The organism is Noviherbaspirillum humi, from assembly GCF_900188095.1.
In the GTDB taxonomy this organism is placed as follows: domain Bacteria; phylum Pseudomonadota; class Gammaproteobacteria; order Burkholderiales; family Burkholderiaceae_D; genus Noviherbaspirillum; species Noviherbaspirillum humi.
The window spans coordinates 1-47,442 of sequence record NZ_FZOT01000027.1 but is presented as its reverse complement, the minus strand read 5'-3'; the positions used below and the strand labels follow the sequence as shown (position 1 = coordinate 47,442).

General features: G+C 64.0%; 44 protein-coding genes. 22 read left to right on the top strand and 22 right to left on the bottom strand.

Annotated features, from left to right (window positions below; translation table 11 throughout):
- Nucleotides 1-645: 645 nt before the first annotated feature.
- A complete protein-coding gene (locus CHB88_RS22945; RefSeq protein ID WP_089401687.1) occupies nt 646-858 on the bottom strand; it encodes a dodecin in 213 nt (70 codons plus the stop codon).
- Nucleotides 859-1,191: 333 nt separating this feature from the next.
- Between CHB88_RS22945 and CHB88_RS22940 the strand changes: the two genes are divergently transcribed.
- The gene (locus CHB88_RS22940) at nt 1,192-1,644 is read left to right on the top strand and encodes a CHRD domain-containing protein (RefSeq protein ID WP_089401686.1); all 453 of its coding nucleotides are present in this window, start codon (nt 1,192-1,194) and stop codon (nt 1,642-1,644) included.
- A gap of 1,505 nt (nt 1,645-3,149) precedes the next feature.
- On the opposite strand, the gene CHB88_RS25325 is transcribed toward CHB88_RS22940, so the two are convergent.
- Nucleotides 3,150-3,752: a hypothetical protein gene (locus CHB88_RS25325; protein WP_245845200.1), complete on the bottom strand. Its 603-nt coding sequence runs from the start codon at nt 3,750-3,752 to the stop codon at nt 3,150-3,152.
- A 62-nt stretch (nt 3,753-3,814) separates the two neighbouring features.
- Nucleotides 3,815-5,488: a YsnF/AvaK domain-containing protein gene (locus CHB88_RS22925; RefSeq protein ID WP_245845199.1), complete on the bottom strand. Its 1,674-nt coding sequence runs from the start codon at nt 5,486-5,488 to the stop codon at nt 3,815-3,817.
- A 246-nt stretch (nt 5,489-5,734) separates the two neighbouring features.
- Between CHB88_RS22925 and CHB88_RS22915 the strand changes: the two genes are divergently transcribed.
- Nucleotides 5,735-6,010: a hypothetical protein gene (locus CHB88_RS22915; RefSeq protein ID WP_143131447.1), complete on the top strand. Its 276-nt coding sequence runs from the start codon at nt 5,735-5,737 to the stop codon at nt 6,008-6,010.
- 227 nt (nt 6,011-6,237) lie between these two features.
- Here the strand turns inward: CHB88_RS22915 and CHB88_RS22910 are convergent, their stop codons facing one another.
- Entirely contained in the window at nt 6,238-6,519 is a 282-nt protein-coding gene (locus CHB88_RS22910) for a hypothetical protein (RefSeq protein ID WP_089401682.1), read from the bottom strand.
- 278 nt (nt 6,520-6,797) lie between these two features.
- Here CHB88_RS22910 and CHB88_RS22905 point away from each other — a divergent pair, with 278 nt between their 5' ends.
- Together CHB88_RS22905 and CHB88_RS22900 are read left to right on the top strand one after the other, a co-directional pair.
- Nucleotides 6,798-7,094 carry a hypothetical protein gene (locus CHB88_RS22905; protein WP_089401681.1) on the top strand — a complete coding sequence of 99 codons (297 nt, stop codon included), beginning with the start codon at nt 6,798-6,800 and terminating at the stop codon, nt 7,092-7,094.
- 27 nt (nt 7,095-7,121) lie between these two features.
- A complete protein-coding gene (locus tag CHB88_RS22900; protein WP_089401680.1) occupies nt 7,122-7,403 on the top strand; it encodes a hypothetical protein in 282 nt (93 codons plus the stop codon).
- A gap of 10 nt (nt 7,404-7,413) precedes the next feature.
- On the opposite strand, the gene CHB88_RS22895 is transcribed toward CHB88_RS22900, so the two are convergent.
- From CHB88_RS22895 to araD, 5 genes are all read right to left on the bottom strand, one after another.
- Nucleotides 7,414-8,037, bottom strand: a complete 624-nt coding sequence (locus CHB88_RS22895; RefSeq protein WP_089401679.1) for a DUF1294 domain-containing protein — start codon at nt 8,035-8,037, stop codon at nt 7,414-7,416.
- A 103-nt stretch (nt 8,038-8,140) separates the two neighbouring features.
- Nucleotides 8,141-9,229: a tetratricopeptide repeat protein gene (locus CHB88_RS22890; protein ID WP_089401678.1), complete on the bottom strand. Its 1,089-nt coding sequence runs from the start codon at nt 9,227-9,229 to the stop codon at nt 8,141-8,143.
- A 147-nt stretch (nt 9,230-9,376) separates the two neighbouring features.
- Nucleotides 9,377-10,369 carry a Bug family tripartite tricarboxylate transporter substrate binding protein gene (locus CHB88_RS22885; RefSeq protein WP_089401677.1) on the bottom strand — a complete coding sequence of 331 codons (993 nt, stop codon included), beginning with the start codon at nt 10,367-10,369 and terminating at the stop codon, nt 9,377-9,379.
- Between the two features lie 70 nt (nt 10,370-10,439).
- Entirely contained in the window at nt 10,440-11,159 is a 720-nt protein-coding gene (locus CHB88_RS22880; RefSeq protein WP_176442622.1) for a ribonuclease activity regulator RraA, read from the bottom strand.
- A 33-nt stretch (nt 11,160-11,192) separates the two neighbouring features.
- Complete coding sequence (gene araD, locus CHB88_RS22875; protein ID WP_089401676.1) at nt 11,193-12,935, bottom strand: L-arabinonate dehydratase; 1,743 nt, start codon at nt 12,933-12,935, stop codon at nt 11,193-11,195.
- A 139-nt stretch (nt 12,936-13,074) separates the two neighbouring features.
- On the opposite strand from araD, the gene CHB88_RS22870 reads away from it, so the two are divergent.
- A complete protein-coding gene (locus CHB88_RS22870) occupies nt 13,075-13,776 on the top strand; it encodes a GntR family transcriptional regulator (protein ID WP_089401675.1) in 702 nt (233 codons plus the stop codon).
- A 51-nt stretch (nt 13,777-13,827) separates the two neighbouring features.
- On the opposite strand, the gene CHB88_RS22865 is transcribed toward CHB88_RS22870, so the two are convergent.
- The 3 genes from CHB88_RS22865 to CHB88_RS22855 all read right to left on the bottom strand — a co-directional run bounded on the left by CHB88_RS22865 (nt 13,828) and on the right by CHB88_RS22855 (nt 17,527).
- A complete protein-coding gene (locus tag CHB88_RS22865; RefSeq protein ID WP_089401674.1) occupies nt 13,828-15,936 on the bottom strand; it encodes a putative bifunctional diguanylate cyclase/phosphodiesterase in 2,109 nt (702 codons plus the stop codon).
- A gap of 212 nt (nt 15,937-16,148) precedes the next feature.
- The gene (locus tag CHB88_RS22860; RefSeq protein ID WP_143131446.1) at nt 16,149-16,493 is read right to left on the bottom strand and encodes a hypothetical protein; all 345 of its coding nucleotides are present in this window, start codon (nt 16,491-16,493) and stop codon (nt 16,149-16,151) included.
- 131 nt (nt 16,494-16,624) lie between these two features.
- Nucleotides 16,625-17,527, bottom strand: coding sequence for a LysR family transcriptional regulator (locus tag CHB88_RS22855; RefSeq protein ID WP_089401672.1), 903 nt, complete (start codon nt 17,525-17,527; stop codon nt 16,625-16,627).
- A 125-nt stretch (nt 17,528-17,652) separates the two neighbouring features.
- Here CHB88_RS22855 and CHB88_RS22850 point away from each other — a divergent pair, with 125 nt between their 5' ends.
- The 7 genes from CHB88_RS22850 to CHB88_RS22820 all read left to right on the top strand — a co-directional run bounded on the left by CHB88_RS22850 (nt 17,653) and on the right by CHB88_RS22820 (nt 24,714).
- Nucleotides 17,653-18,078 carry a GlcG/HbpS family heme-binding protein gene (locus CHB88_RS22850; protein ID WP_089401671.1) on the top strand — a complete coding sequence of 142 codons (426 nt, stop codon included), beginning with the start codon at nt 17,653-17,655 and terminating at the stop codon, nt 18,076-18,078.
- Between the two features lie 22 nt (nt 18,079-18,100).
- Entirely contained in the window at nt 18,101-19,126 is a 1,026-nt protein-coding gene (locus CHB88_RS22845) for an amidohydrolase family protein (RefSeq protein WP_089401670.1), read from the top strand.
- Nucleotides 19,123-20,028: a VOC family protein gene (locus tag CHB88_RS22840; protein ID WP_089401669.1), complete on the top strand. Its 906-nt coding sequence runs from the start codon at nt 19,123-19,125 to the stop codon at nt 20,026-20,028. Before CHB88_RS22845 ends, CHB88_RS22840 begins: the two co-directional genes overlap by 4 nt.
- A 42-nt stretch (nt 20,029-20,070) precedes the next feature.
- Nucleotides 20,071-20,940 carry a fumarylacetoacetate hydrolase family protein gene (locus tag CHB88_RS22835; RefSeq protein WP_089401668.1) on the top strand — a complete coding sequence of 290 codons (870 nt, stop codon included), beginning with the start codon at nt 20,071-20,073 and terminating at the stop codon, nt 20,938-20,940.
- A 2-nt stretch (nt 20,941-20,942) separates the two neighbouring features.
- Nucleotides 20,943-22,526: a bifunctional 3-(3-hydroxy-phenyl)propionate/3-hydroxycinnamic acid hydroxylase MhpA gene (gene mhpA / locus CHB88_RS22830; protein WP_089401667.1), complete on the top strand. Its 1,584-nt coding sequence runs from the start codon at nt 20,943-20,945 to the stop codon at nt 22,524-22,526.
- Nucleotides 22,527-22,602: 76 nt separating this feature from the next.
- Entirely contained in the window at nt 22,603-23,592 is a 990-nt protein-coding gene (locus tag CHB88_RS22825) for a Bug family tripartite tricarboxylate transporter substrate binding protein (protein ID WP_089401666.1), read from the top strand.
- A gap of 69 nt (nt 23,593-23,661) precedes the next feature.
- Nucleotides 23,662-24,714, top strand: coding sequence for an aromatic ring-hydroxylating oxygenase subunit alpha (locus tag CHB88_RS22820; protein ID WP_089401665.1), 1,053 nt, complete (start codon nt 23,662-23,664; stop codon nt 24,712-24,714).
- Between the two features lie 110 nt (nt 24,715-24,824).
- Here CHB88_RS22820 and CHB88_RS22815 read toward each other — a convergent pair whose 3' ends face one another.
- Entirely contained in the window at nt 24,825-25,619 is a 795-nt protein-coding gene (locus tag CHB88_RS22815; protein WP_089401664.1) for a hypothetical protein, read from the bottom strand.
- Nucleotides 25,620-25,906: 287 nt separating this feature from the next.
- Between CHB88_RS22815 and CHB88_RS22810 the strand changes: the two genes are divergently transcribed.
- Nucleotides 25,907-26,608, top strand: coding sequence for a hypothetical protein (locus CHB88_RS22810; RefSeq protein WP_245845197.1), 702 nt, complete (start codon nt 25,907-25,909; stop codon nt 26,606-26,608).
- 151 nt (nt 26,609-26,759) lie between these two features.
- On the opposite strand, the gene CHB88_RS22805 is transcribed toward CHB88_RS22810, so the two are convergent.
- From CHB88_RS22805 to CHB88_RS22790, 4 genes are all read right to left on the bottom strand, one after another.
- Nucleotides 26,760-28,529 carry a hypothetical protein gene (locus CHB88_RS22805; protein WP_143131445.1) on the bottom strand — a complete coding sequence of 590 codons (1,770 nt, stop codon included), beginning with the start codon at nt 28,527-28,529 and terminating at the stop codon, nt 26,760-26,762.
- Between the two features lie 395 nt (nt 28,530-28,924).
- Entirely contained in the window at nt 28,925-31,039 is a 2,115-nt protein-coding gene (locus CHB88_RS22800) for a putative bifunctional diguanylate cyclase/phosphodiesterase (RefSeq protein ID WP_176442621.1), read from the bottom strand.
- 200 nt (nt 31,040-31,239) lie between these two features.
- Nucleotides 31,240-32,937 (bottom strand): methyl-accepting chemotaxis protein, encoded by a 1,698-nt coding sequence (locus CHB88_RS22795; protein ID WP_089401661.1) that lies wholly within the window; start codon nt 32,935-32,937, stop codon nt 31,240-31,242.
- Nucleotides 32,938-33,184: 247 nt separating this feature from the next.
- Nucleotides 33,185-35,560: a DNA polymerase II gene (locus CHB88_RS22790; RefSeq protein WP_089401660.1), complete on the bottom strand. Its 2,376-nt coding sequence runs from the start codon at nt 35,558-35,560 to the stop codon at nt 33,185-33,187.
- 100 nt (nt 35,561-35,660) lie between these two features.
- Between CHB88_RS22790 and CHB88_RS24925 the strand changes: the two genes are divergently transcribed.
- From CHB88_RS24925 to CHB88_RS22775, 3 genes are all read left to right on the top strand, one after another.
- The gene (locus CHB88_RS24925; RefSeq protein WP_143131444.1) at nt 35,661-35,900 is read left to right on the top strand and encodes a hypothetical protein; all 240 of its coding nucleotides are present in this window, start codon (nt 35,661-35,663) and stop codon (nt 35,898-35,900) included.
- A complete protein-coding gene (locus CHB88_RS22780) occupies nt 35,897-36,787 on the top strand; it encodes a metal-dependent hydrolase (RefSeq protein ID WP_089401658.1) in 891 nt (296 codons plus the stop codon). The genes CHB88_RS24925 and CHB88_RS22780 overlap by 4 nt, the downstream gene beginning before the upstream one ends.
- 274 nt (nt 36,788-37,061) lie before the next feature.
- Nucleotides 37,062-37,700, top strand: coding sequence for an NADPH-dependent FMN reductase (locus CHB88_RS22775; RefSeq protein WP_089401657.1), 639 nt, complete (start codon nt 37,062-37,064; stop codon nt 37,698-37,700).
- 19 nt (nt 37,701-37,719) lie between these two features.
- Here CHB88_RS22775 and CHB88_RS22770 read toward each other — a convergent pair whose 3' ends face one another.
- The 4 genes from CHB88_RS22770 to CHB88_RS22760 all read right to left on the bottom strand — a co-directional run bounded on the left by CHB88_RS22770 (nt 37,720) and on the right by CHB88_RS22760 (nt 40,940).
- Entirely contained in the window at nt 37,720-38,316 is a 597-nt protein-coding gene (locus CHB88_RS22770) for a c-type cytochrome (protein WP_176442620.1), read from the bottom strand.
- A 2-nt stretch (nt 38,317-38,318) separates the two neighbouring features.
- Nucleotides 38,319-39,557, bottom strand: coding sequence for a PQQ-dependent sugar dehydrogenase (locus CHB88_RS22765; protein WP_089401655.1), 1,239 nt, complete (start codon nt 39,555-39,557; stop codon nt 38,319-38,321).
- Nucleotides 39,558-39,711: 154 nt separating this feature from the next.
- The gene (locus CHB88_RS25320; protein WP_176442619.1) at nt 39,712-39,879 is read right to left on the bottom strand and encodes a DUF6726 family protein; all 168 of its coding nucleotides are present in this window, start codon (nt 39,877-39,879) and stop codon (nt 39,712-39,714) included.
- Nucleotides 39,880-40,004: 125 nt separating this feature from the next.
- Nucleotides 40,005-40,940, bottom strand: coding sequence for a LysR family transcriptional regulator (locus CHB88_RS22760; RefSeq protein WP_089401654.1), 936 nt, complete (start codon nt 40,938-40,940; stop codon nt 40,005-40,007).
- Nucleotides 40,941-41,061: 121 nt separating this feature from the next.
- Here CHB88_RS22760 and CHB88_RS22755 point away from each other — a divergent pair, with 121 nt between their 5' ends.
- The 6 genes from CHB88_RS22755 to CHB88_RS22735 all read left to right on the top strand — a co-directional run bounded on the left by CHB88_RS22755 (nt 41,062) and on the right by CHB88_RS22735 (nt 46,371).
- Complete coding sequence (locus CHB88_RS22755; protein ID WP_089401653.1) at nt 41,062-42,138, top strand: aromatic ring-hydroxylating oxygenase subunit alpha; 1,077 nt, start codon at nt 41,062-41,064, stop codon at nt 42,136-42,138.
- A 10-nt stretch (nt 42,139-42,148) separates the two neighbouring features.
- Nucleotides 42,149-42,298: a hypothetical protein gene (locus CHB88_RS25315; RefSeq protein ID WP_176442618.1), complete on the top strand. Its 150-nt coding sequence runs from the start codon at nt 42,149-42,151 to the stop codon at nt 42,296-42,298.
- A 19-nt stretch (nt 42,299-42,317) separates the two neighbouring features.
- Nucleotides 42,318-43,085: an SDR family NAD(P)-dependent oxidoreductase gene (locus CHB88_RS22750; protein ID WP_089401652.1), complete on the top strand. Its 768-nt coding sequence runs from the start codon at nt 42,318-42,320 to the stop codon at nt 43,083-43,085.
- An 82-nt stretch (nt 43,086-43,167) separates the two neighbouring features.
- Nucleotides 43,168-44,811 (top strand): (2,3-dihydroxybenzoyl)adenylate synthase, encoded by a 1,644-nt coding sequence (locus tag CHB88_RS22745; protein WP_089401651.1) that lies wholly within the window; start codon nt 43,168-43,170, stop codon nt 44,809-44,811.
- Between the two features lies 1 nt (nt 44,812).
- The gene (locus CHB88_RS22740) at nt 44,813-45,577 is read left to right on the top strand and encodes an enoyl-CoA hydratase (protein WP_089401650.1); all 765 of its coding nucleotides are present in this window, start codon (nt 44,813-44,815) and stop codon (nt 45,575-45,577) included.
- A gap of 2 nt (nt 45,578-45,579) precedes the next feature.
- A complete protein-coding gene (locus CHB88_RS22735) occupies nt 45,580-46,371 on the top strand; it encodes an enoyl-CoA hydratase-related protein (protein WP_089401649.1) in 792 nt (263 codons plus the stop codon).
- A 32-nt stretch (nt 46,372-46,403) separates the two neighbouring features.
- Here the strand turns inward: CHB88_RS22735 and CHB88_RS22730 are convergent, their stop codons facing one another.
- Nucleotides 46,404-47,066 (bottom strand): TetR/AcrR family transcriptional regulator, encoded by a 663-nt coding sequence (locus CHB88_RS22730; RefSeq protein WP_176442617.1) that lies wholly within the window; start codon nt 47,064-47,066, stop codon nt 46,404-46,406.
- Nucleotides 47,067-47,442: the final 376 nt, after the last annotated feature.

The window sequence follows — 47,442 nt, the reverse complement described above, 5'->3', positions numbered from 1 at the left end:
CAGGACCGTGAAACGACTTTGCGCCGATGATAGTGCTGCAACCAGTGTGAAAGTAGGTCATCGTCAGGCTCTTACCCGAAAACGCCCCGCCTCATAAAGAGTGCGGGGCGTTTTGCTTTGTACTCACGCTTCGAAGCGGACGGTCTCGCTTCGATGAATCCTCATGGGCGTCCTGGCGCGGCCGCAGAAGCGAATCATGATGGCTGTCGCTGCGCCATGCAGCTCCTGAAAGCAGAACGTTGAGGATCGGTCGGGTGATGGCGATAGTCTTCAATCTGCAGAGGATTGAACGCCTAGTCCCGGCCGATGGACCGAGAGTCGCATCGGCAATTCAATATGCCTGCAACCGTAGGCCACAATGAAGAACGCCCTATCCGAGATCCCAGCCCGCTTTCGCTGTCGGCCTGATCTGCTCGATAGGGCGCTGATGCCTGTCGCCACGCATATCGGCTGCGTGTGCGGAAGCAGGCAAATAATACCGGTTGGATATGACGCCGCTGTGACAAGACGCAAGACCTTTGCATACCCTTCCATCTGCTTCCTTCCGGGAGCGGGAATGCCGGCAAAAGGATATCAATCGACCTTTGAAGCTCGTCGCCTCGGCCGGTTCGCCGCGCCGAAAAGCGGGCTGACCTTGCGATGGCGTCAGCTTTCCTCGAGCCGGAAGCCAACCTTGAGCGTCACCTGATAATGGGCGACCTTGCCATCGACGATGTGTCCGCGGCTCTCGACCACTTCAAACCAGTCCATGTGCTTCACGGTCGCTGAGGCACGTGCAATCGCATTGCGTATGGCATCGTCACTTCCAGTGGTCGAGGAACCGACGAGTTCGAGAATCTTGTAGATATGAGCGGACATATCTGCCTCCTGGGCAAGGGAGCCGGGTCAATGCCATCGCAGTCCCGGCATGCCTCTAGGACTGGATAATTGGTCAACTGTTCACAATGAATACGAACGATCTTTCAGGAAAGATTGAATTCGGCGAACCTGCTTTCGCAACTAGAAGATCGTTATCCATCCGGACAAGCCGAATTTCCCGGCTGGATCGTGAACCGGCTTGAGACAGATCAAAGCTCATTTCCGTGCTGCAGTTGCGACCTCCGGCTTCGCTTCCTATGCTGAAACTACCCGGTGGAGACGCGCAGGACGTCCGGTCTTGCATCATCAATCACGCATGGATGGAGAAGAAAAATGAGAGCTCGTGCAATCCATTTGTCCAAAATATTATTTTGTTCCGCAGCGGTCAGCCTGGCGATGGGCGGATGCGGCGCAATGCAGAAACTAGGCTTGGGCGGTTCAAAGCCGGTGAGCGCGGAACTGACGGGTGCGCAGGAGGTTCCGCCTGTCTCCACCCGCGCGACGGGCCAAAGCACCATTACCGTGGCAAGCGACCGGACCGTATCCGGCTCGGTGATCGTCGCAGACATCCCTGCTACTGCGGCTCATATCCATCAGGGCGCGTCCGGAGCGAACGGTCCCATCATCATTCCCCTTGTCAAGACCGCAGACCGAACCTTCAGCGTTCCGGCGAACACACGGCTTACCGACGCCCAATATTCCGCTTTCAAGGAGGGAAATCTCTACGTGAATGTGCACAGCGCGGCTCACCCTGGGGGAGAGATCCGGGTGCAGCTCAAGCCTTGAAACGCACGGCAGGCAGCCAAGAGCGAACCGCTCAGCCTGATTCACCCTGATGCCGTCTTGTCCAGACGGAGGACGGGGCGTTCAAAATGAACGGTCCGCCGCCTTGATTCGGTGATGCATCGCACCCCCCTCATCAATGCCGGCTTAAGGTGCACCAACCAGAATTGAACAGACCAGGGGCCAGGCCTTCTGGCGGGTTTGGATGCAAAACGGTTACGTCCCGCCATCAAGGCGCAGCATGGGATTGCTGGTAAAGGAATTCAATGTCTACCGCTGGGCGGGGAGCATGTCGCAGGACGCCGCCCATCTGTGCCGTCGCGAGCGGATCGTTGCCCGGATTCACTCACAAAAGCGTGCGCAACCGAGGCGGGTGGTGGAGGAAAGATTAAGCCTGGCTTAAAAGATTGAGCGAATTGGCCGGGATGGTCGCCTATGCTGGCATGTAGCGCGTTGCCGAACTACGCTGAAATCGCTGTAACTGGTGGGAAGCCACTAGCCGTTCATTGACCTTCGGCCCGCGCCTGATTGGCGCGGGTTTTCTTTTATCGGAGCAATGAGCGCTGCCATGCAAGCATGTCTCATTTATTCACATTTTGTAATTGACGTTGGATCTGCTGGCTACGAATAATTTGCTGCGCTCGGGTTCCACAATTCACAAAAATCGTCCCACCCGAGAGCGGGTACTGGATGCTACAAGTTTGATTTCCCAAGTTTGATTGAGGTGTCTGCTCGAAAACTTTCTTGTCAACTACTGCGGGACGAATTCTTCGCGTCGGTGGTGAAGATTGCGTCGTGGTAGGAGCCGGAGACGGTTGTGTCGAGGGTAGCTTAGGACCGTCGGCCTGCGCAATCGGATCAGAACCATGAGACGAAGACCCGAAATTTGGAATCGCATTAATAGACATTTAATTCTCCTTTAGCAGCACGGAAAAACATGGAAAGCCACTACACCACGAAGGTGTGCATTTAATCCTGAGGAATTGACTTAACGAGAACGGCGATATTAAGCCGATGCGTTTGCTGCATAGGTACAGCAGAATCCATGCCATATGGATGAAGCTTATTTTTTTGATGTCGCGTTATCGAAATCATGGAACAAAAACTGGCAGAAGCTTGCCCAGCACGAAGCCTAAATGGGGCGAATCAAACTGCCGGCTAAAGGAGATGACCATCATTTCGACATCAGCACTACGCGCTGAAAGTCACTCAAGCGCACGTCTGGCTCGCTAGTCTTAAACAAGAGACAAATTGTTCGGGGTTCGTGCGCTTCTGATGCCCCATTCCAGAGGTTAGAGGTTCATCTGAAACTGTGCTGGCGGATATCGTCGGTTTGTTGATTGAATTCTCTTGCTGGCGACAGCCTAACCGGAACGCGCTAGAAAACCCGAAGCGGGACGTTCACATTCCATGCATTGTTGCGCAAGACGTCGCGCTCCCTGATGCAATTTTGGAGGAGGGCGAGGGAGACAGTGCATTCAGCACCGCTCCCGCGCGGTAGAGCCGGTTTAACGATTACGCTGCGACATCCTCCCCAACGCAATCGCCAGCGCCGCGCCGCCAAGCGCCTTCACCAGCGTCGGGTTCTGCGCAGCAAAGCGACTGAGCTGGTCAATGACGCCCGGATTCTCGCGCTCGGCATGTTGCGCAAGCTCCTGGAAATCCTGCGGGCTCATGCGGCTCGCCTCTTCGGCGCTGATCTGCGTACGCGGCTGGCTCATGCCGCCGCCCCCGCCACCGCCGCCAAGCAGGCCGCCGAGAAGGCCGCCCAAGCCGCCTCCCATTCCCATGCCCCCGCCGCCAAAGCCGCCGCCCCCCATGCCGCGTCCCAGCATGGAGCCGATCACCGCCGGCCCGAGCGTCCCGAGGATTTGATTGACCATGCCGGCCCGCTGGTTGGGATCGGCCTGGCCAAACAGCTGGCTGGCCATGTTGGGGAAGGGCGGCGTCTGGTCCGAGCGGAAAGCTTCGCCGAGGCCATCCGCCAGTTCTTCATGCGGCGAGTTTTGCGCAACCTGGTCGAAATGCTGCTCCACGTCTTCCGGCGCCTGATTCATGTTGCCGCCGCCGTATTGTTCGAGGATCCTGCCGATGTCAAAGCCGAGTGCCATGATGTGCTCCTTGTCGCAGGCGATGGGACTGCCGCGCAACCCCATCGCCGCCGTTCAGCGAGTTAGTGGCGGCGGTTGCCGGTCACCCGTTCGGCGCCGTAGCGCACCGCGTCCTTCACCTTTTCCCAGGTGCTGCCGGGATGGCTGCGCTCCCAGTCGCTGCGCAGATGCGGCTCGGCATCTTCCCACTGGTAGTTGCGATAGCGGTCAGTGCCGGCCATCTGCGAGCCGTAGCGGTAAGCGTCGCCATAATCCTCGTAGCGGCCGCCGGCGGTGCCGTAGGTGCTTTGCCAGTGGCGGCGGTACTCGGCATCGTCGTCGCTCATTGCGCCGCGAGCGGTACCGGCGCCAAGCTGCTCCACTTCAACGTCGGTGCGGCGCACCGTGTCGTTGATGCGCTCGGTGCGCTCGCTGACCTGCTTGCCGACTTCCACTTCTTCCACCACGCGGGCGGACTTGGATACCACCGCTTCCTCCGCCGTCTCGCGCAGTTCGACCGATCCTTCCTTGAAGGCGGCGAGATCGGCTTCCGATGCCGGGCGATCGACCGGATGGCGTTCCACCTTGACCTGCTCCTCGCGCAGCGTCACCTGCTCATTGACCGGGACCTCGCGCACCCGCTGCAAGACGCGCACGCCGCCGCGCTGCACCATGCGCTTGCCGACCTTCAGCTCTTCCTGAATCACCGGAATGCGCTGCGTGCCGGCGGCAGTGTCGGTGCGGGACGTGGCCGCATAGCTGCTGCGCTCGCGGGTGATCTCGTCCTGGGTATAGCGCGGCGCCTTTTCGTCGAAGCCGGTCCAGCCCTGCTGCTTCCAGTGGCTGGCGCGCTCATCGATGTCTACCGGGTTGAAGCGGTTCAGAATGTCGGTCACCCGCTCCGCCTCGTCCTCGCTCCGGGTATCGGCGGTGAGCACGTAGCTGCCGCGGCGCACCGACTCCGCATACAGGTCGGTCTGGTCGCGGTATTCATCATCGCCGCTGAACAGCGAGGCGAAGAAGCCGCGGCGTCCATGGTCGACGTTATCGGATGCATGGGTGCCAGCGGAGGCGGTCCCGGCGTCCGCTTCCGGATTCAGGTGCACGCTGTCGCGCGGCAGCCCCTCTGCGACGAGCGCCTGCACCGCCTTGTCGGCGTCGGCGTAGTTGTCGTAGACCGCGATCACGCTATGGCCGGCATCGCGGTTCATGACGTTGCTGCCGGGCCGGTAGACATGCATGCCCTTGTTGTCGCGCCAGTGCTGCTCCAGGTAGGCGGCGTCATCTTCCGAGCGCGGTTTCACGCCCATCAGGATGCCGCCTTGCTTCAGGCCGCTTTCATAATGCTTTACCCGTTCTTCCGGAATGCCGTGCCCGATCAGCGCGCCGAGCAGTCCGCCGGTTGCGGCGCCAGCGCCGCCGCCCGCCAGCGCTGCGGCCAGCGGCCCTGCAATCACCAGGCCGAGGCCCGGGATCGCCAGGCTGGTGCCGGTTGCCGCGACGCCGGCGATGATGGCGCCGAGCGTGCCGCCGAGCGCGCCGCCGATGCCTGCGCCTTCGGCGGCCTTGGTCCCAAGTTCGGTGGTGGCGCCATCATCCGCGAAGTGCTTCTTTCTCGCTTCGTCCGACATGATGACGTTCACGTCATCCTTGCCATAGCCGCGCTGTGACAATCCCTGATAGGCGCGTTCCGCGCTATCTCTGTCGTAGAACAGCCCGGTAAGCATGCCCGAATCATTGGTAGCGTGTGTTGCCATGTTTCCTCCTGCACAGATGCGTGGATGGATCGCCTGACGCCCGCAAGGCGCCGTGTTGGCGAATTGGTAAGCAGGATAGAAGCCAATTTGGCAATGAAGTTCCTCGTCGGGCATGGGCGTTACAAACCTTAAATTCATTGGTGCAATGGCACACACGGCATTTCACCTCCCTGGTTCTTTGTAGGGACAGATGGAAGCAAACCGCTGGAGAAAGGCCCTGGGCTGTTATGATTCTCACAGGCACGCATGGCCGCTGATGACACCGCGAGCCGGTCAGGAAAACGCGAAGGGAAAAATGGCGAGATCAAGGGATGCAAGACGCTTGAACAGACACAGCAAGGGCAGCACCATCATTCAGGTGATGATTTTCCTGCTCGGGCTTGGTTTCGTGCTGTGGGTGGCCGTGAACATGGCCATCGATTACCGTTGCAAGGCCAGTCCATCCAAACCGGTGTGCCAGGAAAGGTCGCCAGTCTGGCGATACTTCACCAGCAAGGAATGATCAGCCCCATCTCGCAATGACTTCCTAACACTGCCCTGGCTTAACAGCGGTTGGCGGAAATCGCAACGCATCCTGGTAGCGGCCATCTGCGGCGCTCCGGTTTCTGGATTGAGGTCAGTTTCAATTCCGCCTGCAGTCACGATCCCGCCGCTCGGCGGCAGTCCCATCGGCGAGTACAAGAGCGTGGCCAATGTCTTCGGCATGCAGTACAAGCAGGCGTTTTGAACGCGCCGCACCAACCCCATGCTTAATACACCGAGTTCGAAGTTCGGCTTGAATCCCGCTTCGGCGGCAGGCAAACCCGCGTGCCGGATGCAAGCGTATCGAATCGCGTCGCTTCCCTGTCGGTCAGCGGCCTGTCGCCGGCGTTGTCGTCAAACCAGGCGTCCACTCCGTAGGTGTCGTCCCGCACCAGGGTAGCTGCCCAGTCGTCGCAATGAAACCAGGCCTTTGCATCCGATGCATCCGCAGCCATCACCATAGGGACGGCCGCCAGCAGCGCTGCGGCAAGAATCAGCTTTCTCAACATGATTTCCACTTAATTGGTTCATTTGCTCGCCTAGCTTCTTCTTCTGTTGCGCCACGCCGAACATTCCCGCCGGAAGCGTTGGTCGGTACCTGACAAAGCGAAAGCGCCTGCGTTGTCACTGATGCTTGCAAGACCTTCAACGGCAAGAAAATTCATCATTAATTTCAAGGACTTGGCGTTTCAAGCGCGGCCTTCGTCAGCGCTGGCACACTCCTCGCAATATCGGTATCGAGTGCAACAGATTTCACTCATTAACCAACCCTTCCAGGAGAACACACATGAGCGCCATCGCCATTAAAGACTTGTCCTTCAAAACCGAACTCGGCACCGACGACATGGCCGCGGTATCCGGCGGCACCGGCATGCCGTCCTGCCTGCCCGCCTTCTGCTTTCCGTCCTACGCCGGCCCGAGCTTCGACTTCGACATGAAGAGCGTGGACTTCAAGGCCAGCCAGCAGATGCAGCAAAGCCAGAACACGCTGGTCAACAATGGCAACAACGTCGCCTTCGCCTCCGGCATCACGGCCAACGTCACGCCGACCCAGAACGGCAGCAACAACATCAACTTCCATTAATCCGCATCGGGAACCGAGGAGAACGCCATGTCGACGCTGATCATCGAGGACATTCCGGCGCGCCGGGAAATGGGCACGGACCAACTGGCCGCCGTGCGCGGCGGCTATGCGGCGCCGGCCGCGCTGGATGCGCTGGGCGGGCTGGGCAAGGTGGCGGATGTGAACATCAACATCAGCCAGAACATCCAGCAGCTGCAGAACGTGCAGGTGAACGCGCTAAACAACGTCGGCGTGATCGGCGCCGGCTTCGTGATGCCGAAGCTGGAAGTGAGCCCGTCGCAATGGGCCAACGCCGGCATCGCGCTCTGATTGAAGCGGATCAGGCCGGCCGCAGCAGGCCGGCCAGCAGGTGAACCAGGGCCGAGCCGTCCTGGGTCAGGAGCCAGCCCAGCGCGAGGCTGTTCAGCGCCACGGTGAGCCGGAACATGGTCCTGAACGAGGCCTTGACCGACTTGTGGCGCAGGATGCGCCGGGCGAGCAGGGCGCCCGGCCAGCCGCCGGCCAGCGCCAACAGGTGCAGGGTGCTTTCCGGGGTGCGCCAGGTTCCGCTTCGGGCGGCTTGCTTGTCGACCCAGTAGGCGACGAAGGTGGCGGCGCTCATGGCCGCCAGCCAGACCGGGACCAGCAGGGGCAGGCGGCCGCCGATGACGCTGGCGGCCAGCGCCAGTCCGAAGCCGACGGCGACCAGATTGCCGAAGGCTTCGGCATCGCCGCGCGGGGCAGGAGCCCGTCCCGGTCTAACGAACTTCACCTTGGCGGCGCGCGGTCCGCGCCGGCCGTCGGGTTCGACTTCATAGGTGATGAGATCGCCCACGGCCGGACGGCGGGTGCGGTCGGCGAAAGCGCTGGCATGCACGAAGGCCTTCCTGTCGCTGCCGTTCTGCACGACGAAGCCGAAGCCCTGCTCCGCTTTCCAGCTGACGAGTTTTCCCTGATGCCGCATGCCTCTATGCCATTCAGCGCAGCTGGACGTAGAGCCCGTCCAGCGGCTGCGCCTGATCCCAGCGTATCGGCGCGCGGAACATGCGCTCGACGGTGAAGGCGCTTTACTGCGCCAGTTGGCGGATATAAGCTTCCGAATGCGCGTAGCGCAGGCTGGGCTGCAATTGCAGATCGTTGCCAGCCTTGGATTCTTCCACGGTGAAGGCGAAGCAGCCGCCCGGCGTCAGCAGCCGCCGCACCGCGGGAAAGATGCGCGACAGGTCGCCGACATAGATGAAGACATCCGCCGCCACGATCAGGTCGGCGGCTTCCTTCTCCTTGTCGAGGAAGGCGGCAATGTCGTCGTGCGCGAGATGGCGATAGATGCCGAGCCGGCCGGCCTGTTCCAGCATCGCTTGCGAAATATCGACGCCGTCCACCGCATCCGACATCTGGCGCAGCAGCGGCGCGCACAGTCCGGTGCCGCAGCCGAGGTCGATGGCGCGGCGGTAGCGCCGTCCGGACGCCGCCAGCGGTTCCAGCAGGCGCTGGTAGCCCTGATAGCGCAATTGGGTAACGACATGGTCCTGGAACTCGGGCGCATAGTCGTCGAACAGCGCTTCGACGTAGCGGCGCGGCGGCAGCGGCGGTTCGGCGCCGCCCTTCACCGAGGCCAGGTAGTAGCCGTTCAATTCCGGGTCGCCGCCGCAGGCGAGCGCCTTCTCGAAGCAGGCGGCCGCTTCGTCCAGGCGCATCAGCTCGCGCAGCAGGCCGCCGCGGGCGCTCCAGGCGTCGGCGAAGTCCGGCGCCATGGCGAGCGCCTGGTCGAAAGCCTGCAGCGCCTCCGCGCTGCGGCCCAGGCGCATCAGGCACTGCCCCTGGCGGAAACGGACCGGCGCCTTTGCGGGCACGCTGGCGAAGGCATTGGCGGCGGCCTGCCATTGGCCGCGCATTTCATGGATCAGCCCGAGGCAGGCCCAGGCATCGGTGAAGCCGGGATCGGCAGCCGTGGCCGCCTGCAGCAGCGGGAAGGCATCGTCGACGCGCTGCAGATGGAACAGGGTGACGCCGAGATTGCCGAGCACCGAGGGCCGTCCCGGCGCGAGGGCGAGCGATGCCTCGAAGTCGCTGCGCGCCTGCTCCAGCCGGCCGGCTTCGAAATGCTGCACGCCTTGCAGAAAATGCGTGCGGGCGGCCTCCAATGCGTTATCCATGCGTCTTCCCGAGTGGTGTGTTGGCTGTGCGGGATTGTATCCGCACTGGCACACCGCCGCGGCGCCGTTTTCATCCAGCCGTGTGCAAAAAGTAAAAGTCCGCCGGGCGCGAGCACCGGCGGACGGTTCATGCGGCAGACGGGATCGTCAGCCCGGCGTCGCGCCGGACTTCTTCACCAGATCGGCCCAGCGCGGAATTTCTCTGGCCATGAAATTGGCCAGCGCTTCCGGGCTGCTGCCGACGATTTCCATGCCGAGCTGCTGGGTCATCTTCTGCTGCACGTCGGGCTGCTTCAAGATGCGCACCACTTCCGCGTTCAGGCGCTGCACCACCGCCGCCGGCGTGCCCTTCGGCGCGTACAGCGCCTGCCACGACACCATCTCGAAGCCGGGAACGCCGGCTTCCGCCATGGTCGGCACGTTCGGCGCCAGCACCGAGCGCTTGGGCGAGGTCACCGCCAGCGGACGCAGCTTGCCGGCCTTGATCAGCGCCTCGCCGGCGGTGAGCTGGTCGAACAGGAAGGGCACGAAGCCGGCGGCCACGTCCTGCAGCGCCTGCGGACTGCCCTTGTAGGCGATATGGGTCATGGGAACGCCGGCCATGTCGGCGAACAGTTCGCCGGCGAGGTGCGTGGAGGTGCCTGCGCCGGAAGAGGCGAAGCTCATCTTGCCTCCCTGCTGCTTCTTCGCCAGCGCGATCAGGTCCTGCACGCTGTTGACCGGCAGCTTGGCATCCACCATCAGGACGTTGGGCACATAGGCGATCAGGCTGACCGGCTCGAAATCCTTGACCGGGTCGTAGCCGAGGTTCTTGTACAGGCTGGCGTTGATCGCATGGGTGCTGATGGTGCCGCCGAACAGGGTATAGCCGTCCGGCTTGGCCTTGGCGACGTAGGTGGCGCCGACGCCCCCGGCGGCGCCCGGCTTGTTCTCGATGATGACCGGCTGGCCGAGGGCCTTGGCCAGTTCCTGGCCGATGGTGCGGGCGACGATGTCGGTGGACCCCCCGGGCGCGAACGGCACGACCCAGGTGATCGGCTTGGCCGGCCACTTTTCCTGGGCGTGAAGGGGCGCCGAGGCGGCGGCGATCAGGCCGATGCCGAATGCGGCGCGGCCCAGCAGGCGGGTAATGCCTTTCATAGTGTCTCCTTGATGATTGAACTGGATGGCGGCCGCCCTGCGCCTATGGCGCATGAGCGGCCGACAGGCATCAGCGCCGGTTCGCCTTGCGCCAGGCGGCGAAGTCGACCAGGGTCTGGTCGTCGGTGGCGGGGTAGAGCCCGAGGATGGAGCGGCCCTTCAGCACCTGCTCGGTGACGAAGTCCTCGAAGGCGGTCATCTCCACCGCTTCATCGGCGATCTCGTCGGCGATTTCCTTCGGGATCACGATCACGCCTTCGCCGTCGCCCACCACCACGTCGCCCGGGAACACCGGCACGTCGCCGCAGCCGATCGGCACGTTGATGTCGAGCGCCTGGTGCAGGGTGAGGTTGGTCGGGGCGGAGGGGCGGTTGTGGTAGGCGGGAATGCCAAGCCTGGCGATCTCCGGCGAATCGCGGAAGCCGCCGTCGGTGACCACGCCGGCCACGCCGCGCACCATCAGGCGCGACACCAGGATCGAACCGGCCGAAGCGGCGCGGGCATCCTTGCGGCTGTCGATGACGAACACCGCGCCGGGCGGGCACTCTTCCACTGCCTTGCGCTGCGGATGGGCGCGGTCCTTGAACACGGTGATCGGATTCAGATCTTCGCGCGCCGGAATGTAGCGCAGGGTGAAGGCTTCGCCCACCATGTTGCCCAGTTCCGGATTCAGCGGGCGCACATCCTGGATGAACTGGTTGCGCAGGCCGCGCTTGAACAGGGCGGTGGAAAGGGTCGCGGTGCTGACGGTCTTCAGCTTTTCGCGAGTTTGCGGATTCAGGGTGCTCATGGATTTCCTTGTTGTCGCTTTACCGTTCGGATGTCAGTAGATGCTGGGCTCGCCCACCGGCGCGCCGAAATCGGTTTCCAGGAAGTCGAAATCGCAGCCGTCGTTGGCCTGCCTGATGTGCTTGGAGAACATCCAGCCGTAACCGCGCTCGAAGCGCTTCGGCGGCGGCGTCCACTCGGCGCGGCGGCGCGCCAGTTCTTCGTCCGAGACTTCCATGTTGATCGTGCGGTTGGGAATGTCGACGCTGATGATGTCGCCGGTCTTCACCAGCGCCAGCGGGCCGCCGATATAGGCTTCCGGGGCCACGTGCAGGATGCAGGCGCCGTAGCTGGTGCCGCTCATGCGGGCATCCGACATGCGCAGCATGTCGCGCACGCCCTGCTTCACCAGCTTCTTCGGGATTGGCAGCATGCCCCATTCCGGCATGCCGGGGCCGCCCTGCGGGCCGGCATTGCGCAGGATGAGGATGTGGTCGGCGGTGACGTCCAGGTTCTCGTCTTCCACCGCCGCCTTCATCGACGGATAGTCATCGAACACCAGCGCCGGGCCGGCGTGCTTGAAGTAGCGCGGCTCGCAGGCGCTGGGCTTCATCACGCAGCCGTCCGGCGCGATATTGCCCTTGAGGACCGCCAGCGCGCCCTCGTGGTACAGCGGATTGTCCACGGTGCGGATGACGTCGTCGTTGTAGACCTCGGCGCCGGCGATGTTTTCGCCGAGCGTCTTGCCGTTGACGGTGATCGCATCCAGATGCAGTCGGTCCGGAATGCGGCTCATCAGGCCGGGCAGGCCGCCGGCGTAGTAGAAGTCTTCCATCAGGTAGGTGTCGCCGTTGGGCCGGATGTTGGCGATCACCGGCACCTTGCGGCTGAAGGCGTCGAAGTCGTCCAGGCCGATGTCGCAGCCGGCGCGGCGCGCCATGGAGATCACATGGATGATGGCATTGGTGGAGCAGCCCATGGCCATGGCGATGACGATGGCGTTCTCGAAGGCCGGGCGAGTGAGAATCTTCGCCGGGGTCAGGTCTTCCCACACCATGTCGACGATGCGGCGGCCGGCGTCGGCGCACATGCGCACATGGTTGGCGTCCACCGCCGGGATGGAGGAGGCGCCGGGCAGGGTCATGCCCATGGCTTCGGCGATGCCCATCATGGTGGCGGCGGTGCCCATGGTCATGCAGGTGCCGGCGCTGCGGGCGATGCCGCCCTCGATGCCGATCCACTCTTCCTTGCTGATGTTGCCGGCGCGGCGCTCATCCCAGAATTTCCAGGCGTCGGAGCCGGAACCGAGCACATGGCCTTTCCAGTTCCCGCGCAGCATCGGGCCGGCCGGCACGTAGATCGCCGGCACGCCGGCGCTGGTGGCGCCCATCATCAGGCCGGGGGTGGTCTTGTCGCAGCCGCCCATGAGCACCACGCCGTCGATCGGATGGGAGCGGATCAGCTCCTCGGTCTCCATCGCCAGCATGTTCCGGTACAGCATGGTGGTCGGCTTGACCGCGCTTTCCGACAGGGAGATCGCCGGCAGTTCCAACGGGAAGCCGCCGGCCTGCAGCACGCCGCGCTTGACGTCCTCCACCCGCTGCTTGAAGTGGGTGTGGCACTGGTTGATGTCGGACCAGGTATTGATGATGGCGATCACCGGCTTGTCGGTGAACTCGGCCTGGGAGTAGCCCATTTGCATGACGCGCGAGCGGTGGCCGAAGGAGCGCAGGTCGTCCGGAGCAAACCAGCGCGCGCTGCGCAGTTCGCCGGGAAGCTTTTTTCGGGAAGAGGTCATAAGGCGTGTCTCGAATGTTTAACCGTGATGGGCTAGAATGCTAATATATTAGTGATCGGAACGGCAAAGTTTTTTCCAAGTTTTTTGATTTCCGCTTCCGGCATGAATCAACCTCAGCCACGAGAGCATTCCCGACCGCATGAACGCCCCCTTCGAATCAGCCGTCCCTTTCAAGCTGGAACGCTCCCGGCTGGTGGCCGCCCAGGTGTACGACCATCTGCGGGACATGATCATCAGCCTGGCGATCAAGCCCGGCGCGGTGCTGGACCGGCAGGAGCTGGCCGCTTACTTCAAGGTGAGCCTGACGCCGATACGCGATGCGCTGCTGAAGCTGGAGGAGGAGCATCTCGTGGCGATCTTTCCGCAGCATGCGACCCGCGTCACGGCCATCGACGTGCAGTCGGCGCACCAGGCGCATTTCCTGCGGCAGGCGGTGGAGCTGGAACTGGTGCATGCCCTGGCGCAGCAGCCGCAGCTGGGTCTGGCGGAGGAATTGCGCGGCCTGATCGCGCGGCAGAAGGCGGCGGCCGACGGCGCCGACTTCGACCGCTTCGTCGCCATGGACCATGCTTTTCACCGCCGCCTCTACAACGCCGGCGGCGTGGACGACCTGTTTGATCTGGTGCGGCATCGCAGCGGCAACCTGGACCGGCTGCGGCGGCTGCATGTGCCCATCCCGGGCAAGACCCAGTCCATCCTCGGCGACCATGCGGCCATCGTGCAAGCCATCGCCGAGGGCGACCCCGCCGCCGCGCAGCAGGCCCTGAGGCGGCATCTTTCCGGCACGCTGGCCGACGTGGCGCGCATCCGCGAGCGGTATCCGGAATATTTGTCAGACTAGATCGTGCAACGCGCCCGGCGCGAAGCCATCACCGGCTCCGGCGACCGCGGCTCACGCCTCCAATTGCGCGGCAGCGGTTACGGTACCCGCCGCATGGCGGTCCAGCAGCGCGACGAAATCCGCGCCGTTCAGCGGCCGCGCCAGCAGATAGCCCTGGGTCTGGTCGCACTTCAGCTCCTTCAGCAGCGCCAGCTGGGCTTCGGTTTCGACGCCCTCGGCCACCACTTCCATGCCGAGCGAATGCGCCAGCCGGATGATGGCAGCGACGATGGCGCCGCCCTTCGCCGTCTCGGTCAGCTTGGCGATGAAGCTGCGGTCCACCTTCATCTGCTGCACGCCGAATTCCTGCAGGTAGCTGAGGCTGGAGTAGCCGGTGCCGAAGTCGTCGATCGCCATTTCGAAGCCGGCCTGCTGCAGCCTGTCGATGGCGCGCCGGGTCTCCTCCGCATTCTGCATCGCCACCGTCTCGGTAATCTCGAACATCAGCATGGCGGGCGGCACCCCATGGCGCTCGGTGATCGCGAGGATGTCTTCCACCACCTGCGGCGAGCGCAGCTGGATCTGTGACAGGTTGATGGCGATGCGCATTGCGCCAGGCCGCACCGCGTCCCAGCTGCGCAGATTGCGGCAAACTTCCTCGATCACCCACTGGCCGACGGTGATGATCTGGCCGGAGCGCTCCGCAATCGGGATGAATTCCGCCGGCGACACCAGTCCGAGCGCCGGATGGCGCCAGCGGATCAGCGCTTCGGCGCCGAGTATGCTGCCGCTGCCGCAATCGAACTTCGGCTGATACTGCAGGAACAGCTCGCCGTTGGTCACGGCGACCGCGAGCCCGCGCTGTATCTCGATGGCGCGCCGCGCGGCGGCATTCATCGATGCCTCGAAGAAGCGGTAATTGTTTCGTCCGCCGGTCTTCACCTGGTACATCGCCGCATCGGCATGCGACACCAGATCATCCACGCTGGTGCCGTCGTCCGGGAAGAGGGCGATGCCGATGCTGGGCGAAACGCGCAGGCCGCCGTTGCCGGCATCGAAGGCGTCGCGGAAGCAGTTGAACAGTTTCTCGCCGATGTGGCTGGCCATGGCCGCATCCGGCATGCCGCCGACCATCACCACGAATTCGTCGCCGCCGAGACGGGCCACGATGTCGTCCTTGCGCACGCATTGCTTCAGGCGCTGCGCCACTCCCTGCAGCAGGCCGTCGCCGGCTGCATGGCCGAGGCTGTCGTTGATGGCCTTGAAGCCGTCCAGGTCGATGAAGAAGAGCGCGAACCGGCCCCCGGTGCGTTCAGCGGAGTCGATCGCATGCTGAACCCTTTCAAACAGAAGCAGGCGGTTCGGCAGGCCGGTGAGCGCATCATGGGTGGCCTGATGCTGCAGTTCCTCATTGACCTTGCGCAGCGACTGCACGAAGGAATTGGTGCGCACTTCCAGCCTGGCGTCGAGCACCGACAGCACCAGGGTGATGGCCAGGATGCTGAAGGTGGCGACGGCGATGGTCACCGCCAGCCAGTTGGGGCTGATGCCGGAAGCCGCGGTGCAGATCGACCCCAGCGGGAAGTTGGCTGCCGCCATGCCGGTGTAGTGCATGCCGGCGATGGCGGCGCCCATCAGCAAGGCTGCGCCGACCCGGCGGCGGTAGATTTTGCCGGCCTGGCGCAGGTGCCGGGAAGAAGCCAGCCACAGGGCGGCGGTCGCCGCGGCCATGGCGATAGCCACCGACAGCAGCAGCAATGCCGGATCGTAGTCAATGCCCGGCGCCATGCGCATCGCCGCCATGCCGGTGTAATGCATGGCGGCGATGCCCAGGCCCATGGCGCAGCCGCTGGCGACCAGTTCCCGCCAGCGCAGGTTGCCCCGGGTGGCCAGATGCAGCGCCGCATAGGACACCAGCACCGCGATCGCCAGCGACAAGGCGGTGATGCCGAGGTCGTAGCCGAGCGGTATCGGCAGGGAAAAGGACAGCATGCCGAGGAAGTGCATGCACCAGATGCCGAAGCCCATGGCCAGCGCGCCGCCGGCCAGCCAGGCATGCCGGTGACGGCGGCTCGACAGGGACGAGATGCGGCCGGCGAGGTCGAGCGTGGTGTAGGACGCCAGGCTGGCGATGAACAGCGAGGCAAGGACGAGCGGGAGACTGTAGGCGGCCTGGAGCATGAAACGGAAAGCGGGCCGATGGCCCGCTTGACGGTTTGATTTGTGAAAAGAAAAGATACAGGGGCGGGCGCGGCGCGGCCAATCACTTTCGAGTTGCGTTCGAAAAAACAAGCAGATTTTTCTGCAATCCGCGTAAATTCGATGCGTGTACGCAACAAATTTATGCTGACGGACTGGGCAGAAACTTGGTAGACGAGGGTGAATTCCCTGTCTTAATTGGGTTCCGTCGTCAGCGGTCGTGACGACCAGAGCCGCCGCCGGTCGCGCAAAAGTCGTATGAAGGCAGCCGACAGCGCCGGATCGTCGATCGCTTCCAGCGCCTGGATGGGCGTGGTGAATACGCCTGCCACCTCGACGCCGTAGCGCAGCACGAAGGCAACGCGCTGGCAGCCGCGGGAGTCCCGCACCATCACCGGCGGCAGCGCTTCCCAGTGACTGCCGCGTTCCAGCAGCCAGCAGCGGAAGCGCTCGATGTTGGCATATCTTTCTTCCAGCGGAAGATAGGGCTCCACGACGGACGGAACCACGTCGATGCACCAGCGCTTCGAAGCCATCATGCCGCCTCCCATTAACCGGGGGAAAGAGGAGCCATCATGGGCCGACCGAATTGGCCAGCATTGATCCTGCTCAAGTGTTAATGCAGCCGTGAGGGCACCGGGTGCGGACAGGCGACGGATGGTGGAGATCGTCAATCGTGGAAGAGATCCCTCACCAGCTTGCGCAGCCAGACATTGGCCGCGTCCGCATGCACCCGCTCATGCCAGTGCTGCTTGAGGTGAAAGGCTGGCGGCTGCAGCGGCGGGTCCACCAGGCGGATCGGCGCCAGGCCGGCGAACACATGGGCGATGTCGCGCGGCACCGTGGCGATCAGGTCCGAGGTGGTGATGATGGTCAGCAGGCTGGCGAAGTGGGCCAGTTCGGCGCGCACGCTGCGCCGGATGTTCTGGCTCTCCAGGAAGCGTTCGTAGAGATGGGTGCGTCCCGCCGGGCGCACCACCGCATGCGATTCCGCCAGGAACTGGTCCAGGGTCGGATGATCCTGGATGCGCGGATGGTCGGCGCGCACCACGCAGACGAAGGAATTGCGGAACAGCCGCTGCTGGTAGAAGCCCGGCTTGGCCAGATCGGGGAAGTAGCCGATGGCCAGATCCGCTTCGCCGGAAGCCAGCGCCTCGCCGGCGCCGGGAGAGGAAATCGCCACCGAATGGATGGTCACGCCGGGCGCATGGCGCTGGTTGTACGCCAGGATCTTCGGCACGAATACCAGTTCGCCGATGTCCGGGGTGATCACGGTGAAGCTGCGCTGGGCCGTGGCGGGATCGAAGGCGGGCTGCAGGAGGATGTCGGCGCGCACCGTTTCCAGAATGCGCTTGACGGGGTCCACCAGCTGCAGGGCGCGGGGCGTGGGCCGCATGCCGTGGCCGGTGCGCACGAACAGCGGATCGCCGAGCTGGGCGCGCAGCTTGGCCAGCGCCGCGCTCATGGCCGGCTGGCTGAGGCCGAGCGCCTGGCCGGCGCGCGTCACGCTCAGGTGCTGGTGCATGGCATCGAACACCACCAGCACGTTCAGGTCGATTTCCGCGATATTCAAGATTTGGATTCGCTTTATAAAAGGAATAGCCTTTTCGAATTATGGTCGCTTGCCTACACTGCGTCAATGCAGTCGGCGCGAGCCCCATCGCGTCGAAGCCACGATAACGATCCGAGGAGACACGCATGGCGAATCTCAGCCTCGCCCAGGCCAACCACATCATCAATGAAGCGCTCGCCGCATCCCAGCGCGCCGGCTACAAGCCGATGGCGGTCGTGGTGATCGACGCCCACGGGAACCTCAAGGCGGTGCAGCGCGAGGACGGCGCCAGCATGTTCCGCGTCGACGTCGCCATGGGCAAGGCCTGGGCGTCGGTGGCGATGGGCGCTTCCAGCCGGGCGCTGGTCAAGCGCGCCGCCGAAAACCCCAACTTCTTCACCGCGCTCGCCTCCACCGGCCAGGGGAGATTCATTCCGCAAACCGGCGCCGTGCTGATCAAGGCGTCCGACGGCGAAATCCTGGGCGCGGTCGGCGCCAGCGGCGGCACCGGCGACGAGGACGAGGCCATCTGCCTCCATGGCGTGCAGGCCGTCGGCCTGAACGCGGGCTGAACGGGAGAAGCGATTGAAAACCATGAAATGCGGCTGCGGCGTGGACATCCATGCCCACGTGGTACCGGAAAACTTCCCCGCCTATCTCGGTTCCAGCGTACCGAAGGATTGGCCGTCGATGGCGCCGGCGCATGAATGCCATCGCCACGTGATGATCTCCGGGAAGGTCTACCGCACGGTGTCGGACAAATGCTGGGATGTGTCCAAGCGCATCGAGGACATGGCCGGCATGGAACTGTCGCTGCAGGCCATCTCGCCGATGCCGGAGCTGCTGTCCTACTGGATGGCCCCGAACGACGCGGCGCAGCTGCTGCGCTACATCAACGAGCAGATGGCGGAGATGGTGGCGCTGTCCGGCGGCAGGCTGTGCGCCTTCGGCGCGCTGCCGCTGCAGGACATGGACCTGGCGCTGGCCGAACTGGATTACGTGATCGACAAGCTCGGCTTCGCCGGCGTGGAGATCGGCAGCAACATCAACGGCAAGCCGATCGGCGCGCCGGAATTTGCGCCCTTCTTCGAGGCGGCGCAGGAAAAGGGCATCGCCGTCTTCGTGCACGCCTTGAAGCCGGCCGGCATGGACCGCCTGGTCGGCCCGGCCCAGCTGCAGCAGGCGCTGGCCTATCCGACCGACGTCGGCTTGGCCGCCGCCTCCTGCCTCACCAGCAACCTGATCGAGCGCTTCCCGAAGCTGCGCATCGCCTTCAGCCATGGCGGCGGCACGCTGGCGATGCTGCTGCCGCGACTGGAGCAGGCGCGCCGCGTGTTCCCGGCGCTGAAGGAGGCGGTCACGCTGTCGCCCACTGAGCAGGCGCGCAAGCTCTACTACGACGCACTGGTATTCGACGCGCCGACGCTGAAGCACCTTGTGTCCACCTTCGGCGCCAGCCAGCTCATCATCGGCACCGACTATCCCTTCGCCTTCCATGACCGCACGCCGGTCGCCAGCATCCTGGCGGCGGAATTCGGCGATGCCGTCAACCAGCAACTGGTGCGGGAAAACGCGCAGCGCTTTCTCGGCCTGAACCTCACCATGGAAACCACAGCATGAACAAACCCCTCGCCAGCGGCCTGCGCGACATCGCCATCGGCGTGACCGATCTCGATGCCGCCGAACGCTTCTATGTCGACACCTGGCACCTGTCGGTGGCCGCCCGCAGCGACGATGCCGTCTACCTGCGCGGCACCGGCCCGCATCATCACATCCTGGCCCTGCATCGCAGCGCCGCGCCGGAGGTGCGCATGGTCACCTTCGATGTCGCATCGGACGAGAACCTGGACATCATCGCCCGCAACGCCGCCGAGCACGGCGGCGCGCTGCTGGCCGAGCGCCATGCCGTGACCGAGCCGGGCGGCGGCACTGCCGTCATCATCCGCGATCCGCAGGACCGGGTGCTGCGCTTCGTGCACGGCGCCGCGCGCCATGCCGACACCGCCGAGAAGAAGGACCACCCGGTGAAGATCACCCATGTGGTGTGCAACAGCGCCGACGTCTCGGTGGCCCAGCGCTTCTTCGAAAACGCGCTCGGCTTCACCCTGTCCGACCGCACCAAGATCATGGCCTTCATGCGCTGCTGCAGCGACCACCACAGCATCGCCCTGGCCGACAGCGACGACAACACGCTCAACCACATCGCCTTTCTCATGCCGGACCTGGATTCGGTCATGCGCGGCGGAGGCCGCATGCGCGACGCCGGCTATCCGATCGAGTGGGGCGTCGGCCGCCACGGCCCGGGCAACAACGTGTTTTCCTACTTCATCGGCCCGGCCGGCTTCGTTGTCGAGTACACCGCCGAGGTGGAGCAGGTAGACGAGAGCTACGTCACCCGCGGTCCCGACGAATGGAAATGGCCGCCGGGCCGGGTCGACCAGTGGGGCGTATCGGCGGCGCCGTCCGACAAGGTCAAGCAGGCGCAGAAAGTCATCCGCTTCGCGGCCCACGGCGGCCAGTAAGCACGCAATCCGGCAGAACACCTATCCAACGAGGAGAAGCACTTGAAATTCGTCACCTTCCGCGCCAACAACGCCACCCGCCTCGGCGTGGTCCAGGACCAGTCCGTCGTCGACCTCAACAAGCTCGTGCCGGAAGTCCCGGCCGACATCCGCGCCGCCCTGAAAGCCGGCGTCGACCTCAATGCCGCCGCCCGCAAGGCGCTGGAACTGGCCACCGACGCCGACCGCCAGCCGCTGGCCAGCCTGCCTTATGCGCCGCTGGTGCCCGAGCCCGGCAAGATCGTCTGCCTCGGCCTGAACTATTTCGACCATGCGAAGGAAGGCGGCCGCGAGAAGCCGGAGTATCCCTGGTTCTTCCTGCGCAGCGCGACTTCGCTGCTGGCCCATGGCGAACAGGCGATCCGCCCGCGCGTGTCCGAGCGCCTGGACTATGAAGCCGAACTCGCCGTGGTGATCGGCAAGCCGGCGCGCCATGTGTCGCAGGACGATGCGCTGAATTATGTGTTCGGCTACACCTGCTTCAACGACATCTCGGTGCGCGACTATCAGAAGCGCACGCCGCAATGGACCATTGGCAAGAACTTCGACAAGACCGGCGGCTTCGGCCCGGTGCTGGTGAGCGCCGACGAACTGCCGCCGGGCGCCGAAGGCCTGCACATCCAGTGCCGCCTGAACGGCAACGTCATGCAGGATGCCAATACCCGCGACATGATCTGGAACGTCAAGGAAACCATCGCCCTGCTGACCGAATGCCTGACGCTGGAGCCGGGCGACGTGATCATCATGGGCACGCCGGCCGGCGTCGGCCAGGCGCGCACGCCGCCGGTCTGGATGAAGCAGGGCGACAAGGTCGAGATCGAAATCGAGAACATCGGCGTGCTGGTCAACACCATCCGGGACGAGGCGGCCTGATCATGAGCGCATCGCTGAACCGGACCAGCTACGACGTCGTCGTCGTCGGCTATGGCCCTTCCGGGGCGGTGGCCGCCGCGCTGCTCGGGCAGGCGGGCGTACGCACCCTGGTGGTGGACAAGCTGCGCGACGTGTACGACAAGCCGCGCGCCATCGCGCTGGACCACGAGATCATGCGGGTGTTCCAGCAGATCGACGTGGTTGACGAGGTCTTGCCCCATACCGAGCCGTTCACGCCGTCGGAGTACTACGGCGTGGACCACCAGCTGATCAAGCGCCTGGCGACGGTGGAACCGCCGTATCCCCTGGGCTATACGCCCTCCATCGTCTTCACCCAGCCGCCGGTGGAGCGCATCCTGCGCCGCCACGTGGAAGCGATGCCTTCCGTCACCGTGGCGCTCGGCCAGGAATTCCTGGCGCTGGAGCAGGACGCCAGCCAGGTCTCGCTCAAGATCAAGGCCGAGGACGGCGAAGTCAGCCAGGTGACGGCGAAATACGTGATCGGCTGCGACGGCGCCTGGAGCGCGGTGCGCAACAGCGTCGGCATCGAGCTGGAAGATTTGCAGTTCGACGAACCGTGGCTGGTGGTGGACGTGCAGGTGAACGAGAAGGGGCTGGCCAAGCTGCCGCAGACCAGCGTGCAGTACTGCGAGCCGGAGCGTCCCTGCACCTACGTCATCGGACCGAAGAACCATCGCCGCTGGGAAATCTCGCTGCTGCCGCACGAGGATCCGAAAGCCATGGCGACCGAGGAAGGCGCCTGGAGCGTGCTCAAGCGCTGGATCACGCCGGACGATGCGCAGCTGTGGCGCCAGGCCAGCTACCGCTTCCATGCGCTGGTGGCGAAGGAGTGGCGCAAGGGACGCGTGTTCATCGCCGGCGACGCCGCCCACCAGCAGCCGCCGTTCCTGGGACAGGGCATGTGCCAGGGCGTACGCGACGTGGTCAACCTGACATGGAAGCTGCGCGAGGCCTTGGCCGGCGGCGCCAGCGAGGCGCTGTTCGACAGCTACGGCGCCGAGCGCGGCCAGCATGTGCGCGCGCTGACCGGCCGCATCAAGGGCATCGGCAGCGTCATCTGCGAGCGCGATCCGGCCAAGGCGCGCGAGCGCGATGCGAAGCTGCTGGCGGAATGCGGCGGCACGGTGAAGACGCAGGCGCGGCAGGACATCATCCCGCCGCTCGAGGCGGGCCTGCTGCATGCCGAGCGCGGCAGCGCCAGCGGCACGCTGTTCCCGCAGCCGCGGGTGCAGGCCAATGGCGAGACGCAGTTGCTCGACGAGGTCGCCGGCCGCGGCTGGCGCGTGGTGACGGCCTGGCCGCTGGCGGACTTGCCGGAAGCGGTGCGCCGCCAGGCAGCGGCGCTCGGCACGCTGGTCAGCATCCATCCCGATGCGCCCGGCACCCAATCCGCCGACGCCCGCACGCTGGAACTGCGGGAAACCCAGGGCGTGATGGCGAAATGGTTCGACCGCCACCAGTGCCTGGCCGCCATCGTGCGCCCCGACCACTATGTGTACGGCGCTACCGGGGACAGGCAGCAGCTCGCGAGCATGATCGAAGCCGCGAGCGCGCGGCAGCAGTGAAGACGACGGCGGGCGTTCGCGTCCGCCACCACCATCCGCGGCGGCCGCAACCGCCCGGGAGAATCAGGAGACAACCATGAACACCATCACCCGCAGGACTTTTCTCGCGCTGACCGCGGCCGGCCTCGCCGCCGGCATGGCGCACGCCCAGCCCCAGGCACAGCCGCAGGACTGGCCGCAGCGTCCGATACGCATCATCGTGTCGCAGCCGCCCGGCGCGGCGCCGGACATCCTGGCCCGCCTGCTGGGCGACAAGATGGCCAAGACCCTCGGCCAGCCGATCATCGTCGAGAACCGACCCGGCTCCGGCAACATCATCGGCGCCCAGGCCGCCGCCCGCGCCACGCCGGACGGCTACACCTATTACCTCGCCACCACCGCGCCGCTGGCGGTCAACCCCTACACCTTCAAGTCCCTGCCCTATGACCCGGTCAAGGACTTCGCGCCGGTCGGCATGGTGGGCGGCAGCTACTTCTACATCGCCGTCAACAACGACGTGCCGGTGAAAACGCTCGAGGAACTGATCGCGCTGGCGAAGTCGCAGCCGGAGAAGATCAGCTTCTCCAGCGACGGCACCAAGGGCTTCGCCGGCATCATGGGCGAATGGATCAACAAGCGCGCCGGCATCAAGATGCTGCATGTGCCGTACACCTCGGCGGCCCAGAGCCTGCAGGAAACCATCGCCGGCCGGACCCAGGTCACCATCCAGGCCACGCCGGTGGCCATGCCCTTCGTCAACCGGGGCGCCATCCGCCCGATCGCCATCACTTCGCCGCAGAAGGTGGAGGGCTTCAACGTGCCGCCGGTGGCGCAGACCCTGCCTGGCGTGCAGATGTTCGGCTGGCTGGCCTTCGTGACGCAGAAGGACGTGCCGGCGCCGATCGTCGCCAAGTTCAACCAGGCGCTGGACAAGGCGCTGAAGGAGCCGGACATGAAGAAGCGCATCGACGAAATGGGCTTCACTTCCGAGGGCGCCGGCACGCCGGCGGCGCTCGGCCAGTACATCAAGGCCGAGTACGAGCGCTGGGGCAAGATCACCAGCGAAATCGGCATGGTCGCCGACTGAGTTCGCGGCTAGTCTTGCGCCCGGAAACCTCCGGGCACGGCCTCATGAATCGAAGAGCTGGAGAAGCAGATGACCTACCTGCGCAATGTCTGGTACGTCGCCGCCTGGGATAAGGAAGTCGGCGCCGATACCCTGTTGAACCGTACGCTGCTGGACGAACCGGTGCTGCTGTTTCGCGACGATGCCGGCACAGTCCAGGCGCTTTCCAACCGCTGCCCGCACCGCTTCGCGCCGCTGCATATGGGCAGGAAGGTGGAAGGCGGGGTGCAATGTCCTTACCATGGCCTGCAGTTCAACGGCCAGGGACAGTGCATCCACAACCCGCAGGGGAACATCCCGAAGGCGGCGGTGGTGAAAAGCTATCCGGTGGTGGAGAAGCACAGCCTGATCTGGCTCTGGATGGGCGACGCGGCCCGCGCCGATGCGGCGCTGATCCCGGACTTTTCCTGCATGGACCCGGAGCGCTCCTATGTCGCCAAGCGCTACCTGCACGTCAAGGCGAACTACGTGCTGGAGACGGACAACATCATGGACCTGTCCCACATCCAGTTCCTGCATCCCGGCACCCTGGGCAGCGGCGCGGTGGCGGATGCGATCACCAGCGTCGAGCAGAAGGGCAACACGGTCTATTCGAACCGCCAGACGGTGGGCGACATCCTGCCCGAGTTCCTCTACAAGCAGCGCCGGCTGCCGGTCGGCCTGCCGGTGGATCGCTGGATCGACGTGCGCTGGGACGCGCCGGCCAGCATGCTGCTCAAGGCCGGTTCGGTCGCCACCGGCCGGCCGCGCAGCGAGGGCGTGGAGAACGATGTCGTCCACCTCTTCACACCCGAGACGGAAAAGACCTCGCATTACTGGTTTTCGGTATGCAATCCGGTATCGATGGGCGAGGAAGGGGCGCAGCGGGCGGAGGAATTCGTGAGCGGCCTGCAGCGGCCGTTCACTCATGAAGACCTGCCGATGCTGGAGGCGCAGCAGGCCATGATCGGCGATGCCGATTTCTGGTCGCTCAAGCCGGTGCTGCTGGCGGGCGACGCCGGCGCGGTGCGGGCGCGCCGCGTGCTGGACAAGCTGATTGCCGATGAACGAAAGGATGCCGAGACTGCCGCACATGCCGCCTGATTCATCGGCGCGACACAAGGGCAACGATTGATGAGCACTTAACGGACTGGTCTCCTCCGTGGTGCATTGCGGGCAGGCCAAGGCAACTTGGCCTGCCCTTTTTTATTCGATCAATCCAGCGATCGCTGGAAGCCCAGCAGCAGCCGCCACAGCGGCGCCTCCCGGTTCAAGCCGGCGCCGACCGAGCCGGAGAGAATGGTCTTCTCGCTCAGCTTCCAGCGCGCGCCGGCTTCGGCGATGTTGAATGCCGAACCCCGTTCGCGCTGCTCCTCGCGGAACAGGCTGCCCGCCACCAGCCAGCGCTCGCTCAGCTTCTTGCTCAGCGCCGCGCCAAATAAATAGCGGTTGCGCCGCTCGTCCTCGCCGGGATTCAGGTTGCGCCGCGCGACCAGATTCACATGCAGCTGCGCCGGCCGATCCCTTTCCTTTGCCACGCCGAGCGACTTGGTGGCGATGCCCTTGACCAGAATCTCGGTGCCGGCATCGCCGGCGCCGTAAGGCCGCTCGAGGCCGACGTCGACGGCGAAGGCCGGCAGGTATCGTCCCTCATCGTTCAGTCGCAGCAGGGCATCGAGCCGCAGTTCGCCTCGGCTGGTGTCGGGCGCATTGCCTAGGCGATAGGGCGCGGCGATCGCCACCTGGAAATTGCGCGCCACCCCGATCTGCAGGCGCGGCGTCAGCTGATATTCGTTGCGGCCCGAGTTCGCTTCCGAAGCGCGCAGCCGCTGATAGCGCAGGCCGCCATTGAGTTCGATGGACCCCGGCTGGCCGGGCGTGGCATCTTCGATCGTCAGCGCGAGTTCTTCTTCCAGGTCCTTGACATCGTCGGCGCTGGCAAAGCCGCTCAGCAAGGCGAGACAGCAGGCGGCGAAAATCCTGTAGCGATGGAAGAGGGCGTTGGGCATGGCCTGATTAGCAAAATGGCAATACTGTCTAGAGAGCATGCATGGCCTGAAAGTTCCAGCAGGCTTCCCGAGCGTCCGCGTGGTGTCGGTTTGCGGGCTTGAGCGGGCGCAAACCGCCGGAAGCAAGGCGGCTGGCCTTGTCCACCCGATGTGGCATAGTAAGAGAAGGTATCCGGCTGGGAGCACCAGCCGCGATGCCGGCGCCGGCGAGTCATGCGGCCGCACCGCCGGGAATGATGAGTCGGCCGCTTGCAGGATCAAGCATTCATCCACCACGAGGAGACAATGTGAAGACCAGCCATCTTCTGCTTGGCGCCGGCGCGCTCGCCGCCATCATCGCCGGTTGCGCTCAATCGCCGCGCGGCAATACCTCCAGCAGTACGAGCAGCGCCAGCAGCACCGGTGCGAACCCGATGAGCTTCTTTGTCACCGGCGCCGGTTCCGGCAACGGCGCCAACCTCGGCGGCCTGTCGGGTGCCGATCAGATCTGCCAGAGCGCCGCCGCCAAGGCCGGCGCCGGGGGACGCACCTGGCGCGCCTATCTCAGCACCCAGGCGACGTCCGGCGCGCAGGCCGTCAATGCCCGCGACCGCATCGGCACCGGCCCCTGGTACAACGCCAAGGGCGAGCTCATCGCGCGCAATGTGGAAGAGCTGCACGGCAACCCGAACATCAACAAGCAGACCGCGCTCACCGAAAGCGGCGCCATGATCAACGGCCGGGGCGACACGCCGAACCGGCACGACATGCTCACCGGCTCCCAACCCGACGGCCGCGCCTTCCCGCCCGACAAGGACATGACCTGCCGTAACTGGACCAGCAGCGGCGAAGGCGCCGCCATGCTCGGCCACCATGACCGCACCGGCCTGTCGGAGGATCCGCCCCAGAAGTCGTGGAACTCGTCGCATGCGTCTCGCGGCGGGTGCGGCCAGGAGGCGTTGAAGGGGACGGGCGGGGATGGGTTGTTTTACTGTTTTGCGGTGCGGTGAAAAATAAAGCTTGCCGCAGCGGAAATGACATCTTGTTGTCAGGTCCCTTATGTAGCCGCGATCCAAAAGGATTTATGAACGCCTGAACGTCGGCGACCGGGGGATTGCGATTCAATGCTGCGGCCAAGCGCAGCATTGAATCGCCAGAGAGTTAATCCTGGTTTTGAATCTTCTTGCGCAAGCTCTCGAATGTTTCATTTTCACTCAAGATTATTCGAGAAAAAGCCCCGTGCGCTTTCTCTGACCATAGCGCTCTTGCCCTTCGGGCCTCGGATTTGAAGCTCTCAAGATTTTGAGAATATTCTAAGCCAGCTTCTCTGTGCCATTGCTTGGCAAGTTCGTATGCTTCCTCAGGTACTCCCGATCCTTTCCACCATGCTGCCAGACCTAGCTTTTCGTCAATCGTCAACTCGTTCCATATTTCTTTCAACTTTTGCTTTAACTCCGCTCTATTCTTCTGGCCTCTTACACGTCTTAACAGCTCCTCTTCAAGACGGAAATACATATAATTACTTTGCGTTTTAACCCTTGTCCTAAACCGCTTCAAAATCGAACTCTCCGGGAGCTTCAATTCGAACAACTTTGTGGCGGATATGGGATTGAGTGACGTTCGCAGTTTATCCAAGCTATCGTCCCGACCAATCAGGCCGGCCTTCCGTGCTTCAAATTCCCAGTTCGCTATCCCGGCTTTAAAGTTAGTGATATAGCTTCGGTACAGCCTAATGCCTTGTAAACCTGCTTGAGAATACCAAGCATTCACAAGGGAACAGCCGGTTTCAGGGTCTTTACCGGTTTGCCACCATGCTGCCAAGCTAAGAAGGTATTCTGGGCTGAGCGAATTCCATATCGCCTGCAATTTTTTTTGGCTTTCAGGATCACCATTCCCTAACTTTTGCTTTAATTTTTTTAGCATGCCGGCCGCTTTAGCTTGGGCGAGTCTTCCTAATTGTTCATTAGAACCCGCTTCTGCAATTTTCACCTTTCGGTTGGAGGGGCCGTCGGGCGAACTTAATGCCGTGGGTTTTGGTGTTCCTGGCGGGACCATGCCTGCGCCAGAACCTCGATCACGCAGTGCAAAGACTACATTGTGGCCAGGGACGCCTCTCAGTAGCTGCTGAACGGCCCAAATTTTGTCATCGTCAGACATTCCTTGTGCGGCCCTAGCAATGTCATCAAGAATATCTGGATTATTGGTGGCATACCGATCCCATTCGGTTTTTTGTTTCTCTGACAATCTACGGCGCACTTCTTCAGAAAATTTCTCTGCTAGATCGGATTGCTCAGCCTTATGCCCAGTCATCAGCTTGTTTAACCCATCCAGCATCTCGAATGTGCGTTTGCTACTTAGTTGAAATATTTTCAGCAAGCCCAAAATCCGAGAAAACTCGGTGAAGGCGGTGTCTCGATTACCGCTTTTGATTGCATCTAGTAGTTTTCGGGAAGCGTTACTGAACTTCTCTTGGTCCCCGTTGCTAAAGCCCTGTATTCTGGCGGTTTCGGCCAATCGCTGGAGTGTGGCGGCAAGCCGGTTCAAGGATGTCAAGCCATTTCCGAGTGTGATCGACCTCTCCATCGCCACCTCTTGATCGTTGGCACCTGGAGGGAATAAGACGTGCGTTCCCAATTCCACTGCTACGCCCACTCCTGTTGAAGAAATGAGACCTCCCTTAATATCCCCTAAATGACTGAGCAGCCCAAGAATCCTCGCACCATTCTTAATTGAAGAATTTTTGATGACATTTTCTGCTACCTTGAGCGTGGCATCTGGAGAAAGGCCATACTTCGCTATTGCTGCGCGAAGCGAGCGTGCAAGTGCTTCATCAGTTCTTTGGTTAGGCATTAACTGAGCAAGCTTTAAGGTCGGCTTGATAGTCGAAGAAGCTGGTGGCGACGGTGCGCGAGAGATGCTTGGAATGGCCATGGCAAATTTGAGGAAGACTAGTTGAAGGAGCTTCCTCCTCAGCAAAGTTCATGCCGGCTGGAAGGAGTTTGCCGATCGAATTTGGCGGTAGAAAATATGGTCTCGGAATCTCAGCAAGTCGCAGCCAAGCTGATCCCAGATTGGTTCGGGTCGAATATGCCGAACAGGACAGTTTCCTAATTCCCAGATAGTTCTCTCTAAAACTAGATTTGGTCGCCGCTGATAAGCTTCGAGAACCCATCCATCGGAAGAGAAAAGATGGCGACCGCCATCGGTTGCAGCTAACGCGCACGGTAATGCTGCTAACAGATGGGCGACTGAGAAAATCAAGGAAGTCCATCTGCACCGGAGGTGAATTCAACGTCTGTAGATTCGGCCGGCGCTAGAACACGTAATTACCGACTGCGTTGCAGCGCCCCAACCGCGCCATCAAACCACTCCTGCACAGGACGCGGGCGGCCGAAGAAGTATCCCTGGATGATGGTGCAGCCGCTTTCGATGAGCAGATCAGCCTGGGCTGCCGTCTCGACGCCTTCCGCCACCACCTGCAGCTGCAGATGATGCGCAATCGATAAAATGGATTGCATGATGGCCTTGTCGCTGGCGTCGTCCGGGAGGTCGCGCACGAAGCTTCGGTCGATCTTCAATTCGTGAATCGGCAGGCGCTTGAGATAGGCGAGGCTGGAGTAGCCCGTGCCGAAGTCGTCGATCGAGAAGCGCACGCCCATCGCCGTCAGCTCCCGCATCCGTGCCGCGGTTTCTTCCAGATTTTCGATCAGCAAGCCTTCCGTAACCTCGAAGATGAGCCGTCCCGAGGGAGCGCCCGTCTGCTGGAGCATGCTTCGCACGCCGTCCACGAACGCGACATGCCTGAACTGACGCGGACTGACATTCACGGAAACCGTCCGCTCGATGCCTGCCTCCTGCAGCTGCGCCAGCAATCGGCAGGCCTGTTCGACGACCCACGCACCCAGTGGAATGATGTCGCCCGTCGCTTCGGCAATCGGAATGAAGTGCAGCGGAGAGATGCTGCCATGCACTGGATGAGTCCATCGCAGGAGCAGCTCGCAGCCGATTTCATTGCCAAGGCGGTCCACCTGGGGTTGTGCGTATAGCTCGAAGAGCCGGCCGGCTACCGATTCCTTCAATGCGTGTTCGATTGCCAGGCGCTGCTCGGCCTCGGCGTGCATCGTCTGTTCGAAGAAGGCTGTCCCGCTGCCACCGTTGCTCTTGGCGCGATACATGGCCGTATCGGCTTCTCGCAGCAGGTCATCTGCCGTGCAGCCGCTTTGCGGAAACAAGGTGATGCCGATGCTCGCGCCGGACGAGTAGGTCGCGCCATTGATGAGAAAAGGCAGCGACAGCGCGGAATGAATCCGTTCAGCGACGCCCAGCGCCTTGTGCCAGCCCTTGTCGATGTCCACTTCCAGATTGGTCACCAGAACGACGAACTCGTCGCCGCCGAGGCGGGCGACGGTGTCCCCGGTGCGCAGGAGAATGCTGAGGCGCTGCGCGACCTGCATCAGGAGGGCATCGCCCACCGCATGCCCGCGGGCGTCATTGATCTGCTTGAAATCGTCCAGGTCGATGAACAGCAGCGCGCCGGTCTGGGCGGAGCGCGTGGCCGCTGCCAGTGCTTGCGTGATGCGGTCCATGAGCAGGCGCCGGTTCGGCAGCCCGGTCATCGTGTCGTAGTAGGCAAGCCGGTGCATTTCTTCGTCCGCCTGCTTGCGCTCAGTGATGTCGAGGTGCGTGCCGGTCACCCGCACCGGGCTGCCGTCCTCGGCCCGCTCGACCACCGCCCCCTTGTCGAGTATCCATACCCAATGCCCGGCCGCATGCCGCGCGCGCACCTCGACTTCGAAATACTGGCCCGAAGGGTTCAGGATCACCTCGTCGATGATCTTTTCCAGCTTCGCCATGTCTTCGGGATGCACGCATGCCGCCCAGGTATCAAGCGTTACCGCGTCCGTGTCGAGCGGTATGCCGAGCATCGCCTTCCAGCGATCGTTGACGGTCAGCAGGCCGGTTGTCACATACCAGTCCCACAATCCGAGGCTGCCGCCCTGCAGTGCGAGTTTCAGGCGCTGCTCGCTCTGGCGCAGCGCCTGCTCTGCGTAAATGCGTTCGGATACATCGCGCTGCGTGCCGATGAAATGCGTGACCCTACTTCCGTTCGCCTGGGCGCTCAGCGGCGCCAGCGAGCATTCGTTCCAGAACGGCGTTCCATCCTTCCGGTAATTCAGGATGATGGCGCTGAATTCCTGTTGAGCGTCGAGCGCCCCGCGCAGGGCCTGCACCGTCGAGCGGTCGGTCAGCGGACCTTGCAGGAACCGGCAGTTCCTGCCGAATATCTCCTGTTCCGAATAGCCGGTGATGGCCAGGAACGCGGCGTTCGCAAACAGGATCAGGCCGTCGACATCGGTAATGATTATTCCTTGCGGAACGACGCTCAGTATTTCCGTATTGATGGAAAACGGAAGGGGAACGGACTTCAGGTCGGAAGGCAACATGGCAATCCTTGCAGAGAACGTTCAAATCGATCGTGTGTTCGAAAAGCGCATCTCCCTGGAACTGGGGGAATCGAGAGCCGGACGCGGCAGCGGATGCCAGGCTCCGGCGCAAGCTTCATCCGCAGGCGCCCTGGTGCCGCGGCCGTTCGAAATTGCCCGCAGGTGCCACGGACAAGAGATTCCATGATCCTGCCGCATCAGCCGTGGCGGACCGAGAGCGGAAGCTTGCCCACGCCCGCCAATCGCGGCGAGCGGGTCCGACCGATTGCCTTGGGTACCCTTGCCGCTGCCTGCCCGACGCTGGCCGGCGCTTGCGGGGCGACATAAGCTGCCTGGGCTTCGGTCTCGACAGCGCCTGTCTCATCAAGCTTGAATACAGCGACCGACTGCGCCAGCCTCGACGCCTGATCCTGCATCGATCTGGAAGCGGACGCCGCCTGTTCCACCAGGGCCGCATTCTGCTGCGTGGTCTGGTCCATCTGCGTCACGACCTGGTTGATCTGTTCGATCCCTGCCGTCTGCTCGGCGCTGGCGGCGCTGATCTCGGCCATGATGTCGGTCACGCTCCGCACGCTCGCGACGATTTCATGCATCGTCTTGCCGGCATCGCTGACCAGCCGGCTGCCCGTCTGCACCTTGTCGACCGAGTCGCCGATGAGCGCCTTGATTTCCTTGGCGGCGCTGGCCGAGCGCTGGGCCAGCGTGCGCACTTCAGTAGCCACGACTGCGAAGCCTCTGCCCTGTTCGCCGGCGCGCGCCGCCTCGACCGCCGCGTTCAGCGCCAGGATATTGGTCTGAAAGGCGATGCCGTCGATGACGCTGATGATGTCGGCGATCTTGGCAGCCGAGGCGTTGATGGCATCCATCGTGAGCACTACCTGGTCGATCACCTGGCCGCCTTTGGACGCCACCTCGGAAGCCGTCGCCGCCAGCGCATTTGCCTGCCGCGCGTTGTCCGCATTCTGCTTGACCGTGGAGGTCATCTCTTCCATCGAGGAGGCGGTTTCCTCCAGCGACGCAGCCTGCTGCTCGGTGCGCGCGGACAGGTCCTGGTTGCCGGCCGCGACCTGCGACGATGCCGTGGCGATGCGCTCGGTTCCGCCCCGCACTTCGGTCACGATGCGCGCGAGGTTGCCGTTCATGTCCTGCAGCGCCTGCAAGAGCTGGCCGGTCTCGTCGCTCGACTCCACCTCCACGCGCGCGGTGAGGTCGCCCACCGATACCTGCTTGGCGAAGGCGACCGCGCTGCTGATCGGCGCGGTGATGCTGCGCGACAGGATCAAGGCCAGTCCGACGCCGAACGCCAGCGCCAACGCTGCGGCCAGCACGATCAGGTTGCGGGATTGGGCGATGATGTCGTGCACCGCCGCTGCCGCGCCGGCCATTTCCTGTTCGGCCTGATTGATGACCACATCCATGTCGGCCACGATCTGCCTGCGCAGCGGGCTGCATTCATTGACGAGGAACTCGCCAAACTCCTTCATCTGGCCAGTTTCCCGGTATTTGCGCGGGCGCTTGAGTTCCTCGGCCATCTGGTCGAGGCCTTTCTGAACCTTGGCAAAATCGGCGCTGCCGCTGAAGTGCGGCGCCGCCTGCTTGAGCGCTTCGAGGAAGAGGGCGCGTTGCTGGTCGACGATCGCCAGCTCCTTGCGCGCATCGTCGTCCTTGAAGAACACATACGCATTGCGGGCCGCAATGCCGGTCTGCGCCAGCGCTTCGCGGGCCTGGTAAAGCCGCTCGAGCCGGTCGGAAAACACCTTGTCCTCATGCGCCACACGCCGGTCGATGCCTTGCATCTGGCTCAAGGCGAACGCGGACAGCGCAATCATCATTGCAATCAGCAGCGCAAAGCCTATGGTCAGCCGCGTGCGAATTCTCAGGTCTCTCAGTTTCATGTCCTCTCCGATCCCATGAATTTTTCGTTAATGCCAAACTGCCGACCACTATCCGCCGCGTTGGCTGGTGCTGGAGCAGCTCATCCGCAAGATCGTGGGAACTGGTCGTGCATCCATCGTACCCCCACGCCTTGCAGAGACAAGTCATCGTTAAACGGTATTTATGTAGGCGTTCGACTACAGCGGGGGATTGCGCGGCGGGCCGATTCAGGCGCGGGAGGTACCAAACAATGGGGAGAAAACGGGCTCAGAACAGAATGTGCTGGCGGCTGGTCAACGCAGTGAAGTCTTCGTCGAGAAAAGGCAGGATCGCATCCGCCACCGGCTGCAGCTGGCGCGTCAGGTAGTGCTGGTAATCGATCGGCGAGCGGCGAGTTTCCAGCGGCTCCGGACCGGCCACCGTCATCAGGTAGCGTATCCAGCCGCCGTTCTGGTACTGCAAAGGCCGGCCCTCGCGCCGGTTGTAGTCGTCGGCGGCGCGGGCGGCGCGCGCATGCGGCGGCACGTTGCGCTGGTAGTCGTCGAGCGGGCGGCGCAGCCGCTTGCGATAGACCAGCAAAGCGTCGAACTCGCCGGCGAGGGTGCGCCCGACATACTCGCGCACATAATCGCGGTACGGCTCGCCCTGGAAGATGCGCATGTAGAGCTCCTGCTGGAAGCGCTGCGCCAGCGGCGTCCAGTCGGTGCGCGCCGATTCCAGGCCCTTGAAGACGATGCCGTCCCGGCCCTGCGCATCGGTCACCAGGCCGGCATAGCGCTTCTTGCTGCCTTCCTCTGAACCGCGGACGGTGGGCATCAGGAAACGCCGGTAATGGGTGTCGATCTCGAGTTCGAGCGCGCTCTCCAGTCCGTATTCGCTGCGCAGATGGTCGCGCCACCAGGCGTTGATGCCATCCACCAGCGACCGGCCCACCGCCATCGCGCTCGCCTCGTCATGCGGCCGCTTCAGCCAAACGAAGGTGGAGTCGGTGTCGCCGTAGATCACGGGATAGCCCTCGGCCTCGATCAACTCCCGCGTGCGATGCATGATCTCGTGCCCGCGCAGGGTGATGGAGGAGGCCAGGCGCGGGTCGAAGAAGCGGCAGCCGCTGGAGCCGAGCACGCCGTAAAAGGCATTCATGATGATCTTCAGGGCCTGCGACAGCGCCGCGTTGCCGTCGCGCTTGGCCGCCTCGCGCCCCTGCCATACCCGATCGACGATGGCCGGCAGGCAGTGATGCTCACGCGAGAAGCGGGCGCCGCGGAAGCCCGGCACCGATGCCTGCGGGTCGGTGACGGCAGCGCCTTCGATCAGGCCGACCGGATCGATCAGGAAGGTGCGGATGATGGATGGATAGAGGCTCTTGTAGTCCAGCACCAGCACCGAGTCGTACAGGCCGGAGCGCGAATCCATCACGAAGCCGCCCGGGCTGTTCTCGCCGATAACGTCGCCGAGATTGGGGGCGACATAGCCCTTGCGGTGCATGAGCGGCATGTACAGGTGTTCGAAGGCGGCCACCGAGCCGCCGCTGCGGTCGGCCGCCAGCCCGGTGACGCTGGCCCGCTCCAGCAGGAAGTCGATGAGGCCGGTCTTCTCGAAGATGCGGGTGACCAGTTCGCAATCCTTCAGGTTGTAGCGCGCCAGCGCCGGCTTGTCCTTGGCGAAGCGGCGTTCGATCTCCGCCAGCCGGTGATAGGGATCGTCGATGGCCTTGCCTTCGCCCAGCAGGCTCTGCGCCACGCTCTCCAGGCTGAAGGAGGGGAAGGTCCAGGTGGCCGACTTCAGCGCCTCGATGCCGTCGACCAGCAGCCGGCCCGCCGCGCAGGCGAAGAAGTGCTGGCCATTGACGTGCTCGCGCCATTCCAGCGCGCTGCCGTCCCGCCCGACGCGCAGCGGCAGCCCGAGGCGGTCGGCATGCTGCTGCAGCACCCGCAGGTCGAACTGCACCAGGTTCCAGCCGATCACCATATCCGGATCGAACCGCGCCAGCCAGTCGTTCAATCGCGCCAGCATCTCGGCGACGCTGGCGCAGTAGACGAGTTCGAAGTCGATGTCGCCCGCCGTTCCGTTGGGCGGGCCGAGCATGAACACATCGCGCCGGCCGCAGCCTTCGAGCGCGATCGAATACAGCTCGCCAGCCGGGCTGGTCTCGATGTCGAGCGACACCGGGCGCAGGCGAGGGCGGTAGCCGCCATCCGGCTTCAGCATGCCTGCCGTCAGCAGGCGGCCATGCGGGCCGTCCGCGCCGGCCGTGCCGGCAAACCGGACCGGCGCGGTGATGAAGCGCTCCATCAGGTAGCGCTCCGGCGGGCGCACGTCGGCTTCGTAGATGTCGATGTTCTGTTCGCGCAGGCGCTTTTCCAGCTTCAGCAGATGGCGATACTGCTTGCAGTACAGGCCGAGCACCGGGCGGCGGCGGAAGTCGCTCAGCGTCAGCGGCCGCAGTTCGACGCCGCGCTCGCCGCGCAGCAGCGCTTCCGCCCGTTCGCGCTGTTCCAGCGGGATGAAGGCCACCGACGTTTGCGGCGGGATGCGGACGCGACGCGGCCCGCCGTCGGTCGCCAGCCAAAAATCGATCTCGGTTCCGGCAGGCGTATCGCGCCAGTGGCGGGTCAGGAGAAATCCCTGTTCGTATGCTGTCAAGCTGCTGCCCTTGCGGCGACGGTCGTCGCCGAATGATTCATCGCCCGGTGGCCGGGCCGATCAGCATGGTAATGCAAACGGCGGCGCTGCGGCTGACTGAATGAAGGATCAAGTTCCGCATCCGCCGGCCGGAGGCAGGATCGGTTCCGCAGCCTGCAATGAGGCAGCTCATCCTCGCCGTCCTGACAAGGATTTGACCCGATTGACTGCCTACCGCCCGCCCGGAAAAGTGCGATACTCGCTGCAGCTGCAAAAAATGAAAATCAAAGTTGTCGAACCGCTGCGCACGGTGCATCGCTGCGCGGGATTCATTCACAACCCATTGGAGGAGAACCCATGAAGGTCAACCGGCTTGCCATCCTTGCCGCCGTCGGCGGTGCCTGCGTCACTCTCGCATCCTGCGGCACCTATGCCAGCCGCACCGCCGCCGCGCCCGTTCCCGCTGCCGCCCCCGCAACCGCTTCCGTTCCGGCCGCCACCGGCAAGGTGCAGGTGCAGTGGCTGGGCCAGGCAACCACCAAGATCACCACGCCGGGCGGCAAGGTGATCGTGATCGATCCCTGGCTGACCAGCAATCCAAAGACGCCGCAGGAGTACAAGCGCCTGGAAGCGCTGGGCAAGGTGGATCTGATCCTGGTGACCCATGCCCACTTCGATCACATGGCGGATGCGCCGGCGCTGGCCAAGCTGAACAACGCGCCCATGTACGGCCCGGCGGGCATGAATCAGTCGATGGTCACGCTCGGCATGCTGCCGACCACCCTGTCGCAGCGCTTCGGCAAGGGCGGCACGATTGCGCCGCTGGGCCCGAACATCCGCATCACCGCCACCCGTGCCGAACACAGCTCCGAACTGTTGTGGCGCAATCCATCCACCGACAAGGACGAGACCCATCCTGGCGGTGAACCGGTCGGCTTCGTGATCGAGCTGGAGAACGGCTTCCGCATCTATCACTCCGGCGACACCGGCCTGTTCGGCGACATGCGCATGATCGGCGACTATTACAAGCCGGACCTGGTGCTGCTGCCCATCGGCGGCCACTTCACCATGGACCCGAAGGATGCGGCGATCGCGGCGCGCGACATGCTGAAGGCGAAGTACGCCATCCCCATCCACTACGGCACCATTCCTCAGCTCAAGGGGACGCCGCAGGAATTCATCGCCGCCATGGGAACGTCATCCACCACCGTGATCCCGATGCAGCCGGGCGAACGGGTGGAGTTCTAGGAGGAAGATCTCTTTCCGGCGGACCATGGCGTTCCGCCGGTCAACCGCTTCGCAGCTACGGAGCTTGCCGCCGGCCTTGCGGCCGGCGGTCGGTCCAATTCGAGTCTTGCCGCCTGACATGCCATGCCGCGGTTCCTGCCGCGTTCAGAACCGCTGGCGATCCACGCCGTCCAAATCATGACGCGCCCGCCGGGCCGCAGGCAGCGCCTTGCCGGCCGGAAGCCGGGCGTCATCGCATGCATCCCGCCGGAAGCCGATCAGCCAAGGAGCCGCCATGTCGGACAATCATCCCCGCATACTCGCGTTCTCGGGCAGCGCCCGGGGCAATTCCCTCAATCAGAAGCTGGTCGCCGCTGCCGCGCAGGGCGCGCGCCTAGCCGGCGCCGAGGTGACGCTCGTCAACCTGCGCGACTTTCCGCTGCCCATCTACGACGGCGACCTCGAAGCCGACAGCGGCGTGCCGGCGCGGGCGCTGGAGCTGCGGCGGCTGATGCTCGAGCATCAAGGCCTGCTGCTGGCCAGTCCCGAATACAACGGTTCATTCGCCCCGCTGTTGAAGAATGCCATCGACTGGACCTCGCGTTCGGTCAACGGCGAGGACGGCCTCGCGCCCTACCGCAACAAGGTGGTGGTGCTGATGAGCGCATCGCCCGGCGGCTTTGGCGGCCTGCGCGGGCTGGTGCATGTGCACGCGGTGCTGGGCAACATGGGCGCCATCGTCCTGCCCGACCAGCTGGCGGTAGGCAAGGCGCATGAAGCCTTCGCGCCGGACGGCAGCATGCCGAACCAGGCCCAGCGCGAAGCGGTGGAAATGCTGGGCCATACCCTGGCGACCACGCTCGCCAAGCTGCATGGCCTGCAGCTGGTGGAGCCGCCGGCGGAGCGGCGGCACGATCTGACGCGGCGGGATTGAAAAGGCTTCTTCCTGCCGCTCAGTTGGCGGCCGGCAGGCCGGCGAGGTAATCGGCCAGGACCTCGATATCCTTCTCCGACAGCGCCTGCGCCGCCGACGTCATCACCCCATCCATCTCCGCCCGGGTGGAGGCCTTGAAGCCGCGCAGCTGCTCGCGCAGATACGCCTCATGCTGGCCGGCGATGCGGGGGATGTGCTGCTGTCCCATCAGGTTGCCGGCATGGCAGGCGATGCAGTTGTGCTGGGCGGTCAGGCGCTTGCCGGGGTCGATGTTTTCCGGCTTGGTCTTGTGCTGCGGCGCCGGCGCCTTCTGCATGGCGAAATAGGCGGCGAGGTCGTTCATGTCGGCATTGCTCAAGCCGGCCGCCATCGGCGTCATCTGCTCGTTCTTGCGCTTGCCTTCGCGGAACTGGTACAGCGCCGAGACGATGAACTGCTTCGGCTGCGCCGACAGCGAGGGAATCGCGGGGTTGGTCGAGTTTCCTTCGGGGCCGTGGCAGGCGGCGCAGGCCTGCGCCTTGGCGGCGCCTTCCTGCGGTCCGGCCAGGGCCGGACCCGCCATTGCCAAGGCCGCGAGCAAGGCCGGCAGCGGCCGGCGAAGCATGCGTGCGATCATCCTCATTTCTTGTAGCTCACCCGGTACAGGATGCCGTTGTAGTCGTCGGAAACCAGCACCGAGCCGTCGCGCATCTGCAGGATGTCGACCGGCCGGCCCCACATCGGCGGGTCGGCGCGCTCGTCGGTCAGGAAGCCCTGCAGGAAGGGTTCCTTCACCAGCTTGCCATCCTTGCCCGTGCTGACGCGGACCACGTCATAACCCTGCTTGACGCTGCGGTTCCAGGAGCCGTGCTGGGCGATCAGCATCGTGTTCTTGTAGGCGGCCGGGAACATGCCGCCGGTGTAGAAGCGCACGCCGAGCGGCGCCACGTGGGCGCCGAGGTTCATGGCCGGCGGCGTGAACTCCTTGCACGAGCGGTTCTTGCCGTATTGCGGATCGGGGAAGTCGCCCTGGAAGCAGAACGGGAAACCGAAGTGCTGGCCGGTCTTGGTCACCACGTTGAGTTCGTCGGACGGCATGTCGTCGCTGATCCAGTCGCGCGCATGCTCGGTGAACCAGAGCTGCTTGGTCACCGGGTGGAAGTCCATGCCGACGCTGTTGCGCACGCCATCAGCCACTTTCTCCAGCACGCCGGTCTTGGGATCGACGCGCATGATCACCGCTTCCATATACGTCGGCATGGTGATGTTCTGCGGCGAGCCGATGTTGAAGTAGAGCTTGCCGTCCGGCCCCATCGCCAGGTATTTCCAGAAATGGCCCGGCTGCTTGTTCGGGTCGAGGTTGTCGACGACCACCGCCGGCTGCGGCGGATTGTCGAGCTTGCTCTCGATGTCGTCGTAGCGGACGATGCGGTTGCGCTCGGCGACGTAGAGCGAGCCCTTGCTGAACACGATGCCGTTCGGGCTGTTCAGGCCTTTGAGCAGGGTTTTCACCTCGCGCTTGCCGTTGGCGTCGACCACGGCGTAGACGCTGCTCTGCAGCCGGTTGCTGACGAATACGGTGCCCTTGTCGCCCAGCGCCAGCGAACGCGCTTCGGGGATGCCCTCGGCCCAGACTTCCACCTTGAAGCCGGCCGGCACCTTCAGCTTGTCGATCGGCAGTTCGGCGGCCGCGCGGCCGGTCATGTGCGGGGCGAAGGGATGCAGCGGCGATTGCGCCTGCGATTCGCTCATGCCCTGCTTCCAGGCCGGCGGCGGCGCGGCGGGCGCGGCGGCTGGCGCGGGATCCTGCTGGGCGAAGGCGGTGAGGGCGAAGCCGGCGAGCGTCAGGCCGGCCGCGGCGGATAGGCGAGATACCATGGTCTTTGTCTCCGTAGTTGTCGCGGCGTGCCGCATCGGGCCGCGCCGCTGGTCGTTGCGCCGGAAGGGCCGGCACGCCGCCATACTATAGAGCAAAACCGCGGAGCAATCTTGTGAATCGGTAAAGCCGGTGTAACAAGCGCCGGCATTGCCTTCAGGGATCGATGACGGCGGCGCAGGTATCAGTGGGAACCGCGGCCGCATGGCCGACCACCGGGACGACCTTGATGACGGCGCTGGCGACGCGGCAAGGCGCGGCCATCAGGCCGCAGCCGGAGAGGGAAAAAGCGAACGTGAGCGAAACGACAAGTATCTTGAACATGGGGCGCTGCCAAACGGAAAAGCGGCAATCCTGGCCGGGAGGACTGAGCTTGTCGGAGTTTCCTGCGGGCGGCAACCGGAAAATCGTAACCTTTCATGTCCGGCTCGGGGCTTGCGCCCAGGGTTTCAGGCCGAAGCGCCGTCCCAGCGCTTGTCATTGTGGAAAAGCGCGACCACCTGGGAGCGCAGCCACGCGTTCTTCGGATCCTGGTGCGACTTGCGGTGCCAGTGCTGCTTCAGGTCGAAGCGCGGCATCTCGAACGGAGGCGTCATTACCTTGACCTCGGCCATCTCGGCGAAGCGCTGAGCGATGGCATTCGGCACCGTTGCCACCAGGTCGCTGCTGCTGACGATGAAGGGAATCGTCATGAAGTGGGGCGTCGAGGACACGATGCGGCGCTCGATCCGCTTTTGCTTGAGGAATTGCTCGAACACTTCCTGGCTGCGCACCTCGGCCCGGATCACCGCATGGCCGAGCGCCATGAACTGCGCCTGGGTCAGGCGATTGCCCCGGATGGGATGGCCCTTCCTCAGGATGCAGGAGAACGAGTGGGTGAAGAGCCGCTGTTGATAGAAATTGTGCTTGCGAATGTCCGGGAAGTGGCCGATGGCCAGATCGATGCGGCCGCTCTCCAGACCCTCCGCGATATCCTGCGCCGGCGCGGTCACGGCAGAGAGCGTGGCATGCGGCGCCTCGCGCTGGAGATGCGCCAGCAGCCGCGAGTAGAACACCATTTCGCCGATGTCCGACATGGCGAAGGTGAATTCCGTGCGCGTGGTGCGCGGGTCGAAGGTGTCGCCCTTGAGCACGTCGCCGTTGACCCGGGCCATGATCTCCCGCGCCGGCTCGATCAGCGCCAGCGCCCGCGGCGTGGCTTCCATGCCGGTGGCGGTGCGCACGAACAGCTCATCCCCGAAACGCTTGCGCAGCCGGTTGAGCGCCGCGCTGGTGGCAGGCTGGCTCATGCCGAGCTGCTTGCCGGCGCCGCTGACGCTGCCGGCATCATGTATCGCCAGGATGACGGACAACAGATTGAGATCGAAGCGGGCAGAGGAAGCCATTATTTGGTTTGTGGATAGAAGATATCGATGGAATGCTATTGAATTATAAGGCCGTCCTCCTATGCTGTAGGGGCAGAACCATGCACCCATTCCAATACATGCCAATACTCAGGAGACAGCCATGAATACCGTCACCCAGGTTCCGCTTTCCGAACTCGCCTCGTCCGCGCGATCCGCCTTCGTACTGGATCAATGGTATGTCGCCGCCTTTGCCTGGGAACTGCAGGACAAGCCGATGGCGCGCACGTTGCTGAACCAGTCAGTGGTGCTGTTCCGCACGCCCGATGGCGCGGTCGGCGCATTGGAAGACCGCTGCTGCCACCGCTCGCTGCCCTTGTCCTGCGGCACGGTGGAGGGCGGCGGCCTGCGCTGCGGCTACCACGGCATGCTCTACGCCCCCGGCGGCAGCTGCATCGAGATACCGGGGCAGGAAAGGATTCCGGCCAAGGCAAGGGTGAAGTCGTATGTCGTGGCGGAGAAGAACCATATCGTATGGATCTGGATGCCGAAGGAGGAGGGCGCCGCGCCGTCGAAACCGGCGCCGGATTATGCATGGCATGACGACGCCCGCTACCGCTTCGGCGGCGGCGTATATCACTACGACGCGCCCTACCAGCTCATCCACGACAACCTGCTCGACCTCAGCCATGTCGGCTACGTGCACCAGAAGACCATCGGCGGCAATCCCAGGGTTCACATGACCGCCGGCATGGAAGTCGGCGGCGAGGGCGACACGGTGCGCATCGTGCGCCTGCTGCCCGACACGCTGCCGCCGCCCGCCTATACCGCGGTATGGCCGTTCAAGGGCGGCATCGACCGCTGGCAGGAAATCGAATTCGAGCCCAACCATATCCGCATCTGGGCCGGCGCCACCGACAAGGACAGCGAACCGCTCGACGATCCGCAGCGCGGCGGCCTGCATCTGCGCGGCTTCCATGGCCTGACGCCGGAAACCGAAACCACCTCGCATTACTTCTGGACCATGTCGGCCAACAGCCATCCGGAGATGCCGGACAACCTCGACAAGGTGCTGCAACAGATCCGCTCCACCTTCGACGAAGACAGGGTGGTGATCGAGGCCCAGTACGCCAACATGCGGCGCTTCGGCGAGGCCGCGTCCTGGGTGGACATCCATGTCGATGCCGGCGGCATCCGCGCCCGCCGCATCATCGAACGGCTCAGGAAACAAGGTGAATGAAGCAGGGTGAATGAAGCAGGGCGCAGGAGGCGCCGATGAGGCGCTGAAGCGGAGGGCGAAAGAGAAAAAAGATCACGATCGATTTTTCTTGCAAAGCAGTCCGGTTTGGCTTAAATTGATCGTGATCGAAAAAGATCTTGTTGCAGATCATCCCGCATGACAACGATTAGGAGACACGCTTGAATACTTCGAAGAAAGTCGCACTGGTCACCGGTTCCGCCACCGGCATCGGCCGCGCCATCGCCCTCGCTTTCGCCCGCGCCGGCTACGACCTCGCCATCAACTACAGCCGCAGCGAGAAGGATATCCGCGTCACCGAGCAACTGGCGCGCGAAGCCGGCGCCCAGGTCGCCGTCATCAAGTGCGACGTCAGCCAGGAAGCGGAAGTGGAGCAGATGATGAAGGCGGTGGAGGAAGCCTACGGCGGCCGCCTCGACGTGCTGCTCAACAATGCCGGCACCACCATCGACACGCCGCCGAAGGAGTTCGACACCGTCAAGGTGGAAGACTTCGACCGCGTCTTCGCCGTCAACGTGCGCGGCACCTTCCTCGTCACCAAGCACGCCACCCGCCTGCTGCGCGCCATGCCTTCGGCCGACATCATCAATACCGCCAGCATCGTCGGCCTGCGCCCCGGCCCGCAGCCGCTGCCTTACTCCGCGAGCAAGGCCGCCATCATTTCCATGACCCGCACCCTGGCCGGCGCGCTCGGACCGAAGGTGCGCGTCAACGCCATCGCCCCGGGCTGGATGGAAGGCGACTGGATGGAGCGCGCCCTCGGCGACAACTACGAGCGCCTGATGGACCGCCGCGCCAAGGCGACGCCGATGCAGCGCTGCGCCACCGCCGAGGACGTCGCCGAAACCGCGCTGGCGATCGCCACCTCGATGCGCTTCGTCAATGGCCAGGTGATCGTCATAGACGGCGGCTACAGCTCAATCACCTGATCCCTTCCATCCCGCAGAAGAGCCGTCGCGCATCCCGGCTGGAGATGCGCGTCCTTCTCCAATCCAGAACATGAGGTGCATCATGATGAATGGCGTCGTTCCGTTTCCGAAAGACTTTGCCGACCGATATCGGGCCAAGGGCTACTGGGAAGACCTGCCGATGCGGCATTATTTCAAGCAGTGGTGCGAGCAGTATGCCGACCGCGTGGCGCTGCGCGACGTGAACCGCAGCGTCACCTTCCGCGAGCTCGACGAGCGCTCCACCAACCTGGCGCTGAACCTGCTGGCGCTCGGCCTGGCGCCGGGCGACACGGTGGTGCTGCAGCTGCCCAACGTGATCGAATTCGCTTATGTCCATTTCGCGCTGCAGAAGATCGCCGTGATCCCGGTGATGGCGCTGCCGCCGCACCGCTTCCGCGAGATGAGCCATTTCGTGGCCGTGTCCGAAGCCAAGGCGGTGTTCACGCCGGTCGCGCAGCGTGACTTCAGCTATGTCGAGATGGTGGGCCGCATCCGCGAGCAGTCGCCCTGCGTTCAGCATGCGATCGTGCTCGGCGATGCGCCGGCCGGCTGCGTTTCGCTCACCGAGCTGATCGAGCGCCCGGCGACCTTGCCTGCCTCGCGCATCGACGAGATCAAGATCGACCCGGAGATGCCGGCGCTGTTCCTGCTCTCCGGCGGCACCACCGGCATTCCGAAGCTGATCCCGCGCACCCACAACGACTACATCTTCAATTCGAAGAACGCGGTCTCGGTCTGCGGCGTGCGCGAGGGCGACGTGCTGCTCGACGTGCTGCCCATCGCCCACAACCTGCCGCTCGCCTGCCCCGGCCTGCAGGGCTTCCTGATGAAGGGCTGCACCGTGGTGCTGCATGCCAACACCAATCCGGAAGAGCTGTTCCCGCTGATTGAGAAGACGCGCGTCACCCACATCCACGTGGTGCCGGCGCTGCTGATCCGCTGGATCGAATCGCCAGTGATCGGCAACTACGACCTGAGCTCGGTGAGGGTGATCCAGTCCGGCGGCCAGCGCCTGCAGCCGGAAACCCGCAAGCGCACCCAGCAGCTGCTGCCCAATTGCACGGTGCAGGAAAACTTCGGCATGGCCGAAGGCGTGCTGATGTTCGTGCGCCTGGACGATCCGGTCGACGTGCGCATGGAAACGGTGGGCCGCCCGATCTGCCCGGACGATGAGGTGATGATCCTCGACGAGGACGACAATCCGGTAAAGCCGGGCGAGGTCGGCGAGCTCTGCGTGCGCGGACCCTACACCCTGCGCGGCTACTACAAGGCGCCGGAGCACAATGCCCGTGCCTTCACGCCGGATGGCTTCTACCGCTCGGGCGACCTGATGCGCCAGCACCCGTCCGGCAACTACATGGTGGAAGGCCGCAAGAAGGACCTGATCAACCGCGGCGCGGAAAAGATCAGCGCCGAGGAAATCGAGAACCTGATCCTGATGCATCCGGCGGTGCTGAACGTGGCCTGCATTCCGATTCCGGACCGCCTGATGGGCGAGCGCAATTGCGCCTGCCTCATCCTGCGCCCCGGCATGTCGGTCGGCTTCGAGGAGCTGGTGGCTTTCCTCAACACCCAGGAAATCGCCAAGTTCAAGCTGCCGGAGCGGGTCGAGTACTTCGACGATTTCCCGCTCTCCAATTTCGGCAAGGTATCGAAGAAGGACCTGGTGGCGATGGTGGTCGAACGCATGACCAAGGCGGCCTGAGATGGGGCTGCTCGACATCGAGAAGCGGGAAGGCCTGGCCTTGCTGCGCCTGAACGATCCGCAGCGGCGCAACCTGCTCTCCAGCGGGCTGTGCCGGGAGCTGATCGCGGCGGTGAAGGAGGCCAATGCCGATGAATCGGTGCGGGCCATCGTCATCTGCGCCGCCGGCAAGGCATTTTGCGCCGGCGCCGACCTGGACGACCTGAAGGCCGCTGCCGCCGGCGATACCGCAGCGGTGCAGGATGTCTACGACGCCTTCCTCACCGTGGCCGATTCGCCGCTGCCGACGCTGGCCCTGGTGCAGGGCCCGGCGGTCGGCGCCGGCATGAACCTGGCGCTGGCCTGCGATGCGCGCATCGTCGGCAGCGCCGGCAGCTTCGATACCCGCTTCCTGCAGATCGGCCTGCATCCTGGCGGCGGCCATACCTGGATGCTGCTGCGCGCCGTCGGCTGGGAAACCGCCAGCCGGCTGCTGCTGTTCAGCCGCACGGTGAAGGCGGAAGAAGCGGTGCGCATCGGCCTGGCGGCGGAGCAGGCGCCCAACGAAGAACTGGAAGCCGCCGCCCTGGCCTTGCTGGCCAACCTGCGCAACACGCCGCGCGAGCTGCTGCTGCGCACCAAGGCCAGCCTGCGCCAGGCCGCCGCATCGAGCCACCAGGAAAGCTACAAGCACGAGACGGCGGAGCAGATGTGGTCGCTGCATCAGCCTGCCTTCGAGAAGCTGGTGTCGGACCTGCAGTTCAAGCTCGGCAAGCGCGGGGACTGACCATGGAAGCGGTGCTCTACGAAAAACGCGGCCATGTCGGCTGGCTCGCCATCAACCGCCCGCAGGCGATGAACGCCATGGATTCGCATGCGCACCTGGCGCTGAGCCAGGCGCTGGATGCGATCCAGTCGGACGACGAGGTCAGGGTGGTGGTGCTCACCGGCAGCGGCGAGCGCGCCTTCTCCGCCGGCCGCGATTTGAAGGAAGTGGCCGCCGAGGCATCGATGAGTCCGGCGGAGAAGGAAGCGCTGGCGCAGCGCTGGAAGCAGGCGCGGCGGCTGACCGACCGCCATGATTTCTTCAAGCCGATCATCGCCCGCGTCAACGGCCTCGCTTACGGCGGCGGCTTCGAGCTGGCGCTGGCCTGCGACGTCATCGTCGCCGCCGAGCATGCCGGCTTCGCGCTGCCGGAGCCGAAGCGCGGCCTGATCGCCATGGCCGGCGGCGTGCATCGCCTGCCGCGCCAGCTGCCGCAGAAGGTGGCCATGGGCTTGATGCTCACCGGGCGGGTGCTGCCCGCGGCGCGGGCTTATGAGTTGGGCCTGGTGAATCAGGTGGTGCCGCCGGCGGAACTGGATGCGGCGGTGGATGCCTGGGTGGCCGACATGCTGGAATGCGCGCCGCTGTCGCTGCAGTCGACCAAGCAGTGCGCGCTGCTGGGGCTGGGCCAGCCGCTGGAGCAGGCGATGATGGCGGTCTATCCGCTGGAAGAAAAGCGCAAGGCCAGCGCCGACACGATCGAAGGCCCGAAGGCCTTCGCCGAGAAGCGCAAGCCGCAATGGACGGGGCGATGACGATGGTGTTGCATCACGCGCCGGCCCGCTCCCTATTTGGCGATGGCGCTCATCGGAATCGCCAGCAGGTAGGTCAAGCGTTCCCTGCCCTGGGACAGCTTCAGCGGCTGCTGCACGATCCACTCGCGCAGCGCCGAGGTGTAGACGGCGAACAAGGTGGCGGCCGCCTGCCGGGTATCCACCTTGGGCAGTACGCGCTTGCGTTCCTGGCACCGGCCCAGCCAGTCGCCGAGGTCGGCCTGAAGCTGCTGGCGCCGCTGGCGGATTTCCTCGGTAAAGGGATTGGAGTTGTAGAACTCCATCTGCGGCAGCACGATGCGGCTCAGCTCCGGGCTGCGCGCCCAGAATTCGTACAGCCGCATGAAGGCATCGACCAGCTGATCGAGCACGGTAGCGTCGTCCCGCACGTCGCGGAACAGCGGCGGCAGGTGCTCCAGGTCTTCCACGAACAGCATCGCCAGCAGGCCGGCCTTGTCGGTGGCGTAAGCCGAGATGGTGCCGAAGCCGACGTCCGCCAGCGCCGCGACCTCGCGCATGGTGGTGGCTTCATAGCCTTTCTGCGTGAACAGCTGGCGCGCCGCCGCCTTGATGAGATGCGCCTTCTCCGCCTTGTTCCGCTCGCGCAGACTGGGGCGTTCGGCGGTCTCCACCGCGGCGGCAATCGACGATTTATTTTTCAGTGAAGGACGGGCCATAAATTGATTGCGCTTTCGGCATAAAAAGATCATGATCGAAAAAGATCGAACACAAACATTCTAACTCATGCGGGCATAGAGCCTGATCAGTATTTATTTGGCATGTGCGTTCAAGCAGGAAGGGATGCAGTGCAAGGGCGAAGCAGGGGTTTCGAGCGGCATGCCGCTCGCCTGCGGAGCGGTACCGGCTTATCAGCCGGTACGCGCCCTGCAAGGGCGGCGCGCCGCTCAGGGGCCACGCATGCGTGGCGAACCCCTGCGCAAGCGCCGCAACGCCGCAATGCGCCCTTCCTGCTTGAACCCTTCGGGCAGCCACGGGAACCGGCCGCCTGCGTCGTTGCGGCTCCTTGCCGTAGCCCCGCTACGTCGCGTCGCC

Coding starts and splice junctions, on each gene's coding strand:
- araD (WP_089401676.1), bottom strand. CDS start 12,935: ATGACCTCTTCCCGAAAAAAGCTTCCCGGCGAACTGCGCAGCGCGCGC.
- CHB88_RS22940 (WP_089401686.1), top strand. CDS start 1,192: ATGAGAGCTCGTGCAATCCATTTGTCCAAAATATTATTTTGTTCCGCA.
- CHB88_RS22780 (WP_089401658.1), top strand. CDS start 35,897: ATGAAGGTCAACCGGCTTGCCATCCTTGCCGCCGTCGGCGGTGCCTGC.
- CHB88_RS22730 (WP_176442617.1), bottom strand. CDS start 47,066: ATGGCCCGTCCTTCACTGAAAAATAAATCGTCGATTGCCGCCGCGGTG.
- CHB88_RS24925 (WP_143131444.1), top strand. CDS start 35,661: ATGAAGGATCAAGTTCCGCATCCGCCGGCCGGAGGCAGGATCGGTTCC.
- CHB88_RS22860 (WP_143131446.1), bottom strand. CDS start 16,493: ATGATGGCTTCGAAGCGCTGGTGCATCGACGTGGTTCCGTCCGTCGTG.
- CHB88_RS22870 (WP_089401675.1), top strand. CDS start 13,075: ATGAACGCCCCCTTCGAATCAGCCGTCCCTTTCAAGCTGGAACGCTCC.
- CHB88_RS22885 (WP_089401677.1), bottom strand. CDS start 10,369: ATGAAAGGCATTACCCGCCTGCTGGGCCGCGCCGCATTCGGCATCGGC.
- CHB88_RS22895 (WP_089401679.1), bottom strand. CDS start 8,037: ATGCGGCATCAGGGAAAACTCGTCAGCTGGAAAGCGGAGCAGGGCTTC.
- CHB88_RS22795 (WP_089401661.1), bottom strand. CDS start 32,937: ATGAAACTGAGAGACCTGAGAATTCGCACGCGGCTGACCATAGGCTTT.
- CHB88_RS22775 (WP_089401657.1), top strand. CDS start 37,062: ATGTCGGACAATCATCCCCGCATACTCGCGTTCTCGGGCAGCGCCCGG.
- CHB88_RS22735 (WP_089401649.1), top strand. CDS start 45,580: ATGGAAGCGGTGCTCTACGAAAAACGCGGCCATGTCGGCTGGCTCGCC.
- CHB88_RS22840 (WP_089401669.1), top strand. CDS start 19,123: ATGAACAAACCCCTCGCCAGCGGCCTGCGCGACATCGCCATCGGCGTG.
- CHB88_RS22905 (WP_089401681.1), top strand. CDS start 6,798: ATGAGCGCCATCGCCATTAAAGACTTGTCCTTCAAAACCGAACTCGGC.
- CHB88_RS22745 (WP_089401651.1), top strand. CDS start 43,168: ATGATGAATGGCGTCGTTCCGTTTCCGAAAGACTTTGCCGACCGATAT.
- CHB88_RS22805 (WP_143131445.1), bottom strand. CDS start 28,529: ATGGCCATTCCAAGCATCTCTCGCGCACCGTCGCCACCAGCTTCTTCG.
- CHB88_RS22850 (WP_089401671.1), top strand. CDS start 17,653: ATGGCGAATCTCAGCCTCGCCCAGGCCAACCACATCATCAATGAAGCG.
- CHB88_RS22765 (WP_089401655.1), bottom strand. CDS start 39,557: ATGGTATCTCGCCTATCCGCCGCGGCCGGCCTGACGCTCGCCGGCTTC.
- CHB88_RS25315 (WP_176442618.1), top strand. CDS start 42,149: ATGAAGCAGGGCGCAGGAGGCGCCGATGAGGCGCTGAAGCGGAGGGCG.
- CHB88_RS22760 (WP_089401654.1), bottom strand. CDS start 40,940: ATGGCTTCCTCTGCCCGCTTCGATCTCAATCTGTTGTCCGTCATCCTG.
- CHB88_RS22820 (WP_089401665.1), top strand. CDS start 23,662: ATGACCTACCTGCGCAATGTCTGGTACGTCGCCGCCTGGGATAAGGAA.
- CHB88_RS22740 (WP_089401650.1), top strand. CDS start 44,813: ATGGGGCTGCTCGACATCGAGAAGCGGGAAGGCCTGGCCTTGCTGCGC.
- CHB88_RS25320 (WP_176442619.1), bottom strand. CDS start 39,879: ATGTTCAAGATACTTGTCGTTTCGCTCACGTTCGCTTTTTCCCTCTCC.
- CHB88_RS22880 (WP_176442622.1), bottom strand. CDS start 11,159: ATGAGCACCCTGAATCCGCAAACTCGCGAAAAGCTGAAGACCGTCAGC.
- CHB88_RS22845 (WP_089401670.1), top strand. CDS start 18,101: ATGAAATGCGGCTGCGGCGTGGACATCCATGCCCACGTGGTACCGGAA.
- CHB88_RS22910 (WP_089401682.1), bottom strand. CDS start 6,519: ATGTTGAGAAAGCTGATTCTTGCCGCAGCGCTGCTGGCGGCCGTCCCT.
- CHB88_RS22770 (WP_176442620.1), bottom strand. CDS start 38,316: ATGATCGCACGCATGCTTCGCCGGCCGCTGCCGGCCTTGCTCGCGGCC.
- CHB88_RS22925 (WP_245845199.1), bottom strand. CDS start 5,488: ATGGCAACACACGCTACCAATGATTCGGGCATGCTTACCGGGCTGTTC.
- CHB88_RS22815 (WP_089401664.1), bottom strand. CDS start 25,619: ATGCCCAACGCCCTCTTCCATCGCTACAGGATTTTCGCCGCCTGCTGT.
- mhpA (WP_089401667.1), top strand. CDS start 20,943: ATGAGCGCATCGCTGAACCGGACCAGCTACGACGTCGTCGTCGTCGGC.
- CHB88_RS22755 (WP_089401653.1), top strand. CDS start 41,062: ATGAATACCGTCACCCAGGTTCCGCTTTCCGAACTCGCCTCGTCCGCG.
- CHB88_RS22915 (WP_143131447.1), top strand. CDS start 5,735: ATGGCCGCTGATGACACCGCGAGCCGGTCAGGAAAACGCGAAGGGAAA.
- CHB88_RS22890 (WP_089401678.1), bottom strand. CDS start 9,229: ATGGATAACGCATTGGAGGCCGCCCGCACGCATTTTCTGCAAGGCGTG.
- CHB88_RS22900 (WP_089401680.1), top strand. CDS start 7,122: ATGTCGACGCTGATCATCGAGGACATTCCGGCGCGCCGGGAAATGGGC.
- CHB88_RS22825 (WP_089401666.1), top strand. CDS start 22,603: ATGAACACCATCACCCGCAGGACTTTTCTCGCGCTGACCGCGGCCGGC.
- CHB88_RS22945 (WP_089401687.1), bottom strand. CDS start 858: ATGTCCGCTCATATCTACAAGATTCTCGAACTCGTCGGTTCCTCGACC.
- CHB88_RS22865 (WP_089401674.1), bottom strand. CDS start 15,936: ATGCTCCAGGCCGCCTACAGTCTCCCGCTCGTCCTTGCCTCGCTGTTC.
- CHB88_RS25325 (WP_245845200.1), bottom strand. CDS start 3,752: ATGGCACTCGGCTTTGACATCGGCAGGATCCTCGAACAATACGGCGGC.